Source organism: Paenibacillus sp. J5 (assembly GCF_054955055.1).
The window spans coordinates 115,344-173,014 of the sequence record NZ_JBUEDD010000013.1; the positions used below are offsets into that span (position 1 = coordinate 115,344).

Here is a 57,671-nt window from a genome sequence, read left to right on the forward strand (position 1 = left end):
GGCCGAAATCATCTGCATTAATAATGACATAACGCATCCAAACTTCTCCTCTCCAAGCAAGCAACTCCTGCACTATATTCGAATAGGAGGATGACCGTCAGGTACAATCGCCGTTTTTTTCGGGTACTGTGACTGCCGCTCCTTCGCCAGATGTGGCAGGCAAGCGTTATTGGAGCATCACGTCAGGAAACGGAGGGCGCATGGGCACCTTGACTTAGATGGTATCGGCGCTGACGACCCAGGCCATAATTCGTCCAGCCGAATACCTTCTCGTTCCATGACATGAACAGTACCAGCCCCGGTCCAACCAGCGCAACGAAGCAGAGGGTACCAATACCCACCGGGCCGCCTAGCAGCCAGCCTGAGAGGACAAACAACACTTCAAACAGCATCTTCGCATAGAAAAATTTCCAGCCCCATTTCTCAACCATCGTAATCGCCACCAGATCCATCGTGCGGATACCAATCCCGCTCATGATGATCAGCGCGGAGCCGTAAGCAGCTAGCAATAGTCCGATCAGCATGATCAGGTATGCCGACTTTATCAGCGAATAGGTCATGGTCTCCAGACTGACATAATTCCATAGATCAATTAAGCTGCCAATGAGAAACATCGTGATGAACGGAGTAATCGGGGGAAGCTTCCGGTTCCATACCGACCACAAGACAAGGAATGCAATCGCCAGCAGGCCGGATATGATCCCGATCGTCCAGCCGGTATGCCTGACGATCCCCAGCACCAGCACATCCAGCGGATCTGTCCCCAACCTGGAGTCGATGAAGCATTTCGCACCTAGAGAGAAAATGAGGCAGCCGGACAAATACAACAGCAGTTGTTGTTTGCTCCAGCCCAGTCTATGCCTGTCCATATTCCATCACCCGCTTTAATGGATTTTGGTCTTGCCTACTTGCCTACTTGCTTATTGCTTCCAGGGTGTGCTTGCAAACTCCGCAGGGAGCGAAAAGACAGTAATACTCTCCTTATGCAGGTTGGCCTCCACGCCCTGGCTACTCCTCCTTGCTATCGCTCCTGAAGCCGGATCAACGATATGGCGAACAGATGGAGATTCGGGCAATACGGTAGCTGCAGACCAATGATGGCTCCAGACAACTCTAACGGATAGCAATCAGCATAGATCGTATGCATGCTATCCCCCTTGCAGATGGTTCCGTCCTCGGCCCATCTACCCAGCTTGCCTCTCCAAGCGGCCTGCTCGCCATACTGGGGATCATGCTCATACCAATCGGTGAACTGCATCATGACAGAATGGAGCTGTCCGTCTTCGTCGATAACCATCAGCGGCTCTGTCGCATGCCCCCATTCACTGCAGGCGAGAAGGCAGATTGCGCTGTACTTGCCCGGCTGAATCGGAACCACTTGCCCCTGGCAAGACAGATTGTCATCCTTATCAGGCCGCAGCCTCGGCAGCTTGAACTTCATCCGCCCTACCGCAAGTGTACGACCGAATAACGTCCCGTCATCCAGGGCAAATGAACCATCGCAGGCCAATCGGGCGGCTCGTGTATCGGCATCCTTGTAAAATCCGTGGTTGTTGTAGTAAGCGTCCAGTTCTACATTCACAAATTGTGCATAATCCCCGATCTCCACCGCTCCATGCTTGCTGTACGGGATGGTATCTGGCTGACTCCGGCCCGAATCCGCCAGCGCTACGGCCATTTCCTGCTCCAGCTCGGCAATCTGCTTCAAGCGCTGCACCACAGCGCTGATCAGCTTGGCATCCTTCGGCGCACACGCCAGCTTCATCATCATGGCTGCGACAATTCCCCAACGATTGCCGATAATGTCCAGGCATTCGCTCCATGTATGCCCCCCAATCCCGCTCCTTGCAGCCTGAAGCTGCCCTGCAATCAGCCCTAGCTGCTTGTACAGCTTGCTGATCCGAAACAAGGTCTGAACGAACTCCGATTGCTCCGGTTCGGCCCCGACCTCAACTTCCATATCCCGGCTAGCAATATCCTCAGCCAACTGGTGAATCGCCTCGCCCCTGCGTTGCACGTCTGTACGGAACAACTGTATCAGCAGCGTCTCGGTCACATCGTCCAGGCCAGAAGTCTCATCACCTGCCAGTCGGATGGCTGCATGCATCACATAGCCCTTTCTGATACACTCTGCAGGCAGTTCCACGCGGTATTGTTCATAGAAGCTGTCCGTACAGAGCACTCGTTCACCTTGACGATCAACGCCAATAACCAGCACAGCATGGGTATCCGTCATATGATTCGATTCATAATGAACATCCCACGGGATGGATGCAGCGAGCAATTCGACAATGAGACATGTCCCCCGCTCCACCTGATCATAGATATGCGCCAGTGCCGTCTCCCCGGTGAAGCCGATGAAGCGTTCAAACGCAATGCCGTGGTACGTGAGGAGATTATCAAAGGAGCGGAGCGGGCTGCAGATCAGATTGCGGGCGAGCGGGTGTTCTTCACTACGGATGTAATCGAATGTATGATGCTGCAAAAACATGAGCTGGTAACCACGCCCCCAATGCTCCGCCATCGTAGCAATCAGACATTCCAGGCAATCCAGACCGGTCGTGCGGATCGGCTTGACATCATGAACGGCTTGCATCATCAATCCCTTCCTTCATTAGCCGCTTGGCGGCTTCATTCCATACGCTAGCTGCTGGCGCTGGCATAGCTTTGAATCGCTCGACCCCATAGCCATCGGATAGCGAGCAGCAGCACTACCGGAGACAGGAACGCCGCAGCGAGCATGCCAGGATCGGCTTGCTGCAGCACGAACAACGGGAATATATTCGATATGGCAAAGAGCGGGAACAGGTAGATCCCGGCAAATTGCAGCCACTTGGAATAAACAATCATCGGTACATTATTCATCTCCTGCATCTGGCTCATCATCATATTGATTGGCCCCATCTCCACCACCTTGAACGTCAACAGATTCGGCAACAAAAACAACCCGTAGCTAATCGCTGTGCTTAATGCCACGAAGATCGCAAATGCGCCTATCTCCCGCCAGCCGATGTCCAGCCGCAGCCTGATCAGACCGGTTGCAATCATGACGAGTCCCCCAATCACATTGGGAATCAGTGTGCCGAAGCTGAAATGCCGCAGTGTAACGATGAATTGCAGGGACACAGGCTTCGTAATGAGCACATCCAGGGTGCCGGTGCGGACATACTCGGTCATGCGGCCGAAGTTGGGCCAGAAGAAGCTGATCAGAATGCCGGTCATCACGGTATGCATGCCGATGAAGACCAGCATCGCATCAGGCGAGAAACCGTAGATGTCGATGCCGCTTTGAAAAAAAACCAACGCATACAACAGCTTGGAGATCAGCCAGGAGCACTCCACCCCGATGCCCATCCAGAAGTTCGCCCGGTACTCCATTTCGGCCAGGATGCAATTTTTCACAAAAAGCAAGTAAAGCTTACTATATTTTCGGACGGTACGTGCCACTCGCTTGACCATGCCGCCTACCCTCCAATAGAGACGTACTTTTTCGTACCGATTCGCCATATGACCTGAGCCAGTAATGCCAGCAGCGCCATCCAGCCGAGCTGTATCGCGATGCCTTCCAGCACGGCCGTACCCGTCACGCGAAAGGTCAGCACATTGACCGGGAAATACACGATGTATTTGAAGGGCAGATAATCGAGCAGCCGATTCACCACGACCCCAAACACTTCGATCGGGAACACTCCCCCGCTGAACAGACTGCTTACTACGCCAAACCCGGCAAATACACCCCACACCTCCGAAATCCAGAAGGCCAGCATACTCAAGCAATAGAAGATCAACATGTTCATAACCACGCCGTTGAGCAAGGCAGCAGCAAACCAGGCAATATCCCTTAGCTGCCACATCTGACCGGCGATCGACGGATACACCATCAGCAGTGCGGCAATCATCGCGAGGCTGAGCAGCACCTGCAGCAGTTTACCGCCCAGAAAGCTGCTAATCCGGTATAGGAAATAATGTAAGGGTCGCACCAGTACCGCATTCAATCCGCCTTCCTTAATATCGCTGGCGATCTCCCACTCGAACCCGGCGCTGACCACTAGCGTTAATAGACTCGCCAGCAGCACATACAGGATCATCTGTCGGTACGAATAGCCAAAGATCATCAGATCGGTGGAGTGAGCATACATCGATGTCCACAGGTAATATTGAATGACCATCGGAAACAGACAGCTCAGGATGCTCAGGAAGAAGCTCAGCCGATACTCCATCGTTCGCTTGAAGCCCAGCAGGAAGGCGTACCCGTATTTCCCCAGTATATTCACCGCACCACCGCCACCCTCTTGAACAATTCGGCAATTCCGTCCTCGATCGGCGGCTCCTCTACAGTAAAATCAACGACAGGAAGCTGCTCCAGCAGCAGCAACGATACACGCTTCAGCTCGTCTCCTGGCACCTCAAGCGTAGCCTGAAGCCCCTTGTGCACCGTCAGCCTGCCGAATTGCTCCAGCACATGCGGCTCCACCGCATCGTAGAGCTGCAGTGTAATCCGTTTGATATGGCGGTCGGCATGACGGATGTGAGTAAGCGGGCCGTCATAGACGAGGCTGCCATGGTTAATTACCAGCGTTCGGTCGCACAGCGCCTGAATATCTTGCATATAGTGGCTCGTCAGCAGGATCGTCGCCTGCTTCTCCCGGTTATATTGCTTGAGAAAATGACGAATGCTCTGCTGTGAGAGCACATCCAGGCCAATCGTGGGTTCATCGAGCAAAATCACCTTGGGTTGATGGATAAGCGCTGCGACAAGCTCCATCTTCATGCGTTCTCCCAGCGATAGTCGTCTTAGCTGCACCTTTAGCTGCTCCTTGACATCCAGCAAGGTAACCAGCTCGTCCAGCGTGTCCGCGTATGCCCTGTCATCCAGCTCATAGATGCATTTGTTCAAATATAGCGATTCGTTGGCCGGAAGATCCCACCATAGTTGATTTTTTTGCCCCATTACAATCGAGATTTGCCGCTTGAAGGCTTTCTTGCGCTCCCACGGCCGGAAGCCCAGAACCGAAGCATCCCCTGCCGTCGGATGCAGGATGCCAGAGAGCATCTTGAGTGCGGTCGTCTTGCCTGCCCCGTTCGGACCGAGAAACCCGACGATCTCACCAGGGGCAATCTCGAAGGATATCCCCTTTACCGCTTCCTTGATCAGCTTGTGGCGATGGAACAAATTCTTAAGCGAATGCCTTAATCCTACCTCCTTCTCGTAGTATTCATAATGCTTGGTCAGATGCTGAACCAGGATCGACATCGATTATCACTCCTCAGGGAAGACGCATGAATAGCTGCTCCTGCACTACGCTAAGCCCAAGCCACTATGGAGAGGGCTGCGCTAGATCGCAGTCCTCTCCCTCTCCTGCTGCATACGGCGCATAATATAGCTCACCACATCGTTAGGTGTGCTGAACTTATCGTATGTAGCATCCACCCCGTCGACGTCAAAGGGATACTCGCATGCGATCTCGGCCATCATGCGGGCGAAGGTCAAGGAGTTCATCCCCAGCTCCGTTAAGCTCTGATCCTTACGGATCGGCCTCTCCAGCTTCAGGAGGGCGGCAAGCGTCTGGATGACGAACCAGATGACACCTAGCTCCTCGACCTCTTGCTCCGCGCTTGGCCTGTCCTCGTGCTCCGTTGCATCCTGCTTATCTATCGCTGCCAAGGCTGCATAGTCGACCTTGCCGTTGACCGTCAGCGGTATGCGGGGCAGGATGCGGATCACGGATGGAATGAGATACTCCGGCAGCTCTCGCCCCAGATGAAGCTGCAGCCCGGACAGAGCCGCTCCCTCATTTAAGACCACATAGGCCACAAGCTGCTTCGACTCCTCCTCCCCGTTCACCAGCACCTTGCAATCGTGAATCCCTTCATAACGAATAAAGGCCAGCTCAATCTCGCTCGGTTCTATGCGGCGTCCTCTAATTTTGACCTGATTGTCCGCTCGGCCGATAATCTCGATATTGCCATCCTCCAGCCAGCGACCCAGATCGCCTGTACGATAGAGACGACCTGAGCCGAACGGGTTAGCCACGAATTTCTCCGCCGTCCGTTCACTGTCATGGATATAGCCCCGGGATACGTTGCTGCCGGCAATGCAGATTTCTCCCACCGCCCTGATCGGCATCAGCTCAAGCTCCGGCGACAGGACATAGAGCGCGTTATTGCGGATCGGCTTGCCAATCGGCACAATGTCCCGCGGGTCATCCCGATCGACATAATAAAAGGTATTAAAAACCGTGCATTCCGTAGGGCCATACGTATTGATGATTCGGCCATTCAGATAAGCGTAGCTTTTCTTCAGCACCTCCATGCTGATCGGTTCTGCACCAAAATGGTAGAGAGGCATCGTGATTGTTGCGTCCCGCTCCTGGTTCTCCAGCAGATAGAGAATCGTTTTGACCAGGGAGGACGGAAGGAACAGCATTTTGATCCGCTCATTCTCCTTCATGAGCGACAGCAGATAATGGGCATCCATCCCCTGCTCCTTCGTCAGCAGCAGTACGGTGCCTCCGGTACACAGAGGCCACAGCATCTCCCATACGGAAGGGTCAAAGGTCAGATTCGTTCGATGAACCGACCATTCGCCTGCCTGCAGGCGGAATTCTCCCTGCATCCAATCCAGCAAGCTATAGATTTGGCTATGCTCGACCATCACCCCCTTCGGTGTGCCAGTGGAACCCGAGGTGTAGATCACATAGGCAAGCTGGCGGGCATGATTAACGATCGCCGGATTGTCGGAGCTGCATTGCGCTATCGCTGCATCATCGAGCCGAATAACTGTCGTCAGTTGCTCCAGCTTGCCGCAGCAGCTCTGCTCGCTGATGGCCATCACCGCTCCGCTGTTGCGCAGCATATACGCGCAGCGCTCCTGCGGGAATGCCGGGTCAATCGGCACATAGGCTCCACCTGCCTTCAATATGCCGAGTACGCCAATAATCATGTCATGCGACCGCTCCAGCATGATACCCACCTTATCCTCGGGCTGAACCCCGCGTTGTCTCAAGTAATGAGCCAGCCGATTGGCCCGGCGGTTCACTTCCTCATAGGTGAGCGGCACGCCGTGGAAGATGACAGCCGTATGATGCGGCGTCTGGGCCACTTGACGCTCGAACAGCAGTTGAACAGGCACCGCCTCAGGATCAGCCTCGACGTAAGGGGGATTGAAGTGCCGCAGCAGTTGTTCACGCTCCATAGGCATGAGGAGATCAACCTCTGCCACCGTCCGCTGCGGGTAGGCAGTTGCTTGGCTGAGCACTTGAGCATAGTGGCCTACAAGCCGCTCCACGGTCGCCGCAGTCAGTTGCTCCACACCGTATGTCGCCCGTATGCCGCCTGCTCCCGTATCGTCCGGGCGAAGCTGCAACATAAAGCGGTGGCGCTCTTGCGGCTCCTCGAAGGACAGTGTGCAGTCAATCGCACTGTACAGGTCAGCGAGCGTATTCTTGCACCCCATGACATGGCTCATCGCATAAGCGGCGAACTCGTCATACCCTTCCAGCATCTCCGCTATTTGCGCTTGTACCTCCTCAACCGTCATGCCCGGCTTGATCGTCACCCGGAGCGGGTAGACCGTTCCTCTTAACTGAAGGCCGAATACGATCTCCTCCAGTCCCCAGTTGTATTTCCACAATGTAATAGCAAGCGCCGTACAGCATAAGGCTCGGTCCGACTGCAGCAGCCTTGCTTGCGGCTCCAGCGCGAAATCCTCGGTCTCAAACGTCCTGCATACGCGATGCTGGACACTGTTTAATGGAAGTGAAGTTCTTCCCTGGATGCCCTCGGTTCCTTGCCTCCATATCTGGGCGAAAGCTTGCGCTTCATGCATGTTCCATTGCTGCATGCTCATCGTATGGTTTCCTCCCTTTATAGTGCGCGAACCATGCCGCCATCCACCAGCAGCGTCTGCCCGGTAATGAAGCTATTCGCAGCCGAGCACAAAAATACGACAATTCGAGCGAACTCCTCAGGCGTCCCGTAGCGTCCCAGCGGAATATTACGGCGCGATTCCGCCTCCACCTCCGCCACCTCTTTGCCCAGCGCTGTCGCCTTCTGCCGGTCAAGCGATAAGGTGCGCTCTGTTGCGATCCGTCCAGGCCCAATCGTATTGACCAGGATCTGATCCGGCGCCAGCTCGATAGAGAGGGTCTTCGCCAGCCCCGCAATGGCCGCGCGGAACGTATTGGATAGCACAAGCCCTTCGATCGGCTGCTTCACCGAGCTGGAGGCAATATGAATGATTCGGCCGCCGCCAGCCGCCCGCATGAGCGGCAAAGCCCCCTGCGTCAACCGCACAACGCTCATCAGATGCGTCTGAAACGAGCTCTCCCATTTCTCCTCCGTCATCGTCTCGAAGGAGCCGCTAGGCGGGCCGCCCGCGTTGGTAATCAGCACATCCAGCCGACCTAGCCGGTCGCCTGCCATTGCATACAGCCGCTCAATATCAGCCGGCCGGGCTACATCCGCCACCATATAGTGAACAGTGCGCCCCGTCTTGGCCTCTATTTCGCTGCAAGCGCGAATCAGGTCGGCTTCTGTTCTGGAGGCGATCATCACATTGGCGCCTTCGGAGGCGAAGGCTTCCGCGATGGCTCTGCCCAGCCCTCGACTAGCCGCCGTGACCAGCACACCCCTTCCCGTTAATCCCATATCCATGTCGCCACGCTCCTTGATTATTTTGTCGTCTGGATGGCTGGAGGCGTGCTCCTCGCGCAGACTGCTGCATCTGCACCTGCACCTGGGCCATCGCCTCCACAGCCTACCACTGTGCCTGGTTATCTTGATTACTTGGCATGGATCTGCAAGGTCGTAATCGGGGTAATATCACTTAACCCTTGCGTTACGCTGAAATCATCGGTCGGGTAATGGGCGCGGTCGAATACTTCAAAGATGCGTGTCATCAAGCATTCCTGATGCTTGATCTCTATACCCACCTCCTCCTTATATCCCTTGGATATAATAAAGCGGTATTCGGAGTGTGGCTTCATCACCACCGTCTCGACCTCTCCTAACTGCGAGCCATCTGTTGCAATCCGCCGATACGTAATGGAGGTCAGCATATCGGTCGGATTCGCCGCCTCGACATGGCAAGCCTTCACATCCCCGTGATAGGTGAACTTGCGCGTCACCAGCTCTTCGCTAGATTCCACCAACTGCTCCTTACGCAGACGCGGCGTCAGCTCCGGCAGTTGAATCAGCGGAATGCTTGTACTGCACTTGGCGCATTTGTTCTCGCTCTCCAATCCAACCGGGCGGGCATTCAACCCATATCGTTCGATCAGGGCATGTCCACAGGAGGTGCAGAACGTATTGACGCTCTCTGTATCATAGCAGTTGCCGAGATAGACATATTTCAATCCCATGCTCATCGCCAGCTCTCTTGCACGCTCCAGCCTGTCAATTGGTGTCCGCTGTACATGTGTATACTTATAGTCCGGGTGGAAGCGCACCAGATGAACCGGCGTATCCTCCGACAGATTCGTCAGTACCCAATCCGCCAGCCGCTTCGTGCTCTCATCATCATCATTAGCATCCGTTACCAGGAGCGAGCTGACCTCGACATGCTTGCCCTGATCAAAGACATATTTCGTCGCATCAAGCACAGGCGGCAGCCAGCCCTTGCTAATCTTGCGGTACCATTTCTCATCCATCGACTTAATCGAGACGCTGAATATGTCAATGACCTCGCATAGCTCCTTGGCTCCCTCCAGGCTGATGAAGAACGCCGATTTGTAGAGGTTGATTAATCCGTTCTGCTTGGCGATGCGACCGGTATCCAATATGAATTCATGCCATACAACCGGGTCATTATACGTCCACGAGATGATCGGAATGCCGCGATCCAGCGCAGTCTCCACGACCTGCTCCGGCGTATAATATTTCACATCCTTGTCCCTGACATATTTGGCCTGACTGGTCTGCCAGTTATGGCAGTAATCACAGTTCATCATGCAGCCCAGGTTGCCGAGCGACAGGATCTTCGAGCCGGGCGCATAATGAAAGACCGCCTCCGTCTCCACGGATTCCTCCGTAATTTGTGTGGCTTTGCCATAATTCAGCGTGACCAGCCTTCCACCTTCATTTTTGCGCACGCCGCAAAATCCGGCCTTGCCCTCGCTCATGATACACTCGCGCGGGGACAGATGACATTGCACCTTCCCGTTGTCCAGCTTGCTCCATAATCTCGCCTCATGATGACTTTCCTTCCAGCTTTGCTGTTCAGTTGCCTTAGCCATACCTTCATCGCCTCCTAGATTTGTTGAATCAGTCTATTCATTGCCGTTGCAAGCCTGCCCACACCCGTCTCGATCTCGGCAGCCTGCGGACAGGAAAATGTGATGCGGCAGGCGTGATCCCTGCCCTCTTCTTCGTAGAACATCGGGGATGCCGCGACGGCGACCCCTGCTTCCAGCGCATGCTTCTTCAATACAGTAGCCGACATCCCTGCGGGCAGTGTCAGCCAAGCGAAGAAACCGCCGCCTGGTCTGGAGCAGCTTGCTCCTTCTATCGGATGCCGAGCCAAAGCCTCCATCAACGCATCCCGCTTTTGACGGTACAGATTCCGGGCTTTGCTTACATTGCGCTCCAGAAATCCGTTGCTGCATAGCTCATGCGCTGTCCGCTGCATGAGCAGACTGGAGCAGGTGTCCGAGATATGCTTGAAATGAATGGTTTTGGCTATGAACGACTCATCGCCAATCATCCAGCCCACACGAAAGGCTGGACACAGTGTCTTGGAGAAGGTACCCAGTTGAATAACGGAAACGGAATGATCGCTTAATTCAAGATAAGAAGGTAAGGGAGGAGCGTCGTACCAGATGTCGCTATAGGGAAGGTCCTCTACGATCGGCACTCCGAACGTGCTGCATATTTCGAGCATAGCAACACGGCGTTCCAGAGAAGTCGTATAGCCTGTAGGGTTGTGGAAGGTAGGAATCGTATAGATAAATTTCGGAAGCTGGTTGGTGCGAGCAAGATCTGCAAGCATCTGCTTCAAGCAGCTTACATCCATGCCATCCTGCTCAAGCGGAACGGACAGGATGCGGGCTCCATGAGATTGAAATACCCACAGCGCCCCATGGAATGTCGGCGCCTCTACAATAACGGTGTCTCCCGGATCGAGCAGCATACGGGCGATCAGGTCGATCCCCTGCTGCGCGCCATGTGTGAGCAGCACATGGTTAGCGCTCAGCGCTGTGCTGCCTCCAGCGCGCTCGGCCACCCATTGACGCAGCGGCTCATAGCCAATCGGCCCAGCGTATTGCATCAATGCCGGTCCAGCCTGTTCATATAAGCTCTGCATCGCCTCCAGAGCCTCAGCCCCTGGAAACACTCGCTCATCAGGGAAGCCTCCAGCCATCTGCACGATTGAATCGGCGAGGGTGGACACCAGATTCTGATAATCTCCCTGCGCTCGGGCTGCATAGAAAGAATTCCATTGAATCATCGCTTTGCCCCCTTAACCGACACTGGAACGAAGACGGGCTACTTCCTCAACGTAATCCTCACGAACAGGGTTAAAGAAATCGAGCGCGACAGAATCCTCCAGTGCAAATACCTGATGAAGGACGCCGCCCTTAACCGCGAAGCTGTCTCCCTCATCGAGATAATACTCCTGTCCGTCGCACAGAACTCTAAGTCGGCCTTTCAACAAATAGCCAATCTGGTCATGTGGATGACTATGCTCCGGGAAGATCGAGCCCTTCTCCATTACATGCTCCACCAGCATAATGTTGTCATTGTAGGCCAGCACACGACGTTCCAGACCATCAAACGGATTCGTAAACGGAACTGAATTACGGCTGATAATCATGTTCTCACATCCTTTGCTTAGTTTGCCTTGCGGACATCGAATGGCTCTTTGTGAAAGCGGCCTCACCTCCGATCCATAATCTACTTTTTTTATATTTTTATTGATAAAATATAAATAATAGGGTATAATAAAAAGTGTCGTTTTTTGAACGTCTCATTGATGTCCACGATTTCGATCGGAGGCTGAAAAATGAGGTTTTCAAATGAAACGGCGTCTTAGCCCTTAACGGGCAAAGCTCCGTTTCGCATAGAAAACAAGAAGGTATAAGTCTGGAACTTATACGATCTTACCTTTCAAAAAACCTCACACCGTGACCGATACCAGTAGACCCGCCAAAGTTTAGCTGGTATCGGTTACCCCTGTTTCACATATGTCAATTTATAGGTGTTAATTATAGATACAAGCATATTTTAACATGAATTACAATATATGTACATATCTGTTTTTCTCTTTTTTACTACGTTTCGACACCCTCCCTGCAACGGGCCTTCTCGTAGTGTCTGCCCCTCTTGCTTCTTGTCTCATTGCGCAACAACTATCCTGGCCTTGTCGAATCGGCTACGATATACCCTGCTATTCCGCCCGATTCTTGATCAGCGACTTCTACTTTTTTTGACGCATGCAGATAGAAAATAGAGTAATATAATGGATTTGATAGTATAATAAGGATTATACTATCAAATCATCTTCATCGATTCGTCTGTTCGGCATATAGATTATTGATGATCGCAATGAGGGGAGCATACCCATGGTAGGATATGATTTGTTTCAGGGGGCAATCTATGGCTTGCTGGTCGCTGCACCTGTGGGCCCGATCGGAATTTTGTGCATCAAGCGTTCGATCGTCCAGGGGAGAACATCCGGCATCGTGTCCGGGCTGGGCGCGGCATCGGCCGACTTGATCTATGGCATGATCGGCGCACTGGGCATTAGTGGACTTGCTGCATTTTTGAGCGGTTACAAAGCTTGGATTCAACTGATAGGCGCCTGTATCTTAATTGTGATCGGCTTCAACATGTATCGCTCGTCAGCAGCCACAGACCATGGTGAGCGGCCCCGCCCTACTTCATTGCTCAGAAGCTACCTTTCTGCTTTTCTCATGACGCTATCCAACCCGATGACGATCCTGCTGTTCATTGGTATTATTTCCAGCGCGGGACTGGTAGCAGGGCATGGCAGTCCGGTTCGTATCATTGCTTTGCTAGTCGGCATCTTCCTTGGGTCGGCCTTATGGTGGGTGCTGCTCTGCACGCTCTCCGGCAGCGTGAGAGACAGGCTGCGTCCATCAGGGATGCGCTGGGTGAACCGGATCTCAGGCGTGGCCATTATGGCGCTCGCGATCGTCTCGATCTTCCAATCCGCCTTCTTCTAAGCGTCACCCTGCCGACCTCTGCATAATTGGCTGATGTAGTAGTAAGCTCACGCAACAAGGTAGCGGCTCAGCCTGGGAAACATTAGGCTGAGCCGCTAGGGTGAACCGTGTCCATGGGGTCAATACATGTTATGCTGGGCGGGTATTACGGTGTCGCAGGCGATTTCGCCCAGAGCATGCGCTGTCCATCAGCCGGGATTTGTATTTTGCTCTCAAGCCCCCCTTTCCTTACAGCCTCGCTCAGTTCCGTCCGGGTAAGCAAACAATGATTGAGCGCCTCCATATGCACAACAACAATATCCGCCTCGGGAGCCGCTTCATGCACACGCCATATATCCTCCACTCCCATCGTAATGGGACGCCCACATCGAAATTGCGCCTCTCCGCCATTAACGACAATAATCTCTGGTCTATGGGCTTGAATCGTCTGCTCTACCTCAGCACACCAGATTGTATCACCAGCAATGTACAGCACCGGCTCCTCAGGATGGCTCAGAACAACCCCGCGTACACTGCCCATCAGACGGCCGATGCTGCCTGTACCATGCTGTCCACCTGTTTTCACCATAGTAACCTCACACCGATCCGTGTCGGCTCCTCGCCAAGCACATGAACCCGTTGGAACCCATGCTTTCGCACCGCCGCTGCATCAGCTACGGATTGGACATAGAGGGGCATGTCCTTAGGGATGGCCTTCGACGCTGCTTCATCATAATGATCCGGGTGAAGATATGTTATAATGACTGCGTCAACTGCGGTCAACTCGGACACTGGCAGCGGCAATGGAACGAGTGGATTGCGCAACTGCCCGCGCGGGGTATTCCATATCGCCGGCAAAGTGCCTGCATCCGCAAAGTACGGGTCTGTGTACAAGCTGCCTAACCATATTCATCGCCTGCAGAGACGGCTGAAGGAAGTCGTTCCTTCTCATCATGCAAAGTAAACCCCCAAGAACGTTGAACTTCATTCTTGGGGGTTGAGCTTTGATGAATACACGTAGAATTGCGCTTGCGGCCAGCCCCTGGTGCTCCGTTACTATTCATGATAGAACGCCGAGGCACCCGCTCAACAATCGCCTGCGGAATGTTGGCGCGCCTCTATACCTACGCTGAGCCACGATCAGCGAGGGCGAGCAGCTCGCTGGCAGTAACGAACCGGTACCCCTGGGCAGCCAGCTCCTTCACCAGCACTCGCACCGTCTCGACCGTTCGTGAACGGTCGCCATACCCGTCGTGGAAGATGAAGATACTACCGCTATCCAGGGTCGTTCTCGTCTGTTCCGCCATATACTCCACACTCGGCTGGGGCTGCTCCCAATCCCGCGCCTCCAGATTGAGGGCACCGACCGAATGATAGCCGAGCTGCTCGGCCAGCTTGTAGATCCCTTCATCCGCATCAAAGTAGGGCGGCCGGAAGCTCTTCACCGGCTCCCCGGTAATGCGCCTGATTCGCTCATCAGACCGCTCCAGCTCCGCCAACGCCTGCTCCGGCGTAATCTTGGTCAGAAACGGATGCGTGTAGGTGTGGTTGCCAATCTCGTGCCCTTCCGCGTGAACCAGAGCCGCTGTCTCCTCGAATGCATCGATCTGCTCCCCGATCATGAAGAACGTAGCCTTGCCGCCCGCATCGCGGAAAATATCAAGCAGTTGCTTCGTATAGATGGGATGCGGCCCATCGTCAAATGTGAAGGCCACTACCCGCTCCGTAGTGGAGACCTTGTGTATTTCCTTCTTATCGTTCATATTCCATATCTCCTTTGATCGCTATCCGACATATCCGAATCCGAGAATAGTGAAGCGCCGATTCTCATGCCCTGGCTGCATGCAAATCTCAACCGTATGCTCGCGAGCAGTCGGCTCGTTGAGCAACAGCATCGCATTGCAATGCGTCCAGTTAATCGCATGCGGATCAGCCGTCTTGAACAGCTCGCCGTCCACTGTTATTTGTGCTGTGCCGAATGCGGAGCTGCCTGAGTCCTTATAGAGCATAATCAGGCTGCGGCAGCTCAGCGTCAGCTTGAAGCTGCTGTTGTTCGCATCATCCCCATGCATCCAATTGTAAGGAAACAACGGCGTTCCGTGCGCATGATCATCCAGCTCCGCAAGTTGCAGATCCAGGTCCGTCTCATGGAAGCCGCCTTCCTCAATCGTTGCCAGTGGATACGTATGTCTGCGGTCAAGCAGACGAACCTCGGAGAACTCGCCGCCGATCAGCGGCGGTTTGTCTAGCTCCACATCCTGCTCATGGGCCACAGTGCGATCCACCGTGTGGAACAATAGCTCCAGACAATCCGTCATAATCGCATGCCCTGTATTCGTCGGGTGATAGATGTCCGAGAAATACTGGCGCTTGGAGACAACCTGCCCCTTCTCTCGCGTTAGATAGAATTGCTCCACAACCGCATCCTTGACGCTCACCATCGGCAGATCATAATGCCAGCCTACAGGCGCCAGCCGATCCTGCAGGTTCCAGTCCTGGATGAACACACTGAACAAGAGAATCACCGCGGGTCGATTGGCCGCATGCAGCGCCTTCAGCACGAGACTCTCGAAGCAGGCGCCGCGGGTCTCATCATCCGCATCGTTCACCGCGAATTCAATAACGACAATGTCGGGCTGCACCGCTCCCTCACGCAGCACATCCCGTTCGTACCTCACAACACCCAGCTCCGACGAGGTGCCTCCTACGCCGGCTTTTACCAGACGGATTGAATCGCCCCCCGCTCCACCATACAACTGCCTGAAGCGTTCGCAGGAGCGGTACGCATAGCACTGGCTATGCAACGGCACAGCGCCTGCTCCCTGCGTCAGCGAGCCCCCGATATAGGCAAGGGTGACCTCCTCGCCTCGCCTTGCCTTGTCGATCGCAGCCTTGAGCCGCTTCGTATTGCCAGTATGCAGCAGCGACCTGGCAATCATCGCCTGATAGGCTGGCGAACCGAATTCTACAGGCGGTTCAGGCTCGAGCGGCGCTGCCCGGTAACCCTCGTTCAGATACAATACGAGATGAACCCTGGCTAGCGCCCCCTCCCGTTCGAACGCAAACCGGAACAGTCCAGGCGCGTCGTCATCGGGAGAGCATTCATATTCCCCCAAGATGAGCCGCGTCTGGCTTCCATCTGCCGGACAATCCGCCGTCATCTGAGTGCCGGAATACCTGTCTGTCTTGCCCCAGTGTTGAAGCGTGAACCGAACAACGGTATCCTGCTCATCAAGCGCCTGGATGGAAACCCCAATGCTGTGTACGAGCTGGTACAGGCCGCTGCTGCTTCGGAGCAGCTCCAGTACCGTCTCATCCTCTACACCGCCTATATACTTGGCTTTATCGGACAGTTGCCTCCCTTCAAGGAAAATCACATGCGAGAAGCTGCCATCCGGGCACGGTCTGCCCTCAATCATCGTGTCATATAAAATATACATTCCCCGGCTCTGTGCCGCAACCGGCTGCGCTGTATCCGACTGTGCTGTATCCGACTGTGCTGTATCCGACTGTGCATAGTCGTTCCTCATCGCAGGATGCGAATGGGTCGTGTCCATCGACTTCATGGCTCCTCTCTTATTTGGCAAGATAACATGCAAAGGTATAATCAAATTAACCTACCCCTATCACAATTACAATCCTCCAAATTACATGTTTATCCTTGCTTTCTATACATTATTCCGTTCACAGAACGTCAAGCTGCTTTTCGTTTCTTCTATATCATGAAAAAGCCTTCAGTCGCCACTTATATACAAGTGGCGCTGAAGGCTGGGCAGCAGACGCAGCATCCCCTCGCGCCTGCTGGAAGCAATACTTCTCATATTTTCCTAAGAAGCTGTTACATGAATATTATCGATGTTCGGGCCTTCCGTGCCGGTCGTCACCACACGCAGCGTGTTCGTACCAACATTCATCGGCACCTGAAGTGTCGTCTCACCCCAATTCGCCCATCCGCCCGTTGCGTTGAACGGAGCATTGGAGATTACCTTCACCCCGTTCACATAGACATCCAGATTTCTCGTACCGGTTTCCAATGCATAGCGGAACTTGACATTTTTGGTACCAGCAACCGCAGCATAGATATTGCTCCACTGAATGGCACCATCCGTCATCGCTGAGAAATTAACATAACCGCTGCCGGTATAGCCTGCATGAAGCGATTCCACATCAGCGCCGGTCAGCGTTGTGTTCGTTTCCGCCTCGTAGGTCGTACCGCCAGTGTTGCCGCCTCCGCTGCTATTGCCGAGCTCGCCGACAAAGGTGATGACGCTCCGTGGAGGAAGCTGGGCTGTGAAGGAACCGCCAGACACATTGATCGGGCTCTGTGCAGCCAGATTACGCGAGCCATCCGTCACCCAACTGGATACGCTTGAGGTCGAGCCGTTCTGCAGCACGAATTTTTGATTCACGCTCGAGTTGCTTCTATTCACCGCTACGATGACCACCTTATTGTCACCCTTGTAAGCCGAGGTAAAGACATTCGTTTCCGGATTTTTCGTTGCATCTACACGCACATACCCCGGACGCACGAACTTGGCATAATGTGCCATCGAATAGCCGCGCTTGCTAATATTGCCGTCCTCTCTCATCGGGCCATAGCCCCGGCGGATATACCACCAGACATAAGCCTGGAACTCTGCATCCACCATATTATGATGGATATGATAAGCAACATCGAGCGCCTCTGGCCACAGATCACCCGAGGTCATATTGCTGTTCGGGTAGTATACCTCTGACATCCAGAGCTCCTTGCCTGCGCCCTTCTGCTTGAACAGCGGGTACGGGAAATTGCTGAATTGCGTGCCATACGTATGAGCGCCCAGAATATCCATATTCGCCAGCGCTTGCGGGTCGTTCAAGATCGGATCGGACATATTTTTCAGATATTGGAACGACTCAGGCGCCATGACCTTGGTTGTAATCGATCCTGCATTCTCCTTCATGAAGCGCAGCATTTCCTGCGGTGTCCACCATGTCCAGTCATGGGCATAATCCGGCTCATTCTGCACAGAGACCGCGTACAGATCCACACCGTTATTTTTCATATAGGCTACGAAATCGTTCAGATGCTGGGCATACGCTGCATACTTGTCATATTTCAGACGCTTGGCGCTTGTGCCATTGCGGTTGAAGGTTTCCACCATATCGCTTGGCGGATTCCAAGGAGAAGCAAAAACCAGTGCTCCGAGCTGCTGAGCCCGCTTGGCTGTGGCCACCTCGCGATTCCAGTTATTACGATTATCGTCGATCCAGATTCTGAGGATGGTAAATCCAAGCTGGTTCGCGCCATTGCCAAACGCCGTCTCCCGCTGCGAAGCAGTCAGATCGCCGATCCAGGCTGGATGGTTCATGCCGCCGAATCCACGGATGAGCTGCTTCTCAGAGCCCAGATTGATGATAGCATCACTGGCTGCCGAAACCTTCGGAGCAGGAGCAGCTACCATAAGCGGCAGTGCGGTAAGCACTGCCATTAGAAGACACATCGTTTTTTTGAAGCCGGATATCATTTCATTCATCTCCTCTAGTCATATAATATTTCCACATCTGTTCCCCTCTGGATGGATGATGCCGCGTTGCCCTTTGCAAGCACAGCATACGTTATCCAACATCACCTCTTTCTTCATAGTCGCCTATTCCTCCAATTGTAACCGCTTACCCTTTTGAGCATCCTATGCCCTGCGCACAGGGCATAGCAAACTCTCCGCTAAGCAGGGCAGCGAGAACAAGGACAAGGAATATTCAATACTTATAATTCTACATTTTTTTACTTTTTCCTTCTTGTTTTTTAAAAAAAATAAAAATTTTTACACACCTATTATTTACTGCTGTTCCCCGCCTCGGCAAGCGTCCGATATTCCTGAGGTGTCATTTGCGTCATCTTCTTGAAGAAGCGGGTGAAGGATTGCGGAGAATCATAACCAACAAGGGAACCTACCTCAGCTACTCTCAGCTCATCGGAGCCTAGCAGCTCCTTGGCCTTGCGCAGCCTAAGCTGTTCGATATACTCTGACAGGTTAAACCCCTTCTCCTGCTTGAATAGCCTGGACAGGTATGAAGGATTGAAATGAATCATATCCGCCAGCCTTACCAAAGACAAGTCCTCCCCAATATGTTCATCTATATAGGCACACACCTTCTCCACCGTGATCGCTGCCCGCCTGCGCTCCCCGCTGGTTCGCACCGAGAAGAGCGTTTCGGCTACTGTCCTCAAAGCGGCAAACGGCTCCCGCCAGCTCCGCGACTCCCGAAGCTGCAACAGCCCGTCGGCGCCTGTCTTATCCTGCAGCTCCCAGCGATTCGCATAGGATAAGAGCATCAGCGCAATGGTATAGTAGAGTTCCGTTGTATAGCGACAGCCCGGTCCTTGCCCCGTCACAGCCTCCGCCAGCTCATCGAAGAGATTGAGAAACTCCTGTCTTCTTCCAGCCTCCAGATGGTTCGCCAGCATCTCCGATTTGCCCCCGGACGCTCGATAGGCCACCGCTGGCTTATCGCCGAATGCCTCATCGCGCAAGGATACGGTCTGCACCATCCGGGTACCGTCTCCTGGCCGATCATGCTGACGTCTCCTGATTCGATCATAGGCAGCAGGCAAGCTCTCCCATGCCTCCGCCTCACCGCTCAAGGTGACGGCCAGCGACACATTCAATGTCGCCATGCAGGCTTGTTGAATCAGCTCAAAGGTACCCTCCAAAAACTTGACCGTATGGCAAAGCTGATCCTCGGCCTCCCCTGCCAGGACTGAACCAGGCTGAATGAGCCAGATCAGATCCCCATATCGGTCGATAATGCCGGTACTTGTCGTTCGCTCCGCCAGCCAGGACTCCGACAGAAACTTGACCGCCAGCGCGGCCTCATGTCGATCGGCATAGCTGATATCCGGGTCTGCGCATACCACAATGCCATGGACGAGCAGGACAGGCAGCGAGGCATCCAGAGAGATGCCCAGCCGCTGAAGATCATCCCCAAGCCGCTGATGATCCAGGGCAGTCGAATGAAACAAATGACGGAAATAGTCGCCTTGAGCCAGCGTTTCGAGCGTATGCAGTTGCTCTCTGGCTTGTTGCAGCAGATGGCTCATACGCATCGCCTCTTCAAGCTCAGTCATCGCGCGCCGCACCGCTTCGATGAGCTTCGGGTAGCCTTCGCTTTTCAGCATATACTGTACGCCAGGCTTTTGTATCGCCTGATAGACATAGTCAAACTCATTATGACCTGTCAGGAATACAATCTTGCATTGCGGCCAGTTGCTATGAATATGCTTCATCAGCTCCAGCCCGTCCATCTCCGGCATGCAGATATCAGAGAGTACGATGTCCACCCTCGTCCGGCGCAGCAGCTTCAGCGCCTCCTCACCCGAATAGGCCTTGTACAGATCAAGCTCCAGATCAAGATTACTAAATATATCCATCAAACCATCGGTTATAATCTCTTCATCATCCACGATCAGCATCCTGTACATTCGTTTCCCCTCCTCCTGCCGGAATCGCGATGGTCACTTCCAGTCCGCCCAGCTCGCTTCTGGCTAAGCGCAGGCCGCCTCTGCCGCCGAAGGTCATCAGCAATCGGCGGTGAATATTTACTAGCCCGGTTGTCTCCGCTTGCTCCTCCGCCTGCTGCAGCGCCAATACCAGCTTCGTCAGCTCCTCATCTGATAGTGTCTCGCCGTTGTCCTCGACTATGATGCGAGCTTCACCGTCCTGATGCTCGAAGCGGATGATCATGCGGCCGCCCTTCGCTTTTCTCTCCAGGCTATATTTGAAGGCATTCTCAATAATCGGCTGCACGATCAGACGAGGCACCGTCAATGGCCGCAACGCAGGCGGCAGCGGGTCGAAGCGCACCTGTACCCGTCTGGAGAAGCGCAGCTCCTGAATCTCAGCATACATGCGCGCATGATGAATCTCCTGCTCTAACGTGACGGTGTCGGAGGCATTGCGGGTCACGAACTGAAAGTATTCGCCCAGCAAGGTTGTAAATTGCTCGATCCGTTCCATATCGCCTGTGCGAACCATCGTATTCAGAATAAAAAAGCTGTTATACAAAAAATGCGGGTTAATCTGCGACTGTAGCTGCTTCAGCTCGGCCTTTTGCGCTAGAATCTTCTGCTTGTAGGCCTGGTCAATCAAGGAACGAAGATTAGCCACCATCTGATTGAAGCGTCCGTACAAATAGCGGAACTCATCCTTGGACTCATGGGAAATGTGAACATCCAGATCCCCGTTCTCCATCCGTCGGAAGCTCTTAACGAGCGTGAGCATCGGCTTATGAATATACATGTAGGTGGAGAGTGCAAAGGCTGCGATAATAACGAGGGTCGCAATCGCAAACAGCCATGCCCATACATAAAATTTCTGCAGCGGCTGTTGTACCACTTGCTCGGGAATGAGCCGGTAGATCGCCATCTCCAGACGTTCCGAACGTGCCATCACGGTATAGTAGTCCTTGCCGGACAGCTCCAGTCGATTAGCCGCCAGCGGCTCCATGCCGCCGAATCGCTCGATATGCTGCTTCATGTCAAGCTGTCTAAGCTCCCCGGTCGCACTTGCCAGCGATACTCCCCTGCTGCCTGACAGCAGCAGCGTCCCGCTGCCGGGGTACGTGTTGAACTGTGATAGCGCCTCCTGGAGCCTCGTGTTATCCAGCTCGATCTCCACAGTGAATAACGGCTGGGCTCCCTTCACCCCCGCCTGCTTGGCTGCGCCCAGATAGAGCCCGCCATTCCACTCGATAATATGTGAGCTTGGAGCGCCAAAAACGGAGCGGATCGCATAGAACCGCTCCGCCTGCAGGTTGCGCACGCCGTCGTCAGCCGACAGCGTGCGCCCGATGGAGGCAATATGAACGCTTACATCCTTGATGTACATGCTGCTGTTCTGCACCGTGAACAGCCGATTCATCAATGAATTCATCGTATCCGTCTTCTCTATAGTCTCCATTCGTCCCCACATGAGCGCCAGCTTGTTCAGATTCTCATCCTCCAGCAGACTGTACTGCAGCAGCTTCATGCGCTCGACCTCATTCTCCAGATCGGAGAGATAGAACTCGAGCTGTGAGGCCGCTGTCTTGGTCAGATCCTCGCTAGCGGTCTGCACAATCCAGTGGTACAGGTACGCTCCGAACAGCAGGATCGGCAGCATGACCAGCAGAAAGGTCACCAGCATTCGCAGAAAAATCGTATTGCGGAGAGAAAAGTCTGTTCGGTGCAGCATAGCGCTCCCCCTAATCTGTGACTGTAAGGCTACACTTGGATATTATCCCTTGACGCTTCCCAGCACAATACCCTTCACAAAATATTTTTGCAAAAACGGATAGGCCATAATAATCGGCAGCGAGCCAAGGAAAATCTGGGATGCCTTCAATGTCCGGTCTGAGATCAGCACCAGGTTAAGCATGGCATCACGTGACATATTGGATAGGTTCTGCTGAATAACGATCGTCTGGATATAGCTCTGGAGCGGATAGTTGGACGGACTGCCCATCAGCAGCAAGCCATCGAACCAGTTGTTCCAATGCTCGACCAGCGAGAACAGCGCGAGTGTAGCGAGCGCAGGCTTGGAGATCGGTACGAAGATCGTCCACATAATTCTCCAGTGGCTTGCCCCGTCCATAAGCGCTGCTTCCTCCAGCTCCTTGGGAATCTCACGAAAAAAGTTCAGCAGCAGCACGACACTAAAGACCGGAACCGCTCCAGGCAGCACAAGCGCCCAGATCGAGTCGAGCAGTCCATACTGCTTGATCGTAATGTACCAAGGAATCAGGCCGCCATTAAACAGCATCGTAATAAAAAAGAGCCAGGCATATACGAGCCGAAACCGGAACGCGCCGGATTCCTTCGATAGCGGGTAAGCGACCATTATCGTCAGCAGCAGATTGAGCGGCGTGCCGATACCGATACGAGTCAGCGACACCATCATCGATTGCCAGAATTCATTGCGGCTGGCAGTATATTGGTATGAAGCCAGCGTAAAGTCGACAGGCCACAGCTTGACATAGCCCGCCGAAGCCGCTGCACTGGAGCTAAAGGATACCGCCACAATATGGATAAGCGGCAGCACGCACAGCAGCGAGGCGAGGATGAGAAAGAAGGCGTTAAGCGGCGGGAACCATTCGAAGCGCTTGCTCCTCCCGGCTGGTTGATGGGTCTGCGGTTGCTTCACTGTTGTTCCTCCTCTAGAAAATACGATATTTTGCGAACCGGTACGCTATGAAATAGGAACCGGATATGAGCGTCAGGGAGATGACCGACTTGAAGAAGCCGACCGCGGTTGCTACGCCGTACTGCGCATCGAGCAAGCCGATCCGGTATACGAACGTATCCAGTATATCGCCGCTTTCATAGACCTGCGGGCTATACAGGTTAAATACCTGGTCAAATCCAGCATTGAGCAATTGACCAAGGCTTAGCACCGACAGCAGCACAATGACCATGCGCATGCCTGGAATTGTAATATGCCAAATTTTGCGCCAACGGTTGGCGCCGTCCATCGTGGCCGCTTCATACAGCCCCGGATCAATGCCGGTTATGGCAGCGAGATAGACAATCGTTCCATAGCCAAAGTTTTTCCATACGTCTGATCCAATCAGTGTAAAGGGAAACCAGTTGTTATCCCCAAGGAAAAAGATTTTGGGCAAACCAAGCGAGCCCAGGAAACTGTTGACGATGCCTCCCGACGGAGACAAAATATCGATAAGAATGCCGCCCAGCACAACCCAGGACAGAAAGTACGGCAGGTAAATCGCCGTCTGCACCGAGCGCTTGATGACGGAGTTTTTCAGTTCATTCAGCAATATCGCAAAAACAATAGGCACCAGCAGTCCTAGCAGCAGCTTGAAGCTGGCGATAAATAGCGTATTCCACATCACCTGCGAAAAGCTAGGTAGATGCATCACATAGGAGAAGTTGTCCCAGCCAATCCATTTCTGGTCGCCAAATAGGCCCTTGGCAGGAATAAACTTCTGAAAAGCGATGATGATACCGGACATCGGGATGTATGAGAATAGGATTATCAGTATCAGCCCCGGCAAGATCATAATATGCAACGGCAGCTCTCGAATAAATTTTGCTTTCATCTGTTCTCCCCCACACTGGCTAGCCAGAATAAGTCAGAGGAAGAAAGCAGGTTTCTTCCTCTGAAGGATGGCTTATTTCGCCGCTTTATACCAATCGTTGACTTCTTGCGTAATTTGATCTCCGCCTAGCTTCTTCCAATCCTGTACAAATTGATCGAATTTGTCGATCGATTCGCCCAGGATGATTTTCACAAACACTTCATTTTGCAGCTTCTCAAGCGTCGATTTCCGCTCGACCATGGTCGGCGTTGGTGCGCCAACAAATTTATCCATCAAGAATTGCTTGTTCTTATCATACTGGTCGGCAATTCCCATCGAGCCTTCCGGACCGTAGATCCGCTCCCAGCCCCACAGCGCAAAGCCTTCCGAGGTGCCTGATGCGAACATGTCCAGCTTCTCCTGAATGGTCTTGGCCTCGCCCTTGAGTACTGAGAAATCTCCTGCTTTGCGGGCAGCATCAATCTCACGGAACGCGTCTACATTCTTCATCGCAGGGTACGGCGTAACCGGTGACAGTTGCCATACGCTCTCCGCTTCCGGCGGCGCATAGTATTTGTCAAACTCCGCCGTCTCGCCCCAGTTCTTCTCCAGATGGAGATTGAACATCTTGATGACCGCTTCCGGGTTGGCTGCTCCCTTCTTCACGGCAAAGAAACGAGTCGTGCTGAACTTGAGCGGTACCTTAGGCGTCTCGCCTGATTCCGATACGATCGGGAAAGCCTGCCATTGCGCATTCGGATCATTGTTGCGATTCAACTGCAGCGGCCAGATCGAGTTCCATTGCTCTCCATACTCCATGCCAATCTTGCCGGAGGAGATCGTCTCCGATACTTTGCCTCCATCCTTAATGCCGAACTCCTGATCGATCTGCCCGTTCTTGGACATCTCCTGCAGCACCTGAAGCGCTTTCTTAACCTCTGGCTGAATGCTGCCGTAGACCAGATTGCCAGATCCGTCTTCAACCCAGATGTTCGGATAAGCGTTATAGGCTGCCATGAAGCCTTCAAGCCCCATTGCTCCGCCCCACAGGTCTTTGGTTAATCCAAGGCCGTAGGTGTCCGGCTTGCCGTTGCCGTCAGGATCGTTCTCTGTAAACGCTTTCGATATATTCAAAACATCAGCGATCGTTTTCGGTGGCTCCAGCTTCAATTTATTCAGCCAGTCTGTACGAATCCAGATATACATCGAACGTTCAATCGAAGACTCGAGCTGCGGAATCGCCATCAGCTTGCCATCAAAGGTAGCGGCATCGAATGGGCTGGTTCCTTCCTGCGAGAGAACCTCCTTCGTCAGCGGCGAAGCAAATTTCTCATACAATGGCGTCATATCCTCGATCTGGTCGGAATCAGCCAACTGCTTCAACTGCGTGGCATTGACCGGAATGACATCAGGCAGTGTGCCGGAGGCCAGCGTTACATTGATCTTTTGTAGATATTGATCAGAGGTAGGGGAACCCTTCACGATCCAATCATACTTGATCTTGATGCCGAGCTGCTCCTCATAGAGCCTCGACCAGCGGTTATCCTCGATCGTCTCGCCATCAAGGACGCTAAGTACATTGTTTTCCACGACGTCGTTCAAATCCCGGACAAAGGATACCTCGATCGGCGGATCATACTTGCCTAGCGGCTGGTCATTTGTTGTCGAATTCGTGCTTTGTTGATTGGATGGCTCCTTGGCCGGCTCCTTATTCCCTGTACCCGTGCTGCCTGTTTCGCTATTTCCGGAGCAAGCGCTGAGAACCATCGCCGCAGCCAAGGCCGCCGACATCCCCTTTATCCATCTCGTCTTCCTGTTGCTCATGTGCATCCCCCCAACAAGTTTGTGTATCTTGCAGTTGATTACACTATTTATTATGAGGTGCAAAACAGCTTCCGGCAATGCGCAACTCTTTACATTGCTTATCCTGCCTTTACAGAAATGTAAGCGTTCTATTTACGTTTTCTGTTAACGCTTTCTCGATCGGCGAGGTCAATACAAAGATCACGCCCGTTGATTATAAGCTGCATTTGTAACTTCCTTGGCTTTTGCTCTACATCAAAAGAACGACTTGGTCGATATATGTACCTAGGTCGTGTCTGAACACCCGTTCAAGGGCATCTCTCCCCGCCTTTTCGCCCCATGCTGCGTTGCTTTTTCTTGACGTACCCCCGGTACGCCTGCGAAAATGCGCCTTGCCTGGAACGAAAATTCGGCCAGATCTGTTCCGTTCAGAGTTTTCAGACACGCCCTAGTACCTGCATTTATCGATTCAGTGGAGGTTATCTGTATTGAAAATACAAGCAGAATTTGGACTTCGTATAAAGGAACTACGTGCAAAATCAGGCATTTCACAGGAGCTGCTGGCTGAACGCGCCCAGATGGATCGAGCGTATCTAAGCGCAGTGGAAAGAGGCAGGCGCAATATTTCTCTTCAGAGTATTGAGCGGATTGCATCGGGGCTGCGAGTATCTGTAGGCTATTTATTTTCTGATGAACGGTTTACTGTAAAACCGGCTTACGTGAAGAAGGAATTCGCTGTGCCATTTTCGGAGCGATTCCATTATAGTCTTGACCAAGAAAGCAGAGTGCTTTCCTTTGAGGTGAAGGGTTTATTCTCGGATAGAAAAGAGGTAAAACATTTATCCTCACAGATTCTTGGTATCTGTTCTGCATTTGGCAAAGGGGGGTTAAGTGTCTTGGTAGATCATCGCCAGATGCTTACTTCACAAGGTGAGCCTGCGGTGTACTCACCAGAAATTATTGAAGAAGCAGATCTATTCCAGCGCCATTTGTACGAGTACAGTAAAAAAACAGTCGTGCTTTGCAACTCAGACTTCATGGTTCAGCAGTTTAATTTTGTAACGAAGGCAAACGGTACAGACTCGACCCACCTATTCGGGCAAGACAAGCAAATGGTCGAGCAAGCATTTCGTTTACTGGACATTAACGGGAATGACCTGATCAAGCCACTTGTATAGAAATGCGCCTCAAAAAAAGCTTGACCGTCATGAAATGAATATGCTATATTATTATTCGTTGGCAACACAACATGCGGTCGTGGCGGAATTGGCAGACGCGCTGGATTCAGGTTCCAGTGGTAGCAATACCGTGGAGGTTCGAGTCCTCTCGACCGCATTCCATTTAATCATCATTAGCTTATCTATGCTCTAGCAGCATGGATAAGCTTTTTTTGTATTGCATAGCCCCAGACCTCATCCCATTCATCTCATGGAACTCCAGCCCACCGAAATTCATCCTATTCGCCCCCTATCAGACCATCCACTCTACTGCGCTCTTCCTCTCCCACACATTGACATAATTAGGACTTTTGTAATGGTTATCAAGAACTGTGTATGGTATGATAAATGGGTATTACAACCCATTATACTCCGGTTTTCAGACGATATTACGTTACATTTCGGAGCAGCTTTGGTTGAGTCGTGGCCGTCTTGCCACTCCTATTTGTGAATAAGGCATATAACCTATTTCGGGAGGCAGCTTATGAGAAATATGTCCATCCGCATCAAACTATTTTCCGGCTTTACCGCAGTGATTGCCTTGATGATTATGATTATCTTCATAGGAAACTATCAGATCTCCTCGCTGAACACCACCTACAATCAGTTGCTTGAAGACCGGGTACATAAAATGCTGCAAATCAAGGACATGCTGATAGCGATCAAATCCCAGCAAGCTGCCGCTCGCGGCTACGCCCAGGTCGGCGATGAAGCGGCGATGAATCAAATTCGTGCCAATCATGAGGAATTCGTGAAGCTGAGCGATGAAATGAAGAGTATTTCCTTCTCGAACGAAACACAGGTACTGCTAGGAAAGATCAGCACTGTGGAGAATGAATACCACGCCATCCTGCTCAAGCTGATCGAATATAAAAAGGCCAACCAGGTTCAAGCCATCAACAGCCTGCTGGCTAATGAAGACCGCACCAAGGTAGCGGAGCTGGAGCAGGCGCTGGACGAGATGGTTCAGTATCAGAGCACGCAGCTTGAGGACGGGGGCCAGGAGGCTCTGAATCAGAGTGAAGAGATTCAAAGGCTGATCGTCATTCTGGGAATCAGCGTCGTACTCGCCGGCATCATCATCGCCTACCTGACCAGCAGGATGATCGTCACCCCGCTAAGGCAGATCTCCAGCGTCGCGGAGCAGATTGCCGCCGGCGATCTGACCGGAGAGAAGATTGAGATGAGGAGTGATGACGAGCTGGGCAAGCTCTCCAGCACCTTCAACATGATGTCCAATAATCTGAAGTCCATTATCATTCAGGTGAATCAAGGCGCCATGCAGGTGTCCGCGGCTGCGGAGGAACTGAACGCCAGCGCCGAGCAGGCGACAGCCGTAACTGGACAGATTGCAACAACGATGCAGGATCTGGCCTCCGGGTCAGATACACAAGTGCAACTGGTGAGCGACGGGTTGCAGACAACCGGGGAGATGTCATCTGGCTTCCAGCAGATTGCTTCCCGTACACAGAGCGCTTCTGAGCGGGCGGAGGAAGCATCGCATAAAGCCAGCATCGGCAATGAATCGATTCAGACCACCATCACACAAATGAATGCCATTCAAGCCAAGGTGCAGCAGCTAGGAGGCATCGTCGACGAGCTAGGCGGTCATTCCCAGGAAATTCAGCTGATCATCGATACGATGACCGACATCGCTGCACAGACCAATCTGCTGGCACTGAACGCCTCCATTGAGGCAGCTCGTGCAGGAGAGCATGGACGCGGCTTTGAAGTTGTAGCGGGCGAGGTGCGCAAGCTGTCCCAGCAATCCGCCGCATCGGCTGAACAGGTCTCCACACTGATCACCTCGATTACAGGCGGTGTAGGCCAGGCGATCCAATCGATGAACATGGTCGCCGACGAGGTGCAAGCTGGCATCCGAACCGTTCATGCCGCAGGGGAGTCCTTCCAGCAGATCAGCCAAGCCGTCAGCACGGCGGCTGTCGATACGATGGACGTGTCGTCAGCTATAGAGCAGATGACCGCTGGCGTCGAGCAGATGGCCAGTGCAATGAAGGTCATCTCCAGCGTGACCGAGAATGCTGCGGCTAGCACGGAACAAGTTGCCGCATCCAGTCAGGAGCAGCTCTCTTCGATGCAGGAGGTATCCTCAGCCGCATCCTCACTGTCCCAGATTGCGGACAAGCTTCAGTTGACGATCAGCCGCTTCAAGGTGTGATGCCTAAGGAGACCGGGCGAATGAGGAGGAGCGTCGCCCACTCCTGGGCGAAAGCTGTGCATGTCCCTCTAGGGGCTGCTCTCCCCCAGAGTCAGGACAGCAGCCTCAAATTCGCCGAAGCAGGCGAATGTACAGGCTTTTTTCGCCCTTGTGCGTATACTGCTATCGTAACTAAAAACTTTAGTGAGGTGTTTCGTTCGATGGCTTATAACCGTTATTGCAATCAAGTTGGCCCGGCCGGCGTCGGCCCCAATCAAGCTGGCCCGAGCCAGCTAGGCCCTGTCGTCACTGCCCCTACTCAAGTCTATAACCAGGTCTATCATCCACAGATGCTGCCGGTCATTCATCCGATTGAAGTCATCAATCAGCATCATATTGTTCCTGTGCCGAAGCATTACTTCCCGGTCACTGTGAAGAATGAATGCTGTGGCCCGATCGGTCGCATCAGCCGCAGCAGCAGCCGCGGCATGCGCAAATCTCGGTAGTACGCCTCCTTCATGCGTCAGACCCTATAAAGCAGCAAAGCGCCAGACCCTCGGTCTGGCGCTTTGCTGCTGTCCGGAGACAGACAACGGACACGGATCGCTTCCTATCCATATCCCTTCATCTCATGCTCCCCGCTGATCAGGCAATGGGCGGCTCCCATAGCTTCACGATCCGCTCGCATAGTCGCTCCAGCAGCGGTTCATGATGGCTAATGACGAGTACCCCCATGCGCTCCTGCCTCACCATGCTGAGTACAGTGTGCCATAGTTGGGCTTGCGTGACCGCATCCAGCATCGAGGTCATCTCATCGGCAATCAGAAATCGCGGCTTGCAGGCCAGCGTTCGGGCAACGCAGCATCGCTGCAATTCCCCGCCCGACAGCTCATGCGGATAGCAGTCCAGCCATTGCGATGCAATACCGAGCTGCTCCAGCAACTCCTCGCTAGGCGCAGCCCCCTCTCCGAGGATGCGGCGGATGCGCCATCTGGGGTTGACCGCAAGCTGTGGGTGCTGCGGAACGAATTGCACCGGGTTCGGCGCTCCGCGTCCTGGAGGGGCAAGACCAGCAAGCTGTTGCTCTCCGGCAAGCCGAACCCAGCCTTCCGTCGGACGGACATAGCCAGCCAGCACCCGCGCCAGCGTCGTCTTGCCGCTGCCGCTAGGTCCCATAAGTCCGGTAATTGTACCCGCAGCAAGCTGTAGCTCCACGGAGCGGAACAACCAGGCACCGCCAGCATGACGAAACCCCAGCCCGCTTGCTTCAAGTCGCATGAATACACCTCACCCACCCTTCCTCGTCGCGCTGGAGCGGCGGAAGCTGCCCGCCGCAGCTCGGTATAGCCAGGAGGCAGCGTGGCTGGAACGGGCAGCCGCCACTAGCACGCTCACCCGGCAACGGCTGCGAGCCGGGCAGCACGGTGAAGCCGTTACGCGGCAGCGCATCCCACAGTGCCCGGCTGTACGGATGGCGGAGCTGCGAGCCATCCCCGGCGAATCGTCTTGCTGGCGCCAGCTCAACAATCGTGCCTGCATAGAAGACGGCAATCTGATCCGCCCAATCCACCACAGCCTCCAGATCATGCGTGATGATCAGTACGCCGGCACCTTGGTCGGCCAGCTCCCGCAACCGACTGACCGCTGCCGCTGCCTGCTGCATGCCCAGACCGCTCGTCGGCTCGTCGGCAATGATCAGCTCTGCCTCGCCCAGCGTTGCCGCAGCGGTCAGCACCCGCTTGGCCATGCCGCCTGACAGTTGATGCGGATATAGACGCTTCACCCGCTCCTCCAGTCCATAGCGCCGAAAGATACGATCAAGCTGCTCTCCCTTATGCCCCCCGCCAGCTCCTGTCACTTGACTGCCTACACGCATCAACGGGTCCAGATAATCTACCGACTGCGGCACCAGCATCAGGCTGGTGCCGCGTAGCTGCTCCTGACGGCGGGGAGTTAGCGGCTCCCCCTTGTACAGCATCTCGCCCGCCAAGCTGGCGTTGCGGGGAAGCAGCCCCATGATGGCATGAGCAAGCAGACTTTTGCCAGAGCCGCTGGAGCCGACCACCGCAACGAGACGGCCTGCGCCGAGCGACAGCTCAAGCCGATGAATCGATTCCACTGTCCGGCGACGGAACCAACCGCTGTAATGGGAAAATGACAGAGATAACTGACGAATGTCCAGCAGGGTCATTCACTTTTTCTCCTTTCTGATGCTGTATCATTGCCGATCATCGCTGCAAGGCATGTGGCTTGATCGACCGCCGTCATGCAGCAAAGCACCGCGCGCTGGGAGCTGCGGACGACTATTCCTGCGAGGATGCCGGACTTGCCAGTCGCTTCAGATGCTCCCCGGCGCGGTCGAAGGCACGCACGATGATGAGCAGGCAGGCGCCGGGGAAGAAGGCCAGCCACCAATAGCCTGTGGATAGATAGCGCATCGATTCAGACAGGATGATGCCGATGGCTGGCTGATGCGGAGACAGGCCCAGACCAACGAAGGTTATCGCTGCCTCATGCAATATCGCATGCGGGAAAATCAGCAGCAGGCCAGTCAATAGCTGCGGCAGCAGGTGAGGCAGCAGATGATTGCAGGCAATCCATCGTCTTGACTTGCCCAGTTGCACCGATAGCTGCACATAATCCTTCGAACGAAGCTGGAGCAGCTCGGCACGAAGGATGCGTAATAGCGCCGGCCAGTGGGTCAAGCTGATGCCGACCAGCACGCCCTTGACGCCTCCCCCTAGCAGATAGGAGATCAGAATCAAGGTGACCAGATGCGGCACGCTCAGGAACAAGTCCGTCACCCAACTGACCAGACGATCGGCCAGCTTACCGAGAGAGGCCAGTACCGCCAGCACCGCAGCCAGCATCGTACTGCCGCATGCTGCTGCCAGACCAACGCCGATGCTGAGCGCCAGCCCCTTGAGCGTCCGTGTCAGCATATCTCTGCCCAGCCAGTCTGTCCCGAACCAATGGTCGGCAGATGGCGGTTGATTGCGCGCCTCCAGTTGTGTGCTCAGCCCCGAAGCCGGAAGCCATAGCCCTGCGGCAACGACCGTGCCCAGCAGCAGCACGACCGTCAGCACAGCTAAGGCCGCCACTTGACGGCGGTTAAGCCGATGGAAGGGGAAGCGCCGCCGATTATTCATCCTTCGCCATGCTCGCTTCATGCCCCTCACCTCCTTGACCAAGTCTGGGGTCAAGGAGCTGAGCGATCAGATCCGCAAGGAGATTGCCTACGAATACAAAGCAAGCCGAGAATAGCACCATACCGAGCAGCAACGGAACATCGCCGCGAACTCCCGCCTGTACTGTCGCTTGCCCGAGCCCCGGATACGAGAACACCTGCTCCACCAGCACCGCACCGCCAAACAGCTCGCCAAATGCCGCGAATTGCAGCATGACGGCTGGCAGCGCTGCATGGCGCAAGCCGTGCCGCCAGAATAGCTGCAGGCCGCGCTCGCCGCGCGCTCTCGCATACAGCACATAAGGGCTATCCAGCACATCCGACAGCTTCGATCGTGTGTGCAGCGCTACAGAAGCGATGCCGGAGATGCTCAGCACGATCGCCGGGAGCAGCATATGGCTCACCCGGTCGGCAAGCGTCACCTGCTCTGCTGGAACGCCGGCCGGAACACTGAGCGCCAAGGGAAACCAGCCGAGCCACACGGAGAACACCATCAGCAGCAGCAATCCCAGCCAGAAGGCGGGTGTCGCCGCCAAGGTATAGCAGTACCATTGAATGAGGCGATCCGGCCAGCGGTCGCGATGCATCGCCGCTGTTGCCCCTGCGGCAAAGCCGATCACGCTGGACAACAACCAGGCACTGGCCATCAGCGCCAGCGACGGCCAGAAACGGTCGGCGATAACAGACGCCACCGGCTCGCGATATGTCATCGAGGTGCCAAGATCGCCGCGCAAGACGGCTCCGCCCCAGGCTAGATACTGCTGCGGCAACGGCTTATCCAACCCCCAGTAGGCGGCGATCTCCTCCCGCTGCTGCTCGCTCACCTTGAGCAGATCCGCCCCGACATACGCTTGAACCGGGTCAATCGGCGCAAGCCTCACCAGCAGGAAGGACACGATGCTGAGCGCCAGCAGCAGACTCGCCAGCCGCAACGCATGAAGCAGCCCAAACCGCAGCAGACGGCGAATCATGGTCGCCAGGTCCACTCCGTAATATTATCGGTCACCGGCCAGCCATGTCCGTGAGGATGAATTCGCTGCGTACCGATATGGAGCTGCTCCTTCACCAGATAGAGATGATCCACGTTGACCAGCCATGCCCATGGCGCATCACCCCGTTCGCTTAGTCCTGTCTCCCCGTCCCATTGCGCAAGCTGCCAATAACTGGCCGCTTCCTCCTCGCTGCTGGCGCGGAGTGCTTGCTCCATCCACTCATCTGCTTTCTTGTTGCTGTAATAATTCACATTATAATAGCCAACTCCACGGTACTTGCTGCTATACACGTTATACATTTCCATAGGGTCCTGGCTCCCCCAGCCCCATAGCACAGCACTGGAGGCCATCCACCGCTCGATCTCGCTCCAGGACTTGCCCTCCACCTGCATGTCAATTCCGATCGCACGCACCTGATCGGCCGCCGCAAGGGCCAACGACTGGCGGATGACATCGCCTGCTGGATAGAGGAGCTGGAATTGAGCCTTCAGCCCCTCCTTCTCTACGATGCCGTCATGATCAGCATCCGCCCAGCCGCCTTCGCTAAGCAGCCGCCGCGCCTGCTCCATATCGCCGTCAGCAAACACCGTCTCCGCATTCCACCACGGCAAGCCGTCAACGATCGTATAGGCCGGCGTTCCATAGCCCTCCAGCACACCGTCCACCAGCGCCTGCCTGTCGATCGCCACATTGATGGCCTTGCGAATCGCCAGATCGGAGGTGACATCATTGCCGATCGGATCGCCCTTCTCCGTCTGGCCTCCCGACCTCACATAGGGAAAGGATATGCCGCGATTATCCACGGTGCCCGCTCTCTCCAGTCGGTAGCCTGCCACCTGCTGCTTGCTGAAGGTGGCAGGGATATAGGCCATATCGACAGCACCCGACTTGGCGGCAGCAAAGGCAGCGTCCTCGCTCAGAAACAGCAGCGTCAGCCGTTGGAATGGAAGCTTGCCCCCATAGTACAGCTCATTGGCCTCCATAATCACCTGTTGTCCTTTATCCCACTGGATGAGCTTATACGGTCCCGAACCGATGGGGCGACTCGCATAGTCGTTCCCGTAGGCATGCCTCGGCACGATGCCAGTCGCAGCAAGCACCGCCCCGAAGGTCGACTGCGGCGCCTTCAGTATGAATTCAACCTCATACGACCCGGCGGTCTCTACTGCGGCGAGATTGGTCAAGTCAATGACCGAGCCATTCGCCTTCGCCGTATCGAAGGTAAACTTCACATCCTCTGCCGTTACAGGACTCCCATCGGAAAAAAGCGCATCCTCGCGTAAGGCAACCTTCCACCGTAATCCATCCTCTGAGCGTTCAACCCCCTGTGCCAAATCCCCCGTCAAGCTCATATCCGCCTTGCGCTGGAGCAAGGTGCTCTGAATGAGCGGCGATCCATAGCGTCCCCAGCCTGTTGTCGGATCGAATCCGCCCTCCGGCTCTGCACCCACAGCCAGCACGAGCGAATCCTTCCGCACTGCCTCGCCAGCTTCTGCAAGCGGCTGCGACTTGGACGCTGCACAGGCCGGCAGCACCGCCAGCAGGCAGAGCGCCAGCAGCAGCGTTCTTGAGCGTCTTGCTGTGAATGGCAAGCTCATCATCCATCCCCCTTGTACATAAAAAAACTGCGCCGGCATCGTATCGCCAACGCAGTATGACTATTGCATGCTCATAGCGAAATACGATGTCATAAATTCTAACATGCATTCCAGGGAGAATCAACCATTATCCATCGTTCCGCCTGATTTCGTCTACTCGCTATGCTTAATGATCTCGATTTTGCGAATACGGCGCTTATCCCGCTCCCTTACAATGAAGGTTAACGTATCATAAGACCACTCCACCCCTTTGTCCAGATCAGGCTGCTGCGCGTAGATCCAGCCGCCGATAGAATCGACATCCTCATGCACGAGATGGATGTCGAGCAGCTCATTGATTTCATCGATCAGCGCGACGCCCTCGACCAGATAGCGGTTATCGCCCAGCTTCTCGATCTCCTTCTTCTCATCCTGGTCGAACTCGTCACGAATCTCCCCCACAATCTCCTCCAGTATATCCTCTATGGTGATCAGCCCTGACGTTCCGCCATATTCATCCATCAGCAGCGCGATATGAACATTTTCCTGCTGCATTCGTTTGAGCAGCAGCTTGACAGGCATAACCTCCGATACGGTCAGCACCGGACGAAGCAGCTTTTTGAAGTCAAAGTCCTGTTGATTGTCATAGCTCAGAAAAAACTGCTTCGTGTTGATCATTCCGATAATGTTGTCCTTGTTCTCCATCGCTACCGGGAACCGGGTATACTGCTCACGCTTGATGATTGCAATATTATCCGCCAGCGGTTTGTTGGCGTACAGACAGATCATATCCGTGCGTGGAATCATAATCTCTCTGGCTAACAGCTCATCAAAATTAAAGATTCGGTTCACATACCCGAATTCGGTCTTGTTGATCTTGCCGCTCTGATAGCTCTCCGACAGGATGATTCGGATCTCCTCCTCGGAGTGCGCTTCGTCATGCTCGCTGGCCGGCTTCATGCCCAGCAGACGAATCAGCTTGTTGGCAGAGCCGTTAAGCAGCCAGATGAACGGATACATCAGCTTGTAAAATATAATAATCAGCGGTGCGCACACCACCGAGATGTGCTCCGCCTTCTGTATCGCCAGCGTCTTGGGCGCAAGCTCGCCAAGCACGACGTGGAGATAGGTCATCAGCAAAAAAGCGATGCCGAAGGATATAATATGGGTCAGATTGTCCCCGAGCTGAATTCGCTCGAACAGAGGGTGCAGCAGCCGCTCTACTGTCGGTTCGCCCAGCCAGCCGAGCGCCAGCGCCGTTATCGTAATCCCGAGCTGGCAGGCGGACAGATAGCCATCCAGATGAGACGTGACCCGCTGCACAGCGAGCGCATTCTTTCGTCCCTCAAGCACCATCTGGTCCACCCGGCTCGGACGAATACGGATAATGGCAAATTCCGTGGCGACGAAGAAAGCCGTGAATACGATTAATAGCACGACCAAGAACAAATTGAGAATCATAACATCCTCCCTTCCTGTACACTGTTTATGCCTCGATTTACTCATCGGTCAGCCATTTAAGACTTTAAGACTTTGACACTGGAGGCATCCCCATTTATCATTAGTACGAGCCTGTATCTTCCTGCATATCTATGGCACTGCCGCCCAATATGAAGCGCCTGGTCAAGTCGGACGGGCATCCGGCCTTATCTCCGCAAGACATCGTATTGCCCGGCATACCTATAAAGTATGCCCAAAATTCTCTTTTCCTGTTCAATATTGGGTAAAAAAAGATCAGGGAATGGTATTTTTGCATCACTAACAAAAGAAAGGTGCGTTTTATTCGAATGGAAAATGTGTGGTTGCTACTGAAATACGCGCTGCTTGGGCTATTCCAAGGGCTGACGGAGCCGATCCCGGTATCCTCCAGCGGTCATCTGATTATCGCCCAGCAGTTGTTCGGCATGCATATCGAGGGCTTATCCTTTGAGGTGCTGGTTAATTTTGCTTCGTTGCTTGCGGTGCTGCTGATCTACAGATCGGATCTTATCCGGCTATGCGTCAACGGCTGGGCCTATATTGTGCGACGCGAGGAAGCGGCGCGCCAGGACTTTATGTTCATCATCTACCTCATTATTGCAACGATCCCGGCCGGAATCATCGGCGTGCTGTTCAAGGATGTGATCGGGGAGACGTTCAAGGGCATGACGACCGTCGGGGTTACCCTGCTGCTGACAGGGGTCGCGCTATGGCTGATCCGCAATCTGCGCGGACGCAAGAGTGATTCGCAACTGAGGCTACGGGATGCACTGATCATCGGATTGGCGCAGGCGGTTGCCCTCATTCCAGGCATTAGCCGCTCCGGCTCCACCATCGTCGCGGCTTTGGGGCTGGGACTGAAGCAGTCGACGGCGCTGCGCTTCTCCTTCCTGATGTACATACCGATCAGTGTCGGCGGGATGATTCTGGAGACGAAGGAGCTGGTGTCTGACCCGCAGCTCGGTCAGCTTGCGCTACCCTATGCACTAGCCTTCATCTGCTCGCTTGTCGCCAGCTACTACGCGCTGCGTTGGTTCATGGGCATTATGGAGCGCGGCAATCTGAAATATTTCTCCTGGTATTGCTTTGCTGTCGGCACGCTCGTGCTGATCTTCCTCGCCTAGCCTATGATACCTGAGAGACGGCCATACCCGCGTGAATGGGTATGGCCGTATCTTTGTGTGGGCAGCATGCATTGCCCTATCTATGTTCGAGCCTCATCTACGCTCTTCTGTCCAGCCCAGCTCCCATGAGCAGCTTGGCTGCCATAGCACCACGCTGTGCTCAGCCAGGCTGTCCTGTACGCGGATTATGCGCTGGTTGCTGCTTCCGCAATACGGCAGCGACACGTCTCGCAGCTCCTCCTCATAACGGCCATCCACCAGCACGTCACAGCGACGCAGCAGCTCATAGGAGGGGGAGCCGGGCCTGCTGGACAACTGCTCATACGTAAATCCACTATAGGCCCAGCAGCTAAGCGGCCGCTGTGCAGCCGCCTGCAGCCGATCGACGAATAGCGCGACCTCCGCGGCTGAGAAGAACGGATCGCCGCCCAGCAAGGTAATGCCATCCAGCAGCGGGTTGCTGCAGATGTCTGTGATCAGCTCGTCCTGCCGTTGCAGCGTGAACGGCTCTCCATACTCAAAATCCCACGTCGGCTCGCTAAAGCAGCCGGGGCAGCGATGGCGGCAGCCGCTAATATAGATCGCCGCCCGCAGCCCTTCACCCTCCGACACCGATTCCGGCTTATACCCGCATAGCCTCATATGCCGTGTCGGAGCCGATCGCGCACCTCGGCCTGCTTCGCCGCGTTGAAGCGTGTCTGATAGTCGCCCGTCAGATAGCCGGTCACGCGCCGCAGCCGCCGCATCGGCACCTCGCTCTCATGGCTGCCGCAACCCGGACAGCTTGCGCCGATCAGCCCCTCATAGCCGCAGGCCGGACAGCGGTCGATCGGATGGTTAATGCTGAAGTAGCTGACCTGCTGCGCCAGCGCATACCGGATCAACGACAGAAATGCAGGCGGGTTCACTCGGGCAGCCCCTTCCAGCTCCACATAGGAGATGGCTCCGGCGTTGCATTCTTGATGGAACGGTGCCTCCAGCTCAATCTTGCGCGCCGCACGGATCGGATAATAGACCGGTATATGGAACGAGTTCGTGTAATATTCCCGGTCGGTAACTCCTGCAATCGATCCAAAGGTCTGCCGATCCTTAATCGTGAACTTGCCAGACAATCCCTCCGCAGGCGTTGCAAACAGCGTTATGTTAAGCTGATGCCGCTCGCTCTGACGATCGCAGAACGCCCGCATATAGCGAATCATCCCCAGCGCCTTGTCATAGACCTCTTGGCTCTCGCCGTGATGCCTGCCATACATCGCCTTCATACACTCCGCCAATCCAATAAAGCCGATCGATAGACTGCCATGACGCAGCAGAGAGCCCACCTGCTCCTCTGGATGGAGCTGCTCGCCTCCCTCCCATACTCCCTCGCGCATCATGAAATCTGAAGCCTTGGCGGGCTGTGCGGCCTGAATGCTGAACCGATGCAGCAGACCTAGCAGCGCTATCTCCAGGCTATCCTCCAGCTCGCTGTAGAAGCTTGCCTCATCAGGAGTTCGTCTTCGCCCGCTGACGATGCCATGTCTTAATCCCAGACGAACCAGATTCACCGTGTTAAAGGACAGATTCCCCTTGCCTGACAGATGATTGCGCCCGAATCGGTCATGAACAACCCGGGTTCGGCAGCCCATCGTCGCAAACTCCGTATCTGGATTCGTCGGGTCATAGAAAGCCAGATTAATCGGAGCATCCAGGTTAGCAAAGTTCGGGTACAGCCGCTTCGCTGAGCATTCGGCAGCCAGGAGAAATAGAGCATAGTTCGGATCATCCGGCTGCTGATTGATACCCTGCTTGCACTTGAAGATCTGGATCGGGAAGATCGGCGTCTCCCCGCTGCCCAGCCCCTGCATCGTCGCCGTCAGCAGCGCTTCAATGACCAATTGTCCTTCTGGGGTGGTGCACGTGCCATAGTTAATGCTGGTGAACGGAATTTGTCCGCCGGAGCGGCTCGACATCGTATTCAGGTTATGGATCAGACTCTCTGCGGCCTGCATCGTCTCCGCGCGCGTCTCCTGCAACGCATAACGATAGGCGCCGGGAAATCGCTCTGCCAGGTCTGTCTGTCCCATGGAGAAATCCCCGAACTCCCCTTGATCCTGAAGGCCATCCTGCTCCCCGAAATAATCCAGCCCTTTGCGGAAATGCTTGACGAAGGAGCGCTTCACATAAGGCGCCAGATCATGATCGAGCTTATTGGCGGACACGCCGCCATACTGGGCATTTTGCTGGGATTGGAAAATAATAGCGACGAGCGCCATCGCCGACATAATCGAGCCTGGAGGGCGAACACTGCCATTGCCGGTATTGAAGCCTTGCCGCAGCAGCCTGTCGAACGGCACGAAGATACAGTTAGTCGTCCCGAGTGCATAGTGATCCAGATCATGCACATACACCCGATTATCCTCCATCGCCTCCACGAGCCGCGGCGGCATAACGAAGCTCCTTGCATACCACTTGGCATATTCGCTCCCAAGCTTGCCGGATTTGCCAGAGAAGCTCTCCCCATTCAGATTCGCATTCTCCCGCAATAGCTCCTTGTTGCTCCCTGCAATAATTTCCTCTCCCAAATGAATCACATCGTCCAGCATCCCCCTGCCATACGACGGCTGCTTCAGCTCCAGCATATCCCTTTCCCCTCTCCCGTTATGTAATCTATTCATCTCAATAAACACAATATATAGTTATATTCTACTTAAATTATAACAACATATTGTGCTTGTTGAAATATTCAGGAGCTTCTTGCTGTGGAAATTCGGTTAACATTTGGTGACGAAAATGAGAAAAAAGAAATCGCTTCATGCATGAGATGGAGACACTCGCCATCCCATAATGAAGCGATTTTCCGTTCAATCAATCTACCGATAGGCAGGAGTGACAACGCCAATATCCAGTACCGTCGTCCATTGACCCTCACAATAATCCAACTGCTCATTCCCACTTACGCCAAACGGAATTTCACGGCCCTCATACCATAGAGTTCCTTCCACTCTTCTAATCGTCATCCCAATCAGCCTCTGCAATTTCCCCTCCCGGTCGGTTACGGCTCTTACACCGCTAGGGAAGGCGAGATGAAGCTTGCTGTCGCGATAGACCTCTGCACGATCCTGCGTATTGACCAGCTCATACCTCCTGCCATCCACGCTCCGACTATAGACCAGCTCATGGGCGATCTCATCGCCATGATCCATATCCCAAGGGATCAGCCCGGTGAACCAGAGCTGGCCGTCCGGGGTCGGCAGAATGCCGCATAGCCGCTCCACAAAATCAAGCACGCACAGAATCGCTGGTGAATACGTCTGCGTGAAGCCCTCCTGCCCCGTCCATGGAGAGAGCGCCTGGGGGAAGCGGGTCATATTAGCTGCCGCATTCATGATCGGCTGCATAATCCAGGTCAGCTCCACATGGCGGTCATGATGCTCAAAGGCATGCGGCGTCCGAATCAGGCTGAGGAAATTGGTTGTTCCTCCCCATGTATTATAGCTGGAGGAGGGATCGAACCGCGGATCGTCCATTGCCAGGGAGGTGAACGGATATTTGGCAAAAAATTTGCTGGTATTGAGCAAATAGCGCTTCAGTGCCTGATCAAAGAAGGCTCTGTCCTCCACCTCGCAAGCAAGCACCCTCAACAGCACATCCGACTGTACCCGCACCCACTCCCCGTTGCGATCCACATCATAGAAGAACTCATCCTCCGCATCATAGCAATGGCGAATAAGACTCTCCAGACTTTGCTCAGCCAGGCGCTGCCAATTCTCCTCACGCTCACCGAGCACCGCTGCCATTCGGTTCAGATAGAGACGCTGACAATATACATTCGCTGTCAAATCAGGAGCCAGGAACGGCAGCAGCGGCGAATCGGGATGATACCGCGTCGGATCATTCCAATAGGGGGTATCCGGTACATGCCAGAAGCGCGGGGACAGATCATGTCCCGTATCAAAGGTAGAGAACGCCTCCACACAGCCCGTGCCGCGGGTATTGCGATAACGGGCGAGCCACGCATCCTGCCGCTTCATCGCGCTGTACATTTTGCGCAGGAAGCGCTCATCCTTGCCATGAAGAAGATAATGATTCCAGACGCTCCTGGCCAGCGGTGTGACCATCTGGATTTGCCGGAAGGCCGGCCCCTCCTGCGTCAGCTTATAGGGCATTAGCCCATCCTCACGCTGATAATCAGCGAACAGTTCATACGTTGAACGGGCAACGGAGGGTACATAACGGGATAGCACCTCCGTATTGATCGTTCCCGTGCTCTCCAGCCAGCATCCCAGATAGATGCCTCCCTCATGCAGCACGGGCCCGGCCTCCAGCGTAGGCACGATGCAATCCAGCAGCTTGCTGAGTGCAAGATAATAGACCTTCTCCAGCCGACCCGACGAGGCGGTGAACTTCACGCCAGAGCGCTTCCACTCCTCTAGAACAGGCTGATCGCTTGCCTTCTTCAGCGTCCCCGTTCTCTCCTCAATCTGCAGCTCGCGCAGCCTCTGAAGCAGTCTCTCCTTCAATGATGACACCTCCATGACCCGGTCGCGGGCTTACTGATTATTTTGGAAAATTTGAACCGTACCGTTATAGAAATCGGCTACCCCCTGCTTGACATCCTTTCGCTTGAAGCCAATCTCCTGCACCGTTGTCTCAAACAGCTTGGAAAACTCGGTATTGCCCGGAGGATTATAGCTGACATTGAACGGCTCCTTCTCTGTCGCAGCAGATACCCGCCCCAAATAATGATAGATCGCCTGATCGGTCGGACTAGCATCTTGCTCCAACACCTCACGCATCTTGGAGGTAACAGGAACCCCGCGGTCATTGCCAAGAATACGGGCGGCATCCGGGTCATTAATCCAGAAGTTAATCAACTGCGCCACTTCCTCAGGATGCTCCGTTTTCTTGTAGCCGGACATGCCCTGACTCGATTCAAATACAACCCCTGTTCCCTTCGGGCCTCTAGGAATCTGTACCAGCTCCAGCCGATCTTCAATCAGATTCTGATGTGCGCCAAGTTGATTGGATGGAATCAAGCTCATAGCAACCTTGCCCGTTACCACCAGCGACTTGCTGGTGTCCGATGGCGGATTGGAGATCTGTAGTTCAGGGGTGACTACACCGCCCGTCTTCCGCATTTGATCCCAATAGGTGAACCAGGCTTCTGCCTGCTCCTGATCAAATCCCAATGTCCCCTTATCCATGTCATAGAGCTGCTGCCCACGCTGCTTCAGGAAAATATCCAGACCGTCCACAGTAAAGTCATAGGTTCCATAGTAGCCCTTGCCCAGCTTCTCCGAGATTTGCTTGGCTGTGCTGGCATAGTCCTCCCACGTCCAGCCATCTTGGGGAATAGGCAGACCGGCTCGCTCGAACAGCTTCGTATTGACGACGATTGCCCTGGCATTGGCTCCGGCGGAGATATGCACCAGCTTGCCCCCGAGTGTGCCGTATTGAATCATGGAGGTATCCATATCGGACAGATCAAGCTGCTTGCCGACATACGGATCCAGCTCCAGCAGTACACCCTTGTTCGCATAATCGACGACGTTGCCGCCCAGGAAGAACACATCCGGCGCGGTGCCGGAGGCGAGCTGTGTATTCAGCTTGTCGAAATAACCGGAGCTGGGCGCAAACTCGCCCACAATTTTAATATTCGGATGCTTGTCTTCAAATTTACGCAGCGCCTCGTTCGTGCGATCCGCCCGCTTCTGGTCGCCCCACCACATCATGCGAATCTCCACCTGCTCCCCGGCCTCAGCCGTGCCGGTTGGCTGGCCTGCCTTGCCTTCCTCCGTTCCCTTCGCGCCACTGTTGCCGCATGCGGTCATCAGAACGAGCAGTAAAGCCATCGCTGCAAATCCTAGCTGTTTTTTCATGGTTCATCCCCCAAATGATTTATTTTAGTCCAGTTGTCGCAATGCCATCCAAAAAATATTTCTGGAAGGCCAGAAATATCGTCATGATGGGTACGAGCGATAGCGCTGACATCGCCAGCAAGGCTCCCCAATCCGACTCTCCGGAAGGATCGAACAACGAACGAATACCTAACTGCACCGTAAATTGCTTAATATCGCTGAGATAAATCATCTGGCTGAAGAAATCATCCCATGTCCAGATGAAGGTGAAGATCGCCGTTGTAATCAAAGCCGGAACCAGCAGCGGCATGATAATCCGAAAGTAAAGCTGCCCTTGACTACAGCCGTCTATCGTTGCACTCTCGTCCAGCTCCTTGGGAATCCCCCGGATGAACTGCACCATCAGCAATATAAAAAAGGAATCATGAGCCAGCCACTTGGGCAGGATGAGCGGCAGATAGGTGTTAATCCAGCCCAGCTCGTTATAGATGATGTATTGCGGAATCAGCGAAACATGGTAGGGCAGCATAATCGTCACCAGCATCAGGCTGAACCACAGCTTCTTGAACCGGAAATTCAAGCGGGCAAATGCATAAGCGGCCAAGGAGCAGGTCGCGATATTGCCAAGCACCGAGAGCACCGAAATCTGAGCCGAGTTAGCGAAGAACGTGCCGAAGGAGATGCCTTGCAGTCCCTTCCAGCCATTGTAGTAATTATCTAGCGTCAATTGGGCGGGCCAGATGCCCGGATCCGAGAAAATAAGACTGTTCGGCTTGAAGGAGCTGCTCAGCAGCCAGAGCACCGGATAGAGCATCAGCAGCCCGAAGGCAATAATCAGCGTGTGCTTGCCTGCATGGGTCCATACCTTCTTGTCCATCTGCCTACCGCCCCCCTTCCTTGCCGTCACCATAGAACACCCAATATTTGGAGGTCAGAAATACAATGACGGTAAAAAAGCTGATAATCAGGAGCATAAGCCAGGCCAGCGCAGAGGCATACCCCATATCAAAGAATGAGAACCCTTTCATATAGAGATACAGCGTATAGAACATCGTAGCGTTCAGCGGCCCCCCGCGTCCGTCTCCAATAACAAAGCCTGGCGTAAAAACCTGAAAGGAATTAATAATGCTCATCACCAGGTTGAAGAAAATAACCGGCGTCAGCATCGGCAGCGTAATGCGGAAAAATTGCCTCGTCTTCCCTGCGCCATCGACCTGCGCTGCTTCGTACAGATCGGCGGGAACCTGCTTGAGTCCTGCCAGAAAAATCACCATCGCCGAGCCGAATTGCCATACAGACAGCGTAATAATGGTGGACAAAATATAATCCGGGTGAGCGATCCAGGCCGGCCCTTCAATTCCGAACCAGGCCAGCGCCTGATTAACCAGACCGTCTCCGTCAAAGATGTTGCGCCATACAATCGCAATCGCCACACTGCCGCCCAGCAGAGACGGAATATAATAGACCGTTCTGTACAGGCCAAGCGCCCGAATCCCCTTGTTCAGCGCCAGCGCGACCATGAGCGCGAAGGCCAGGCGCAGCGGTACGGACACCAGCACATACGTAAAGGTGAGCGACAGAGAGCTTGTAAAGGTCGGGTCCTGGCTGAAAATGCTCGCGTAATTGTCCAGTCCTAGCCACACAGGGGGATTCAGCAAATTAAACTTGGTCAGGGATAAATACAACGAACCGAGCATTGGCCCGAGCGTCAGGCCGACAAAGCCGACCAGCCATGGTAGTAAAAACAGATACGCCGTCTTGTTATGGCTGTCAAGCGACCGTCTGCGTGCAGCTTGCATCGCACTCTCCTCCTTATCTTGTAGAACTAGCTTCTGTATAGCTCTATTGTAGAGGCAAGAAGGTCGAGGCTGAATACGATCTTTTCGGATGTTCATTATCGTTTTTTTCGGGTTGCTGGTCGATCCCCTGCTTACTGCCGCGAATTTCTATATTCCGACGGCGATAGGCCGTACCGCTTTTTGAATTTGGAGCTAAAATAACTGGCATTGGAGAACCCCGTCAGCTCGGCGATATCCCCAAGGCCTAGCTCTGTCTCCTCAAGCAGGCGTACCGCATGCTTCATTCGAATATCCGTGACATAGTGAATAAAGCTGGTGCCCGCCTGGGCCTTGAACATCTCCGAGAAATAGGTCGGATGATAACGATAACGCTCCGCCAGCATCGTCAGCGTCAGATCATACATGTAATTCTCATCAATAAACCGCTTCGCCTCGCGGATCGCGGATGAGTCCGGCTCCTCCTTGTCCTCGCGTCCATGACGGATAATCTTCTCCGCCAATTCGCTAATGAATTGCTCTGCCTTCGCCGGGGTATTAAACTCCCATACACGCTCCGGCCTAAGCCAAAGCTGGCTCCCGCTGCCCATCTCCAGTCCCTTCCCATAAGCGGCATGATCCAGCAGCAAATATAGCTGCAGCACCAGCTTCACAAAGCCTGGCCGCGATTGGCTATATACCGTCTCCAGCTCCTTGACGACCACCCGCCGGAACGGCTCCAGCTCGCCATGAGCCAGATGCCGCCTTAGCTGTCTGGCAGTGTCCTCAGTCAGCATATTCGTCTCATGGCGCTGGTCGCTATGGGATAAATTCCAGGCTAACAGAGCCGACATATACCCCTCCTTCCATTCGCCAAAGCCTGTCCTGACTTCGCTATATGCGATGGTGGGCACGAGCCCCAGGTTGTTCACGATACACGCTCGCAGCAGATTGCTGAATCCCTCTGCCGCTCCTGCCGCCTCCTGAATAATGTAGTGCATCAATCCCGGGTAATTGGCATCTCGAAAGACGTGGACATCGCCCCAGTCCACTGCCGTAGCGGCCAGTTCTCGACAGAGCAGCTCAAAGGGCAGGCGCAGCTTGTGAGCCGAACGCTCTTGCTCTGGCTCATGATCCCGCTCCAGCAGCCCTGCTGTTATAAACCGCACCGGAGTTTCCTGCCATGGCTCCAGGTCGAAGCGCCTCGACCGTTCCAGCATGGCCTGCTCATAGACCAGCCCCTCCTTGACGAGCTGGAGAATACAATGCTCCTTCATCTCCTTGTAATACTCCGAGAGCCGCCATTCCAGCACACTCTGCTGGTCTACAGTCGTGCGCGCCTGATCCAGCTCCTGTACAACCTTCATCAGAACCCCTGTCAGCTCAGAGCTTGAGACCGGCTTGAGCAGATAATCTCGTGCCTGATGACGCACCGCTGCCCGGGCATAATTGAAATCCTCATAGCCTGTAATCACGATTAGCCTTATATCTGGATAGCGGCCGCTGCATGTCTCCAGAAAGGAGACCCCGTTCATAATGGGCATATTCATATCTGTAATCACGATCTGAGCGGTATGCCGCTCCAGCCATTCCATCGCCTCACTGCCATTGCCCGCCTCTCCCGCCACAGTCAGCCCAAGCTCAGCCCAGTCTGCCTTCAGGCGAAGTCCTTGACGGATTTCCGGTTCATCATCCACGATCAATACGCGGTACATCCTGCGTCCTCCTTTGTACGGGTACGATCAGCTCAATCATCGTTCCGCGCTCTGGGCCACTATCCCTCGATTGAATCGTATATTCGAACAATGAGCCATAATAAAGCTGGCAGCGTGCCAGCACATTGCGAAGTCCGATCTGCTTGGATTTGCTGCGCAAAATTTGATCCATCTCTATCGCCCCTTTATTCGTAGTCAGCTCAGCCAATCGCTGTGCGGACATGCCTGATCCATTATCCGTGACGATCAGGCGCAGACGCCCGCCCTCCCGGCGGATGGTTATAACGACCTTCGCTTCCATTTGCTCTGCAAAGCCATACTTGACCGCATTCTCGATCAACGGCTGCAATATAAACTTTGCTATCTCCAGTTGCTCCAGCTCACCCTCCTCCTGGATCGTCAGATCAAGACGCTCGCCAAACCGGATTTGCAGGATGCTTACATAATGGCGAATGTACGTCAGCTCCTCCCTAAGCGGGATTAAATCCTCACTGATCCGCAAGGAGAAGCGGAGCATTTTGCCCAAGGCTTCAATGATGCGGACTGTAGGCTTCGTCTTTCCCTGTATAGCCAGACTGCTAAGCAGCTCCAGCGTATTAAACAGGAAATGAGGATTAATCTGGAGCAGAAGAGCCTTATACTCCGCTTGCTGCCGCAGAAGCTTCAGCTCGAATTCCGTCTGAATATGACTGCGCAATTGCTGCACCATCTGGCGGAAGGTCGAGGTTGCATAATCGACCTCGTGGCGGATTACCTGCTGCTCAGGGATGAGCTGCTCCGCATTGGCAAACTCCCCCTTTTGCACCTGCCGCATGGCGGATACCAGTCGTGAGAGCGGCTTGGTAATACTGTAGGCGAGCCAGGTCGCCAGTACGATCGCGGCTACCAGCAGAACGGTAGCAAGGATCGTCATGCTGCTGCGCAGCCGCGACAAATTCGCATACAGATCCTCCTCTGACACGAAGCCGGCGAGCAGCCAGTTATTCTTGGTCAGCTTCTTGTAGACAAGAATATCCGTCTGTCCCCGATGATTCTGCACATATTCAACCCCCTGCTTCGTTGACGAAGCAATAACCTTCTTCAGCTTGTCCGCCGCCTCTGGATACCGGTCAAACCCGTCCTGTGGCAGAACAGGGCGTCCCTCCTGATCCAATAGATAAATGTTTCCGCTTTCACCCAGATGAATCCGATTTAGCGGCTCCAGTAAAAAATCTGAGCTGACATTGACCTTCATTACATTCCGCGCCTTCGACGGCTCAAACGTGCCGATCGGCATCAGCAAGCTGACGACCTGATACGATCGCGAATAATTAGCCTCCACCTGGTCCGTATGGGCGGATACCCAGCGCTCGCTATGCTTGAGAAATCCGGTATACCACGGCTCACTCAGAAACGAGGGGTCGGATACAACCTGATTCTCGGCGCCGATCCATAGTCCATCCCGTCGGTATATCGTGACAGACGATACGCCCGAGTAGTTGTTCGTCGCCTGCGTCAGGAATTGGCTCAGTGCCAGATTCGCGAGCATCTTGTCCCCGCTGCCCCGCTGTGCGTCCGATAGCGTGCGATCCCATTCCTTCGTCATCTCGCTGTTGAAGACGAAGGAGGACAAGTCATAGATTTGGGTCAGCGCCATCTGGACAAAGGAGCCGTATTGGTCCATCTTCTCCAGCGCTGACGATTCAATATAGCTGCGAACCAGTGCGCGCGCTTCATTGAACAGCAGCAGCGACATCGTGCCGAACGAGAGAACAAGCAGCAAAATAAAGAAGGCCATGAGCCGGTTTTTTAGTGAGTAAAACATGTCTATTCCCCCGCTTCTCTTCGTAACAGTATCCCGCATACGGCAGCCCGTGATACTTCCCCATCATAGCCGCACACATGAAGCCCCCCGCCTCTTCACAGCGGCAAAAAACCAGCCTGTGAGCAAAGGCTCATAAGCTGGCTTCCTGATTGGTGACCGTATTAGAACGGATCGCTGCGTTCCTCTGATGCAAGCTCATAATGATGGGCTCGGCTCAGCTTTACAATCCGCCGGTTCGCTTTACGTATCATCACCTGATCCGTATCCCATGCGACGACGATGCCAATCACATCATTCTCCTCCAGTTGGTCCCGCACGACTCTGACCATCGCGCCATCTTGGCGAAAGGCATCCAGATGCTCATCTGATATCATTCTCATCCCGCTCCTTCGTTGACAAGCGTAAACGGCTGCCGCCGTCCTTGACGGGCTAAGCTTCGTTCCGCGTAGAAACAAAGAGACCCGTGGTCCCATCCGGGCTTCGAGGTCTCTTCCGTTGAATCCTATACAACTACCTGCAACGAAACGACAGTCATTAACCAACATGCTCCTTGGAGTCATTCGTCTCGTACCATTCATCCAGCACCCGCGACGACATCACTCGCTGAGCGATGTATTCACTCTGTTTCTCGGTGAATTTATCGCGCCACGGGATGTTCAACTGCTCACATAGCTTAACAACCGTCAATAGCTCCGACCAGGCGACATAACGTTTGTACCAGAAAAATTGTGGATGCTCAATCATATACGGATACAGAGTGTCGAACTCGGTATGTTTGCAATCGAGTGCACGCTCGAAATGAATTTTGGCATCGGACAATTGAGTATGAAAAAATTCTGGCATGACTTCCAATTTATCCATATCCTTCTGCCTCCCTTTCAGCCACTTATTTGTTATTATAGAGGAAAACTCCCGCGGTGGAAAGAGCGGAATGAATGGAAAAACCGCGAGCTTGGCCGAGCGGGGACGCGGAACGTCCCCTTCAGAAACACGACATTATGCAAAAGTAATTGTACCGCCATCAAGCGAGGCGATGCGCACCAGCGATTCCACGCGATAGCCCTGCTCGCGAATAGCGCGGCCGCCAGCCTGGAAGGTTTTCTCCACGACGATCCCCACACCCGCCAGTTGGGCGCCAGAGCGCTCGATAATCTTGATCAGGCCGCGGGCAGCGTCGCCATTGGCGATAATATCATCAATAAACAATACGCGATCCTCAGGTGAAAGATACTGGCGCGAGACCATAATATCGGTAACGATGCCTTTGGTAAACGAAGGGACCCGTTCCGTGAGCGCATCGGGTTCATTGATCAATGTTTTCTTGCGGCGGGCAAAGAGCAGCGGAACATTCAAGGTCAGCGCAGTCGAGAAGGCAACCGGGATACCGGAGGACTCCACTGTGATGATCTTGGTAATGTTCTCCTCCGCAAAGCGGCGGGCAAATTCCTGCCCCATCTGCATCGTCAGCTCAGGGTCCACCTGATGATTAAGCAGTCCGTCCAGCTTGAGCACATCGTTTGATAGAACCGATGCTTCACGAAGAATTCTGTCTTTTAAAATATCCATGTGTTCACGTTCCCTTCAATTCCTACGATTCTTTTCGTTAAAGTACCATACAATGACCACTTTTCGCAACTGCTTCGCCGCCTCTGGCGCTAAATTATTGCAAATCGCCGATTAATAGCGAATACCATGAAACTTTTTATCAAGTTATCCGTCTAAGTATCATATACAGAGTGCCAAGCTCCCTTGGCATCGTGTTGTTATGTCATCAACGGGCAAGACGAAGATCACACAATAAGGAGGGATCTGCTCATGAAATCATCCAGGCTTCTGCTGCTATCCGCATGCCTGCTGCTCGCACTGGCTGCTGGCTGCTCCAAGGAAGCGCCGACGGCGCAGCCGGGCAAGAGCGTGCAGACGGCGGACGCAGGCTCCGAGCAGAAGGTAGATTCACACGCACAAGAAACCAAGGGCAATGTGGCTGAGCCAGACGACAGCGGGCACAGCGAGCAAGCAGACCCGCAGGAGCAGAGCCCGCAGCAGACGTATGACAATCAGCCCGCCGAGGACAACGAGACGGCCTCGCTGATTACCCCGCCGGACAATAGCGCCAAGTCTCCCGGTACAGGAGAGACGGCAACCGGCGGCAAGGTGAAGACGGAATCGTCCAAAGCCTGGGACGCCAAGGCACCGCTGCTGCTCGGCATCTCGATTGGCGACGCTCAGGACACCGTTATCGCGCAATATGGCAAGCCTCAGGATGAATTCTCTACCGAGGATCAGAAGGAAACGCTGAATATCAACGAATACGACGGCTTCTCGGTCGGCTATGATGGCAAGTACAAGGTCAAGTTCATCGAGGTATACGGTGACAAGGTGAAGACCGGGCTCAACGGCTTGCGTATCGGGCAATCCAGCGAAGATGCGGTCAAGGCGCTCGGCAAGCCATCCAATCATAATACGTATACGCTAGGTTATAAGGCTGAAGGAGCGTTCCTGAAGCTTGATCTTGATCCGCAGAGCAATGAGGTGCTCTCCATCAAGCTATTTGTCAACAGCTAGCCGCGCCTGTGCAGCGGATGGCACGACTGCAATGACGTATTCCCCTGCCTTTAGAGGCTAGCATCCTTACTCGTCCACTAGCACCCGCACTGTGGCAAGCTGTTCTGCGCAACAGCCTGCCACAGCGCGGGTGCTTTATTGTGTCCATATGTAGCCATCTAAGCATACAGGGACTGCATTCCCTCCTCATGCTGAACTAACTGTCATCCTTGTCCATATGGCGACATAGGCTGATAGAAGGGAGACCAAGGAGGGAATAGGAAATGCGAAAGCTTGGCACCATGCTTGGCATCGGCCTCACCTTTATGGGTACAGTCGTCGGCGCTGGCTTCGCCAGCGGCCAGGAAATATTGCAATTTTTCACCCGCTTCGGCTTTATCAGCATGTTCACCATCCTGCTCGTCGCCGGGCTGTTCATCTGGCTCGGAGCCAAGATGATGCTGCTGGCTGCCGATATATCCGCTGTGTCCTATGAGGACTTGAATATTGCCTTATTCGGGGAGCGGCTGGGACGGCTGGTAAGCCTGTTTATGATCGTGGTTCTGCTGGGTGTAACCGGCGTTATGCTCGCCGGAGCAGGTTCGATCTTCTCCGAGCATCTGAATATATCCTATCAGACCGGACTTGTGATTACGCTGGCCGCTTGCTATATGCTGCTGCGCAAGGGCTTGTCCGCCATTCTCGCTGTCAACTCGATCGTTGTGCCCGCCATGCTGCTATTCACCTTTATTTTACTATTCAAAACGATCCCCCTGCCGACCTCCACCCGCTGGCTGGAGCTGGTCAATGACCACTCCTGGCTGGGAGCCTGGATGTCGCCGTTCCTATACACCGCCTTCAATCTGTCGATGGCGCAGACCGTGCTCGTGCCCCTCGGCGCGAAGGTGAAGGATCGCCGGTTGATTATCGGCGGTGCATGGATCGGCGGGATCGGCATCGGCTTCATGCTGCTGGTCGGACATATTACACTATCCGCCAACATGCCGGGCATCACCCAATATGCCATCCCGATGGCCGGCATAGCCAAGCAGTTCGGACAGGGCATCCAGTGGATCTACATCTTCCTGATCTTCTCCGAAATCTTCACGACCTTGATCGCTAATGTATACGGTCTGACCCTGCAACTGCATGAACGCCTAGGGATCGCACAGCATTGGATTGTCCTCTCCATCCTGTTCATCAGTTATCTGCTCAGTCAGCTCGGCTTTGGCATCCTGCTCTCTACGCTGTACCCGTTGTTCGGACTGATCAGCCTGGGATGGCTGGTGCTGATCGTCAAGCGCTAGGCCGCGAAAGCTGCTAAGCAATCAAGGTTAGGCAGGCGGCCGTCCTTTGGGCGGTTCCGCCAGAGTACAGCTCCCAGATTCCGAACCGATCCCACCCGGCAACAGCCGCCTTTCCAGAAAGACGATAATCTGCTGCAGTGAAGCGATCTGCTGCTCGATGTGGCGCTTGTGCTTCTCCGCCAGCTCAACCAATTCCGGGTAATCGGTTATCGGCTCATCCCGCCGGAGGGTAAGAAAGGGCTTCATACTTTCCAGGGAAAGACCTGTCTTCTTATAGCAAGCGATCATCCGCATCGTCTCCAGATCCTCAGCACGATACAGACGATGGCTGTTCGGCTTCCGCTTGGCATACGTCAGCAGACCGATCTTCTCATAGTATCGAATCGTATCCGTGGAAAGCCCGGTTTCTTCGGAAGCCTCTCTGATCGTATAAGTCTGTTCTTCGCTCATGATCCTATCCCCCCATTGTTCTGTTCCTGTCATGTCTCCATTATACAAGCTGGAGCCAGCTCCAAGTCAATTCCTGCACGTCGGCTCTTGACTTGAAGTCGACTCCAGCTTGTAGACTGTGGGAAGGCCAAGTAAGCCGACAGGAGGGAGAAGCAATATGAACGGGAACAACATCGCTTTGATTACAGGTGCAAGCAGCGGGATCGGTTTGGCGTTAACACGCAGGCTGTTAAGCGAGAAGTGGCAGGTGATCGGTCTGAATCGCTCGGCGTTCCCTGTGGACGATCCGATTCTCCAGATAGCGGCAAGGGAACAGAGACTGAGGGAATATCGTGCGGATCTGGCAGATTTCCAACAATTAAGACAAGCGCTTGAGCTCATTCTTGCCCAGGAATCCCATCTCGATCTGATCTTCAACAATGCCGGCGGTAGTCTGCCCGAGATTCGTTACTCTCCGCAAGGACGCGAGCTCCATTATGAGCTGCAGACGGTCGCGCCGTACCTGATCATGATGGAGTTGAAAGAACTCCTCAGGCGCGGGGAGCATCGTAAGGTCATTAACACGTCTACGAATGCGTTCGCCACCCTTCGTCAGTTTCATGTCCTGGAGCTAGAGCGGCCTGCTTCGTTCCGCAAATTGTTTGGGCCTTACGCCGCGACTAAGCTCGCGATGTCGTTATGGACGCAGGAGGCGGGACCACAGCTATTCGATCAAGAGGGAATCACTCTGCTCAGCGTCGATCCGGGCGGCAATAACACGATGAACTCTAAAAATCGGGGGGGACTGCCTTTCTTTCTGAGACCTGTCATGAAGCTGCTCTTTCCCGACCCGTCTACAGGAGCAGGCTTGCTCTACGAGGCGGCCCTTACCACGCATAATCTCGTTCCCAGCGGAGCCTACCTGACGAAGGGCGCACCGGCTACATTGAAATTCGCAGAGCTGGGAGCCGAAGTGCTGGCACGAGTGGATGACATCTACCGCCAAGAATATTAGCTGCCTGTTACAGCAGACATGCCAAAAGGCTGGACGGAGAACTCACGTTTTTCTCATCCAGCCCTTTGCCCTTGTGGCCTTAGGGGACAGGCTCTGCTGCGTATGAGGTCATGGCCTCCCCAGTATACACGCGGGTAATAGCCGCAGCGCTATCAGCCGACAGAAATGGCTCACACAGGAATATACGAGCGGTATACTCGCCTCAGCTCTGCAATTACCCGCTGCAGCGAGTAGACCTGCTTCGCCTTGTTCCAGCCCGATCGCGCCAGATTGTAGCGATACACCGGATCAGACACCAGCAGCTCCAGCGCATCACTCAAGGCCAGCGGGTCTTCAGGCGGAACGAGCAATCCGTTCACACCATGATCGATCTGCTCGGCGATGCCGCCAACACGGGTACCGACAAGAGCAAGCAGACAGAGCGCCGCCTCCGCGAACACAGAACCGAATGCCTCCGCTCGGGAGGGTAAGACGAATATATCGAAGAACGGCATGAACTCCTCCGGGTGAAGCATATAACCATAAAATATAATTTCATCATACAATCCCAGGGAGATAGCCAGTTGCTCCAGCTCCTCGCGGATCGGCCCATCCCCGATAATATGAAGGACGAATGGCTTGCCGCGACGCTTCAATTCAGCACAGGCCTGAAGCAGTATATCCAATCCCTTGGCAGGGACGAGTCGGCAGACCGTAATGAGCTGCGGAATCTCGTTCTCATGGGAGATCGGCCGGAATCGCTTCTCATCGAAGCCGTTCGGAATGACATGAATGCTCTCCGGGTGCTTCAGGTAGGGAGATAAGTAGGAGCGGAATGACTCTGATACGGTCAGCAGGCCATCCATCTTCGCTTCCAGCTCTCCATAGATCAAGGTTAGAAATTGATGCTCAGGCCCGCCCTCGGCGATGCGTCCATTGAGAATCAGCTCCCGCTCATAGCTGGAATGGATCGTCATCAGCACAGGCGTATCCGGGAACAGTTGCTTCATTACGAGCGCCGCAATCGGATGGTGGGCATGAATCAGATCATAGCTTTTATGAATCCTCAGCTTTGTCCACCACACATAATCCCTAAGGGTCTGCAAGTATTTGCCGATCGTCTCATTGCCGGCGAACTGCTGGACATCGAAGGTGTCGAACATCACCTCCTCCTGACCTTTTCCCCTGACTCGCTTAGGGATGGAGAACAGCTCCATCTGCCAGTTCATCTGAATGAACCGTTCTTGAATATAAGGTATCATGGAGGACACCCCTCCCGGCTGCTCGGGCGGGAAAAATAATGCTTGCAATATATTCAACGCTTCGCCTCCATTCTGAATGAATATAACACAGTATACGCAGCAACGGAGAGCCTGACCTTATCCCTTCGCCGTGCCAGGACGCTGCCGCGGCTTGGCGACATGACGCGGCGGATCGAGAATGGAAAGGAACGCGCAAGGGTGCAACCGGACGTGAACTACGCCTGCTGCACCTGCCGCTGTTCATATTCATCTCGCAGCACCGCCATGATGAGCAGATCGTGATAACGCCCGTTGCGGTAAATCCGTTGCCGAAGACGCCCCTCGTGTGCAAAGCCGCATTTCTCGTAGCAGCGGATCGCACTTCCATTATCCTCGTTCACTTCCAGTTGAATACGATTCAGATTCATACTATGTAAGGCGAACTGGATCAGCAGCCGAACGGCCTCCGTGCCGTAGCCCTTGCCCTGATTCACACGGTTGCCGATAACAATGCCCAGCTCCGCCGTCCGATTTTTCCAATCCAGCTCGAACAGATCGATCTGCCCAATATAATCTTCGGTGTCGCGGTGCGCAATAATGAAGCCTCGGTGGGTATCCCCACCTTCTATGACCCCCTCAATAAACGCCTCGGTATCCTGAATGGTCTGCGGGTACAAAAACGTATCCGATAGATGGCATGTAATCAATGGATCATTGACCCATCGCCTCATCGACAGCAGATCCTCCCTACGGTATTCACGAAGCCGAATCCGCTCTCCGATCAGGTGCGGCATAGGCGTCCCCTCCCTTACTTCCGAGATGACGCGCCCGTCTCCACAGGAATCAGAATCTCGACCAGCCCTTCCTCCAGACGCTCATCAAAGTGGTAGATCTCGATGGCGACCGCCTCGTCCAGCTTGCTCAAGCCCTGCTCCTTCATCCACTCCAGCAGTTGCTTGTAGCCTTCGCCAAATCGTTGTGTCGTACAGCTAACCATCGCATACGTATGCCCTGGTATGGTGAACTGCACCATATCCTGCGGTGTTAGCTCCAGCATGCTGACCTCATAGCATACCCAATACGTGGCAAACACTTCATTGCCGTAATACGGACAAATAAGCGCTGTTGATTTTTGGTTGCCGCTCAGCTCATGACGGCGTGAGAGAAACTCATCCCGCAGCGCAATGACATCATCAGGAAAGCTGGAATACGGGCCGGAATGGCTGATTCCTGCCAAATGAAGCGACGGCTTGGTGACCAACATACAATTGTCCATGACGCAATCCCCCCGGCTTTTGTTCAGCTCAATGGCTCTTCAGCGCTGCACGACACAAGCCCTAAGGCTTTGTCTAACAGTCATTGTACTCATAATGGGTCTCATTTCGCAAGTGATTTGTTGCCTGCCTCTCCTATTCCTGAGGCTTCATGCCTGGTTGCAGCAGGGATAGCTGGCACAGTATGATAGGGAGAACGGCTTGATCGTCTCCCGGTCAGGGCAATCTTGCCCTCGGCAGTCGAACCAGGGGAGAAATATGAGCCTTGAGGCGTGAGCGGCGGCTGCGAATCATGAGGCAAAGCTCCCCCCTTGTGCCACAAAGCATAAAAGACAGGTGGAATACATATGCAGATTATCGCCATGCTCACGATGCTGATCGACCATATCGGCGTCATCTTTTACCCGGAGGAGAGCTTCCTGCGCATCCTGGGTCGTCTCTCGTTCCCGCTATATGCCTTTGCGCTGGTGCGCGGCTATTACCATACCTCCAACATGCCCCGTTATCTGCTGCGCCTTGCGATTCTCGCCGCCGTATCCCAACTGCCATACCAGTGGGCACTGTTAGATGACGGCGTGAATGTGGTCGCTGCCCTGCTCGTCTGCCTGCTTGCGCTGCTGTCTCTCGACCGGTTCAAGCACCCCGCAGCCGTACTCGGCACGATTGCCAGCGCCGCGCTGCTGCTGGAGCTGCTCCAGTTCGATTATGGATATTACGGACTCGCGCTCGTGCTGATCTACCGCTATACGCGGGGGGAGTGGCAACTGCTGCTCCATCTGCTGCTCAATGTCGCTGTCGCCGTAGAGAAGGGCTGGGCCATCCAAATGTTCAGCCTGCTGTCTACCGCTACGCTGCTGTATACTCCCCAGCTCTACCGGTCTCTCGACAAGGTGCGTGTGCCGCGTCTGCTATGGCTGAGCTTCTATCCGGCCCATCTCATCGCCCTGGGCCTGGTGCGCGAGATCATGCTCGCTGCGGGTTAGTCTTCGGTGCATG

General features: G+C 54.1%; 51 protein-coding genes and 1 tRNA gene (1 of these 52 only partly in view). 10 read left to right on the top strand and 42 right to left on the bottom strand.

Features of this window, described 5'->3' with window-relative positions; translation table 11 throughout:
* The 11 genes from ACY1JZ_RS22040 to ACY1JZ_RS22090 form a co-directional block, all read right to left on the bottom strand.
* On the bottom strand, positions 1–37 hold the beginning of the coding sequence (locus tag ACY1JZ_RS22040; RefSeq protein WP_462630942.1) for a carbohydrate deacetylase. 728 nt of this gene lie to the left of the window's left edge; 37 of the gene's 765 nt are visible here — the first part of the coding sequence; it begins with the start codon at positions 35–37; its stop codon lies beyond the left edge, outside the window.
* A gap of 145 nt (positions 38–182) precedes the next feature.
* Positions 183–869, bottom strand: coding sequence for a YczE/YyaS/YitT family protein (locus ACY1JZ_RS22045; RefSeq protein ID WP_462630943.1), 687 nt, complete (start codon positions 867–869; stop codon positions 183–185).
* Between the two features lie 152 nt (positions 870–1,021).
* Entirely contained in the window at positions 1,022–2,599 is a 1,578-nt protein-coding gene (locus tag ACY1JZ_RS22050) for a beta-sandwich domain-containing protein (RefSeq protein WP_462630944.1), read from the bottom strand.
* Between the two features lie 44 nt (positions 2,600–2,643).
* On the bottom strand, positions 2,644–3,459 hold the full coding sequence (locus ACY1JZ_RS22055) for an ABC transporter permease (protein ID WP_462630945.1): 816 nt from the start codon (positions 3,457–3,459) through the stop codon (positions 2,644–2,646).
* 5 nt (positions 3,460–3,464) lie between these two features.
* Entirely contained in the window at positions 3,465–4,274 is an 810-nt protein-coding gene (locus ACY1JZ_RS22060) for an ABC transporter permease (protein WP_462630946.1), read from the bottom strand.
* Positions 4,271–5,254 (bottom strand): ABC transporter ATP-binding protein, encoded by a 984-nt coding sequence (locus tag ACY1JZ_RS22065; RefSeq protein ID WP_462630947.1) that lies wholly within the window; start codon positions 5,252–5,254, stop codon positions 4,271–4,273. The genes ACY1JZ_RS22060 and ACY1JZ_RS22065 overlap by 4 nt, the downstream gene beginning before the upstream one ends.
* An 81-nt stretch (positions 5,255–5,335) precedes the next feature.
* Entirely contained in the window at positions 5,336–7,849 is a 2,514-nt protein-coding gene (locus ACY1JZ_RS22070) for an amino acid adenylation domain-containing protein (RefSeq protein ID WP_462630948.1), read from the bottom strand.
* A 17-nt stretch (positions 7,850–7,866) separates the two neighbouring features.
* The gene (locus ACY1JZ_RS22075) at positions 7,867–8,655 is read right to left on the bottom strand and encodes an SDR family oxidoreductase (RefSeq protein ID WP_462630949.1); all 789 of its coding nucleotides are present in this window, start codon (positions 8,653–8,655) and stop codon (positions 7,867–7,869) included.
* Positions 8,656–8,783: 128 nt separating this feature from the next.
* Complete coding sequence (amrS, locus tag ACY1JZ_RS22080; protein WP_462630950.1) at positions 8,784–10,235, bottom strand: AmmeMemoRadiSam system radical SAM enzyme; 1,452 nt, start codon at positions 10,233–10,235, stop codon at positions 8,784–8,786.
* A gap of 14 nt (positions 10,236–10,249) precedes the next feature.
* A complete protein-coding gene (locus ACY1JZ_RS22085) occupies positions 10,250–11,446 on the bottom strand; it encodes an aminotransferase-like domain-containing protein (RefSeq protein ID WP_462630951.1) in 1,197 nt (398 codons plus the stop codon).
* A gap of 12 nt (positions 11,447–11,458) precedes the next feature.
* The gene (locus ACY1JZ_RS22090; RefSeq protein WP_270170348.1) at positions 11,459–11,812 is read right to left on the bottom strand and encodes a cupin domain-containing protein; all 354 of its coding nucleotides are present in this window, start codon (positions 11,810–11,812) and stop codon (positions 11,459–11,461) included.
* A 748-nt stretch (positions 11,813–12,560) separates the two neighbouring features.
* Between ACY1JZ_RS22090 and ACY1JZ_RS22095 the strand changes: the two genes are divergently transcribed.
* Positions 12,561–13,184: a LysE family translocator gene (locus tag ACY1JZ_RS22095; RefSeq protein WP_462630952.1), complete on the top strand. Its 624-nt coding sequence runs from the start codon at positions 12,561–12,563 to the stop codon at positions 13,182–13,184.
* A 145-nt stretch (positions 13,185–13,329) separates the two neighbouring features.
* On the opposite strand, the gene ACY1JZ_RS22100 is transcribed toward ACY1JZ_RS22095, so the two are convergent.
* The 10 genes from ACY1JZ_RS22100 to ACY1JZ_RS22145 form a co-directional block, all read right to left on the bottom strand.
* On the bottom strand, positions 13,330–13,752 hold the full coding sequence (locus ACY1JZ_RS22100) for an MBL fold metallo-hydrolase (protein WP_462630953.1): 423 nt from the start codon (positions 13,750–13,752) through the stop codon (positions 13,330–13,332).
* Positions 13,746–14,021 (bottom strand): MBL fold metallo-hydrolase, encoded by a 276-nt coding sequence (locus ACY1JZ_RS22105; protein WP_462630954.1) that lies wholly within the window; start codon positions 14,019–14,021, stop codon positions 13,746–13,748. Before ACY1JZ_RS22105 ends, ACY1JZ_RS22100 begins: the two co-directional genes overlap by 7 nt.
* Positions 14,022–14,287: 266 nt before the next feature.
* Positions 14,288–14,926: a polysaccharide deacetylase family protein gene (locus tag ACY1JZ_RS22110; RefSeq protein ID WP_462630955.1), complete on the bottom strand. Its 639-nt coding sequence runs from the start codon at positions 14,924–14,926 to the stop codon at positions 14,288–14,290.
* A 21-nt stretch (positions 14,927–14,947) separates the two neighbouring features.
* On the bottom strand, positions 14,948–16,729 hold the full coding sequence (locus tag ACY1JZ_RS22115; RefSeq protein ID WP_462630956.1) for an SGNH/GDSL hydrolase family protein: 1,782 nt from the start codon (positions 16,727–16,729) through the stop codon (positions 14,948–14,950).
* Between the two features lie 261 nt (positions 16,730–16,990).
* On the bottom strand, positions 16,991–18,670 hold the full coding sequence (gene xynC / locus ACY1JZ_RS22120; RefSeq protein WP_462630957.1) for a glucuronoarabinoxylan endo-1,4-beta-xylanase XynC: 1,680 nt from the start codon (positions 18,668–18,670) through the stop codon (positions 16,991–16,993).
* A gap of 308 nt (positions 18,671–18,978) precedes the next feature.
* A complete protein-coding gene (locus ACY1JZ_RS22125; protein WP_462630958.1) occupies positions 18,979–20,625 on the bottom strand; it encodes a response regulator transcription factor in 1,647 nt (548 codons plus the stop codon).
* Positions 20,600–22,375 carry a sensor histidine kinase gene (locus ACY1JZ_RS22130; RefSeq protein WP_462630959.1) on the bottom strand — a complete coding sequence of 592 codons (1,776 nt, stop codon included), beginning with the start codon at positions 22,373–22,375 and terminating at the stop codon, positions 20,600–20,602. The genes ACY1JZ_RS22125 and ACY1JZ_RS22130 overlap by 26 nt, the downstream gene beginning before the upstream one ends.
* Positions 22,376–22,417: 42 nt before the next feature.
* A complete protein-coding gene (locus ACY1JZ_RS22135) occupies positions 22,418–23,323 on the bottom strand; it encodes a carbohydrate ABC transporter permease (protein WP_462630960.1) in 906 nt (301 codons plus the stop codon).
* A gap of 13 nt (positions 23,324–23,336) precedes the next feature.
* Positions 23,337–24,236, bottom strand: a complete 900-nt coding sequence (locus ACY1JZ_RS22140; RefSeq protein WP_462630961.1) for an ABC transporter permease — start codon at positions 24,234–24,236, stop codon at positions 23,337–23,339.
* Between the two features lie 72 nt (positions 24,237–24,308).
* A complete protein-coding gene (locus ACY1JZ_RS22145; protein WP_462630962.1) occupies positions 24,309–26,039 on the bottom strand; it encodes an extracellular solute-binding protein in 1,731 nt (576 codons plus the stop codon).
* Between the two features lie 467 nt (positions 26,040–26,506).
* Here ACY1JZ_RS22145 and ACY1JZ_RS22150 point away from each other — a divergent pair, with 467 nt between their 5' ends.
* The 4 genes from ACY1JZ_RS22150 to ACY1JZ_RS22165 all read left to right on the top strand — a co-directional run bounded on the left by ACY1JZ_RS22150 (position 26,507) and on the right by ACY1JZ_RS22165 (position 29,899).
* The gene (locus ACY1JZ_RS22150; protein WP_462630963.1) at positions 26,507–27,196 is read left to right on the top strand and encodes a helix-turn-helix domain-containing protein; all 690 of its coding nucleotides are present in this window, start codon (positions 26,507–26,509) and stop codon (positions 27,194–27,196) included.
* 73 nt (positions 27,197–27,269) lie between these two features.
* Positions 27,270–27,353, top strand: a tRNA-Leu gene (locus ACY1JZ_RS22155).
* A gap of 366 nt (positions 27,354–27,719) precedes the next feature.
* Positions 27,720–29,414 (top strand): methyl-accepting chemotaxis protein, encoded by a 1,695-nt coding sequence (locus ACY1JZ_RS22160; protein WP_462630964.1) that lies wholly within the window; start codon positions 27,720–27,722, stop codon positions 29,412–29,414.
* A 200-nt stretch (positions 29,415–29,614) separates the two neighbouring features.
* Complete coding sequence (locus ACY1JZ_RS22165; protein WP_462630965.1) at positions 29,615–29,899, top strand: hypothetical protein; 285 nt, start codon at positions 29,615–29,617, stop codon at positions 29,897–29,899.
* A gap of 139 nt (positions 29,900–30,038) precedes the next feature.
* Here the strand turns inward: ACY1JZ_RS22165 and ACY1JZ_RS22170 are convergent, their stop codons facing one another.
* The 6 genes from ACY1JZ_RS22170 to ACY1JZ_RS22195 all read right to left on the bottom strand — a co-directional run bounded on the left by ACY1JZ_RS22170 (position 30,039) and on the right by ACY1JZ_RS22195 (position 36,610).
* On the bottom strand, positions 30,039–30,671 hold the full coding sequence (locus tag ACY1JZ_RS22170; protein WP_462630966.1) for an ABC transporter ATP-binding protein: 633 nt from the start codon (positions 30,669–30,671) through the stop codon (positions 30,039–30,041).
* Positions 30,661–31,584: an ATP-binding cassette domain-containing protein gene (locus tag ACY1JZ_RS22175; protein WP_462630967.1), complete on the bottom strand. Its 924-nt coding sequence runs from the start codon at positions 31,582–31,584 to the stop codon at positions 30,661–30,663. Before ACY1JZ_RS22175 ends, ACY1JZ_RS22170 begins: the two co-directional genes overlap by 11 nt.
* Positions 31,585–31,696: 112 nt before the next feature.
* Entirely contained in the window at positions 31,697–32,563 is an 867-nt protein-coding gene (locus tag ACY1JZ_RS22180; protein WP_462630968.1) for an ABC transporter permease, read from the bottom strand.
* Entirely contained in the window at positions 32,535–33,551 is a 1,017-nt protein-coding gene (locus tag ACY1JZ_RS22185; protein ID WP_462630969.1) for an ABC transporter permease, read from the bottom strand. The genes ACY1JZ_RS22180 and ACY1JZ_RS22185 overlap by 29 nt, the downstream gene beginning before the upstream one ends.
* Entirely contained in the window at positions 33,548–35,170 is a 1,623-nt protein-coding gene (locus ACY1JZ_RS22190) for an ABC transporter substrate-binding protein (RefSeq protein ID WP_462630970.1), read from the bottom strand. Before ACY1JZ_RS22190 ends, ACY1JZ_RS22185 begins: the two co-directional genes overlap by 4 nt.
* Positions 35,171–35,323: 153 nt before the next feature.
* Positions 35,324–36,610, bottom strand: a complete 1,287-nt coding sequence (locus tag ACY1JZ_RS22195) for a hemolysin family protein (RefSeq protein ID WP_462630971.1) — start codon at positions 36,608–36,610, stop codon at positions 35,324–35,326.
* Positions 36,611–36,936: 326 nt separating this feature from the next.
* On the opposite strand from ACY1JZ_RS22195, the gene ACY1JZ_RS22200 reads away from it, so the two are divergent.
* A complete protein-coding gene (locus ACY1JZ_RS22200; RefSeq protein ID WP_462630972.1) occupies positions 36,937–37,752 on the top strand; it encodes an undecaprenyl-diphosphate phosphatase in 816 nt (271 codons plus the stop codon).
* Between the two features lie 93 nt (positions 37,753–37,845).
* Here the strand turns inward: ACY1JZ_RS22200 and nrdG are convergent, their stop codons facing one another.
* The 11 genes from nrdG to ACY1JZ_RS22255 all read right to left on the bottom strand — a co-directional run bounded on the left by nrdG (position 37,846) and on the right by ACY1JZ_RS22255 (position 50,452).
* Positions 37,846–38,394: an anaerobic ribonucleoside-triphosphate reductase activating protein gene (gene nrdG, locus ACY1JZ_RS22205; protein WP_270170313.1), complete on the bottom strand. Its 549-nt coding sequence runs from the start codon at positions 38,392–38,394 to the stop codon at positions 37,846–37,848.
* The gene (locus tag ACY1JZ_RS22210) at positions 38,391–40,373 is read right to left on the bottom strand and encodes an anaerobic ribonucleoside triphosphate reductase (RefSeq protein ID WP_462630973.1); all 1,983 of its coding nucleotides are present in this window, start codon (positions 40,371–40,373) and stop codon (positions 38,391–38,393) included. The genes nrdG and ACY1JZ_RS22210 overlap by 4 nt, the downstream gene beginning before the upstream one ends.
* Before the next feature lie 231 nt (positions 40,374–40,604).
* Complete coding sequence (locus ACY1JZ_RS22215) at positions 40,605–42,254, bottom strand: MGH1-like glycoside hydrolase domain-containing protein (RefSeq protein WP_462630974.1); 1,650 nt, start codon at positions 42,252–42,254, stop codon at positions 40,605–40,607.
* Between the two features lie 30 nt (positions 42,255–42,284).
* A complete protein-coding gene (locus tag ACY1JZ_RS22220; protein ID WP_270170308.1) occupies positions 42,285–43,613 on the bottom strand; it encodes an ABC transporter substrate-binding protein in 1,329 nt (442 codons plus the stop codon).
* Between the two features lie 19 nt (positions 43,614–43,632).
* Positions 43,633–44,469: a carbohydrate ABC transporter permease gene (locus ACY1JZ_RS22225; protein WP_462630975.1), complete on the bottom strand. Its 837-nt coding sequence runs from the start codon at positions 44,467–44,469 to the stop codon at positions 43,633–43,635.
* 4 nt (positions 44,470–44,473) lie between these two features.
* Positions 44,474–45,391, bottom strand: coding sequence for a carbohydrate ABC transporter permease (locus ACY1JZ_RS22230; RefSeq protein ID WP_270170304.1), 918 nt, complete (start codon positions 45,389–45,391; stop codon positions 44,474–44,476).
* Positions 45,392–45,522: 131 nt separating this feature from the next.
* Positions 45,523–47,082, bottom strand: coding sequence for a response regulator transcription factor (locus ACY1JZ_RS22235; protein WP_462630976.1), 1,560 nt, complete (start codon positions 47,080–47,082; stop codon positions 45,523–45,525).
* On the bottom strand, positions 47,057–48,886 hold the full coding sequence (locus tag ACY1JZ_RS22240; RefSeq protein WP_462630977.1) for a sensor histidine kinase: 1,830 nt from the start codon (positions 48,884–48,886) through the stop codon (positions 47,057–47,059). Before ACY1JZ_RS22240 ends, ACY1JZ_RS22235 begins: the two co-directional genes overlap by 26 nt.
* 161 nt (positions 48,887–49,047) lie before the next feature.
* Positions 49,048–49,260: a hypothetical protein gene (locus ACY1JZ_RS22245; protein ID WP_462630978.1), complete on the bottom strand. Its 213-nt coding sequence runs from the start codon at positions 49,258–49,260 to the stop codon at positions 49,048–49,050.
* 160 nt (positions 49,261–49,420) lie between these two features.
* Positions 49,421–49,747 carry a hypothetical protein gene (locus ACY1JZ_RS22250; RefSeq protein ID WP_270170296.1) on the bottom strand — a complete coding sequence of 109 codons (327 nt, stop codon included), beginning with the start codon at positions 49,745–49,747 and terminating at the stop codon, positions 49,421–49,423.
* 135 nt (positions 49,748–49,882) lie between these two features.
* Positions 49,883–50,452, bottom strand: coding sequence for a xanthine phosphoribosyltransferase (locus tag ACY1JZ_RS22255; protein WP_270170294.1), 570 nt, complete (start codon positions 50,450–50,452; stop codon positions 49,883–49,885).
* 249 nt (positions 50,453–50,701) lie between these two features.
* Here ACY1JZ_RS22255 and ACY1JZ_RS22260 point away from each other — a divergent pair, with 249 nt between their 5' ends.
* Both ACY1JZ_RS22260 and ACY1JZ_RS22265 read left to right on the top strand, forming a co-directional pair.
* A complete protein-coding gene (locus ACY1JZ_RS22260; protein ID WP_462630979.1) occupies positions 50,702–51,451 on the top strand; it encodes a hypothetical protein in 750 nt (249 codons plus the stop codon).
* 263 nt (positions 51,452–51,714) lie between these two features.
* Positions 51,715–52,737, top strand: coding sequence for a YkvI family membrane protein (locus ACY1JZ_RS22265; RefSeq protein ID WP_270170290.1), 1,023 nt, complete (start codon positions 51,715–51,717; stop codon positions 52,735–52,737).
* Between the two features lie 27 nt (positions 52,738–52,764).
* On the opposite strand, the gene ACY1JZ_RS22270 is transcribed toward ACY1JZ_RS22265, so the two are convergent.
* Entirely contained in the window at positions 52,765–53,187 is a 423-nt protein-coding gene (locus tag ACY1JZ_RS22270; protein ID WP_462630980.1) for a MerR family transcriptional regulator, read from the bottom strand.
* 157 nt (positions 53,188–53,344) lie between these two features.
* On the opposite strand from ACY1JZ_RS22270, the gene ACY1JZ_RS22275 reads away from it, so the two are divergent.
* A complete protein-coding gene (locus tag ACY1JZ_RS22275; RefSeq protein WP_462630981.1) occupies positions 53,345–54,181 on the top strand; it encodes an SDR family NAD(P)-dependent oxidoreductase in 837 nt (278 codons plus the stop codon).
* Between the two features lie 170 nt (positions 54,182–54,351).
* On the opposite strand, the gene ACY1JZ_RS22280 is transcribed toward ACY1JZ_RS22275, so the two are convergent.
* From ACY1JZ_RS22280 to ACY1JZ_RS22290, 3 genes are all read right to left on the bottom strand, one after another.
* Positions 54,352–55,479: a glycosyltransferase family 4 protein gene (locus ACY1JZ_RS22280; protein ID WP_270170284.1), complete on the bottom strand. Its 1,128-nt coding sequence runs from the start codon at positions 55,477–55,479 to the stop codon at positions 54,352–54,354.
* Positions 55,480–55,637: 158 nt separating this feature from the next.
* The gene (locus ACY1JZ_RS22285; RefSeq protein ID WP_270170282.1) at positions 55,638–56,195 is read right to left on the bottom strand and encodes a GNAT family N-acetyltransferase; all 558 of its coding nucleotides are present in this window, start codon (positions 56,193–56,195) and stop codon (positions 55,638–55,640) included.
* A gap of 14 nt (positions 56,196–56,209) precedes the next feature.
* Entirely contained in the window at positions 56,210–56,677 is a 468-nt protein-coding gene (locus tag ACY1JZ_RS22290) for a GyrI-like domain-containing protein (RefSeq protein WP_270170280.1), read from the bottom strand.
* Positions 56,678–57,022: 345 nt separating this feature from the next.
* Here ACY1JZ_RS22290 and ACY1JZ_RS22295 point away from each other — a divergent pair, with 345 nt between their 5' ends.
* Complete coding sequence (locus tag ACY1JZ_RS22295; protein WP_462630982.1) at positions 57,023–57,658, top strand: TraX family protein; 636 nt, start codon at positions 57,023–57,025, stop codon at positions 57,656–57,658.
* The last annotated feature ends 13 nt before the right edge of the window (positions 57,659–57,671 follow it).

What these genes read in the sequence shown, in the direction of transcription:
- ACY1JZ_RS22045 (WP_462630943.1), bottom strand. Translation starts at nt 869, where the DNA reads ATGGACAGGCATAGACTGGGCTGGAGCAAACAACAACTGCTGTTGTAT.
- ACY1JZ_RS22050 (WP_462630944.1), bottom strand. Translation starts at nt 2,599, where the DNA reads ATGATGCAAGCCGTTCATGATGTCAAGCCGATCCGCACGACCGGTCTG.
- ACY1JZ_RS22055 (WP_462630945.1), bottom strand. Translation starts at nt 3,459, where the DNA reads ATGGTCAAGCGAGTGGCACGTACCGTCCGAAAATATAGTAAGCTTTAC.
- ACY1JZ_RS22065 (WP_462630947.1), bottom strand. Translation starts at nt 5,254, where the DNA reads ATGTCGATCCTGGTTCAGCATCTGACCAAGCATTATGAATACTACGAG.
- ACY1JZ_RS22070 (WP_462630948.1), bottom strand. Translation starts at nt 7,849, where the DNA reads ATGAGCATGCAGCAATGGAACATGCATGAAGCGCAAGCTTTCGCCCAG.
- ACY1JZ_RS22075 (WP_462630949.1), bottom strand. Translation starts at nt 8,655, where the DNA reads ATGGATATGGGATTAACGGGAAGGGGTGTGCTGGTCACGGCGGCTAGT.
- amrS (WP_462630950.1), bottom strand. Translation starts at nt 10,235, where the DNA reads ATGGCTAAGGCAACTGAACAGCAAAGCTGGAAGGAAAGTCATCATGAG.
- ACY1JZ_RS22085 (WP_462630951.1), bottom strand. Translation starts at nt 11,446, where the DNA reads ATGATTCAATGGAATTCTTTCTATGCAGCCCGAGCGCAGGGAGATTAT.
- ACY1JZ_RS22090 (WP_270170348.1), bottom strand. Translation starts at nt 11,812, where the DNA reads ATGATTATCAGCCGTAATTCAGTTCCGTTTACGAATCCGTTTGATGGT.
- ACY1JZ_RS22095 (WP_462630952.1), top strand. Translation starts at nt 12,561, where the DNA reads ATGGTAGGATATGATTTGTTTCAGGGGGCAATCTATGGCTTGCTGGTC.
- ACY1JZ_RS22100 (WP_462630953.1), bottom strand. Translation starts at nt 13,752, where the DNA reads ATGGTGAAAACAGGTGGACAGCATGGTACAGGCAGCATCGGCCGTCTG.
- ACY1JZ_RS22110 (WP_462630955.1), bottom strand. Translation starts at nt 14,926, where the DNA reads ATGAACGATAAGAAGGAAATACACAAGGTCTCCACTACGGAGCGGGTA.
- ACY1JZ_RS22115 (WP_462630956.1), bottom strand. Translation starts at nt 16,729, where the DNA reads ATGAAGTCGATGGACACGACCCATTCGCATCCTGCGATGAGGAACGAC.
- xynC (WP_462630957.1), bottom strand. Translation starts at nt 18,670, where the DNA reads ATGATATCCGGCTTCAAAAAAACGATGTGTCTTCTAATGGCAGTGCTT.
- ACY1JZ_RS22125 (WP_462630958.1), bottom strand. Translation starts at nt 20,625, where the DNA reads ATGTACAGGATGCTGATCGTGGATGATGAAGAGATTATAACCGATGGT.
- ACY1JZ_RS22130 (WP_462630959.1), bottom strand. Translation starts at nt 22,375, where the DNA reads ATGCTGCACCGAACAGACTTTTCTCTCCGCAATACGATTTTTCTGCGA.
- ACY1JZ_RS22140 (WP_462630961.1), bottom strand. Translation starts at nt 24,236, where the DNA reads ATGAAAGCAAAATTTATTCGAGAGCTGCCGTTGCATATTATGATCTTG.
- ACY1JZ_RS22145 (WP_462630962.1), bottom strand. Translation starts at nt 26,039, where the DNA reads ATGAGCAACAGGAAGACGAGATGGATAAAGGGGATGTCGGCGGCCTTG.
- ACY1JZ_RS22160 (WP_462630964.1), top strand. Translation starts at nt 27,720, where the DNA reads ATGAGAAATATGTCCATCCGCATCAAACTATTTTCCGGCTTTACCGCA.
- ACY1JZ_RS22165 (WP_462630965.1), top strand. Translation starts at nt 29,615, where the DNA reads ATGGCTTATAACCGTTATTGCAATCAAGTTGGCCCGGCCGGCGTCGGC.
- ACY1JZ_RS22170 (WP_462630966.1), bottom strand. Translation starts at nt 30,671, where the DNA reads ATGCGACTTGAAGCAAGCGGGCTGGGGTTTCGTCATGCTGGCGGTGCC.
- ACY1JZ_RS22175 (WP_462630967.1), bottom strand. Translation starts at nt 31,584, where the DNA reads ATGACCCTGCTGGACATTCGTCAGTTATCTCTGTCATTTTCCCATTAC.
- ACY1JZ_RS22180 (WP_462630968.1), bottom strand. Translation starts at nt 32,563, where the DNA reads ATGAAGCGAGCATGGCGAAGGATGAATAATCGGCGGCGCTTCCCCTTC.
- ACY1JZ_RS22185 (WP_462630969.1), bottom strand. Translation starts at nt 33,551, where the DNA reads ATGATTCGCCGTCTGCTGCGGTTTGGGCTGCTTCATGCGTTGCGGCTG.
- ACY1JZ_RS22190 (WP_462630970.1), bottom strand. Translation starts at nt 35,170, where the DNA reads ATGAGCTTGCCATTCACAGCAAGACGCTCAAGAACGCTGCTGCTGGCG.
- ACY1JZ_RS22195 (WP_462630971.1), bottom strand. Translation starts at nt 36,610, where the DNA reads ATGATTCTCAATTTGTTCTTGGTCGTGCTATTAATCGTATTCACGGCT.
- ACY1JZ_RS22200 (WP_462630972.1), top strand. Translation starts at nt 36,937, where the DNA reads ATGGAAAATGTGTGGTTGCTACTGAAATACGCGCTGCTTGGGCTATTC.
- nrdG (WP_270170313.1), bottom strand. Translation starts at nt 38,394, where the DNA reads ATGAGGCTATGCGGGTATAAGCCGGAATCGGTGTCGGAGGGTGAAGGG.
- ACY1JZ_RS22210 (WP_462630973.1), bottom strand. Translation starts at nt 40,373, where the DNA reads ATGCTGGAGCTGAAGCAGCCGTCGTATGGCAGGGGGATGCTGGACGAT.
- ACY1JZ_RS22220 (WP_270170308.1), bottom strand. Translation starts at nt 43,613, where the DNA reads ATGAAAAAACAGCTAGGATTTGCAGCGATGGCTTTACTGCTCGTTCTG.
- ACY1JZ_RS22225 (WP_462630975.1), bottom strand. Translation starts at nt 44,469, where the DNA reads ATGGACAAGAAGGTATGGACCCATGCAGGCAAGCACACGCTGATTATT.
- ACY1JZ_RS22230 (WP_270170304.1), bottom strand. Translation starts at nt 45,391, where the DNA reads ATGCAAGCTGCACGCAGACGGTCGCTTGACAGCCATAACAAGACGGCG.
- ACY1JZ_RS22235 (WP_462630976.1), bottom strand. Translation starts at nt 47,082, where the DNA reads ATGTACCGCGTATTGATCGTGGATGATGAACCGGAAATCCGTCAAGGA.
- ACY1JZ_RS22240 (WP_462630977.1), bottom strand. Translation starts at nt 48,886, where the DNA reads ATGTTTTACTCACTAAAAAACCGGCTCATGGCCTTCTTTATTTTGCTG.
- ACY1JZ_RS22245 (WP_462630978.1), bottom strand. Translation starts at nt 49,260, where the DNA reads ATGATATCAGATGAGCATCTGGATGCCTTTCGCCAAGATGGCGCGATG.
- ACY1JZ_RS22250 (WP_270170296.1), bottom strand. Translation starts at nt 49,747, where the DNA reads ATGGATAAATTGGAAGTCATGCCAGAATTTTTTCATACTCAATTGTCC.
- ACY1JZ_RS22255 (WP_270170294.1), bottom strand. Translation starts at nt 50,452, where the DNA reads ATGGATATTTTAAAAGACAGAATTCTTCGTGAAGCATCGGTTCTATCA.
- ACY1JZ_RS22260 (WP_462630979.1), top strand. Translation starts at nt 50,702, where the DNA reads ATGAAATCATCCAGGCTTCTGCTGCTATCCGCATGCCTGCTGCTCGCA.
- ACY1JZ_RS22265 (WP_270170290.1), top strand. Translation starts at nt 51,715, where the DNA reads ATGCGAAAGCTTGGCACCATGCTTGGCATCGGCCTCACCTTTATGGGT.
- ACY1JZ_RS22270 (WP_462630980.1), bottom strand. Translation starts at nt 53,187, where the DNA reads ATGAGCGAAGAACAGACTTATACGATCAGAGAGGCTTCCGAAGAAACC.
- ACY1JZ_RS22275 (WP_462630981.1), top strand. Translation starts at nt 53,345, where the DNA reads ATGAACGGGAACAACATCGCTTTGATTACAGGTGCAAGCAGCGGGATC.
- ACY1JZ_RS22285 (WP_270170282.1), bottom strand. Translation starts at nt 56,195, where the DNA reads ATGCCGCACCTGATCGGAGAGCGGATTCGGCTTCGTGAATACCGTAGG.
- ACY1JZ_RS22290 (WP_270170280.1), bottom strand. Translation starts at nt 56,677, where the DNA reads ATGGACAATTGTATGTTGGTCACCAAGCCGTCGCTTCATTTGGCAGGA.
- ACY1JZ_RS22295 (WP_462630982.1), top strand. Translation starts at nt 57,023, where the DNA reads ATGCAGATTATCGCCATGCTCACGATGCTGATCGACCATATCGGCGTC.